Below are 55245 nucleotides of genomic sequence, written 5' to 3' on the forward strand. Positions count from 1 at the left end.
TTGGGACTGTCATAATATACACATTATTAGGAAGCAACGCTGAGCAATTTGGCACGTATATATTTCTGTTTATGTTGACTGCCGAAGGATCGCTACTGTCTAGTTCTAAATATGTTTCGTGATCTTTGAAACAAGCTAATGGTTTTGTCATTGTTGTTCCATTACCACTAAACTTGCTAAAATCTAGGTTAGGTGCTAAGTTAGCTCTTCCAGAATAATCATAATTTCCGAAGTCGATGCTGTTACTGTACATCACTTGTAAGTTACCTAACTTATAAATTTCTTCTTTCAGAGCATCTAACTTGTCTTGTAGCGTTTTAGCTTGACCAGTTAAATCATTAATCTGTTGATTTAAGCTGTCCACTCTACCTTTGATTTCAGCCATAAAAGCATCAAAAGTTTCGTTATACTTTTGAATCAACTCTTCCAATTGCGAAACATATTCATCAGCTTGGCCTTGCGAAATGTCAGACACTCCTAGTGAGAAAAAAATGATATCTTGCGTTGTTAAAATTTGATTGTCTTTTCTATATTCTACATAGCAGTGTTTATAATACCCTGTTTCACTCATAAATGTGCCATCAAGAGAAAATGTGACTTCTTCACTAGTTACACTAGTTGCAACACTATCTACATAACGGTTAGATGGTGTTGTTCCTTTTAAAGTAAATATTCCGCCACTCGTATCCATCTGCAAGCCATTTAAAAATGGTTTAACAGTCACCGTGATCCCTTTATCACCTTGACGAGCCATGATAGCTTTGGTGTAGTTTAATTCTTTGCTGAAATCTAAAGCCAAATTATATAAACTGCTAGCCATTTATATACCTCCTTGCTAAAATTCATTTTGGTCGTATTCGTGCACATTATAATCATGGTCATCAAGTTCTAGACGTTGATGCTCAAAACCTTTTCTGTGTGCTACTAAATTCCAAGAAAATAATACATTAGGTGTATCAGTTTCAATTACAAAATACTCTGGTGTAGTTTCTGTTACCGCGAATTGACATAATTTATTAGGTGTTAAGAATACATGATACAAACAAAGCGTAACTGTTTCTGCATAAATAGGGTCAATTGGCACATTAACAATGCAGTCTTTTCCTACTACAGCTTCCCCATAATCGGCAAAATAATTTTCTGGTGTTTCATAGGCATTTAATAGTCTTTGACCATAATGTTCTGTAGAGACACTGGCATTTTTAGTACCACCAGTAACACTAAAACCAGTAGATCGAACGTTAGCTATCGTTAACTTACCATTATACTTGTGAGATAACTCTACCCCAATACTATGGTAACCATTAACATTTGCCATGTTCGATGGTACACCAGTACCATCATTTCTGCTACCTGCCATCAAATCAAATGATGTAGACGTATTAACACCAAATGTACCATCATTAAAACTAAGTAAATACGCTGGAAATCTTGCATCACCCTTACTAACGGTAAACCCTTGTGCTTTATCTAATAATTGGAATCTGATATTTGACGTTGTTGTACTTCCGCTGGTAAAGTTTTCTGGTTTTTGTTTAAAATATACAACCCCATCACTGTTTCTTTTCCAAGAAATATCCCCATTTTTGATTTCTGTAGTAAAATCTGTACCTTGACTGGTTATTGTACCCCCTGTAATTGTAGAACCTTTAATCGTTACCCCTTCAATATTAATAGCCTTTAATACACCAGACGTAATAAAACTAGCGTTAAACACGCCGTCTAACGTCCATGCTGTTTCATATGTTCCGTTAATACCAGTTTTAGAAAAACCAATACCAGCGTTGTTGATTTGCAAAACATTCCGTGCGGTATTCTTATCTGGCGTGTCCATAATCAAAATACGACTAGGCGCTTCTTTAGGATCTAATAAAACATAACCACCATTTTGACCAGTAATCATATCAGTTTGATGATCTACAATATCATTGATTAAATCGCTGATTTCGCCGCCATTTTTCAATTGATCAATGGCATCATTAATCAAATTACTTATATTATTCTCTGTATTTTCTAAGAAGTTTGTTTTGACGTTTCCTACAACTAATTTATCGTATGAGTTAGTTAAAACATTAAACGTATATTCCACAATTCTTGCTGACATATTCACTTTTAACTGTGGATGATACACATCTACTCCGTCACCCATCGAAACTTTTTCCAGATCAACAAATTTTTCATAACCTCTTTGATGTCTCAATGGTACTAATTCAATCGAACCACTCACTTGTGGTTTTTGTTTATCTATGTTTGTTTTCAACCAGTCTTTAGCAGCTTCCCTTAATGAGGCTACATTAGTCGCTTTGTCTTTAAAATCAACAAAAGAAACATATCCAGCAGGATAATCATCCACGTAATCCGTGAAAATAACTTCTTCTGGTAGAGTGATCTCATCTTCTCCTTCTGACGAACTGCTAATGAATGGATAAACTCCAACTAAAACACTTTGAGCATCTATCTCTAAGTCGAGACCAGTTAAGTTTTTAGTATAAATCGCTTTGATTTTATGATCCGTACCTAGCCTTTTTTCATGACGTAATGTGTTATTATCTTTAAGAAATTCCCCATGAAATCGATCTAGAATAGACCCCTCTTTTCCACCAAAGAATTCTAAAAAATTCGCTTTTTCTATCTTCACATTAGCAAGCGTATCTACTAATGATGTGAAAGAAAACTGCGAAGGAATAACTGGTTTCGCTAAAGCTTTTGCGTTTTGCCATGCCTGAGTAGCAGTGATCTTTTCTGTTCCGCTGTCATATTTATTCAACACCGATTTTCTTATATCATTGAAAATAGGTTCAGCTTTTACTTCTATCGTATTGCCTATTACAGAAGTCTTTGCATAATAAATCCTTAGACGCTGTTTTGCTCGATTTTCATCTACATAGCACTGAATAATACGCCCCTCTATAATCAAGTCTGCATTAGTTCCGCTTATTGGATAAGTACCCTGAAATATCTCGGCTCCGTTTAGTTTATTGCTAACAGTAGCTGTTAACCAGTCTGACAAAGCGCCTAAACCTTGCGTATCATATAAATGTTCAGCTAAATTATTCGCGTCGTTTTTATCGTAAATAGTTATTAAATTATCGATCATCTATTTCACCTACCTTAACCCATTACGATAAATTTGTATTTTGCTCAAACCAGTACAATTAAAATAATTAATATCCACTTGCAACGTCGGATATTGCATGGTCTTCATTTTGTTGGACCGATCTAAAATATCTCCGTCCGATTGCTCTTCGTAGCAAAGCATCAAATCACTATCAATGACTACGTCAGTTCCCACTACTAAGCCTTCAAAATTAAACACATAATCATTTAAGATGAATTGGCATGAAGTAGCTGAAGGAGTGATGATAATCTTTGGAAAACTTTCTTCTAAACTATTATTCAGCAAGTTAAATGACTGTGGTTTATCTACGGTTATTGGTACGTCTTCTTGAACTCTTGCGAATGGTTTCGCAGTGATATTCACATCGAACTCTCCCCATTCAACAATATCGTTTTCTGCATCCCCAATATCGATAGTCTGGATAACGTAATAGACGTTGGGATCATCAGAGAATTCTAATTTCTTTGCATAATTTAACCAATGACGCATGATATAAAACGATTGCTTGAACGCTTGATGGTCTTCCACATCCTCTAAATAGTTATAGTGCAATGTAAACGACATGTCTTCAAACGAGTAATCTTGTACTAAGCCACCTAACCTTCCTAAAACAGAAGTCTCAACTCTCTGCCTTTTTGGAGAAGGTATGGTTGGTCTTTCCGCTAAAGCCAATTTATGCAAATAATCAGGAAATCCATCGATTATAGAATGTATACAATCAGTCATTTTTTCACATCCTTTTTAATACTAAAAAAACAGGAGAAATACTCTCCTGTTTAACGCCATGCCGAAGCATTATCATTTTGAACTTTTGTAATGCTATCAATGATTTGTTGAGTTGTTTGCTTCATAGTAACTTCATCTGCGTTACCATCAATTGTGAAATTGAATTCGTAGTTGTTCACAGGTTGAATCGTTTGTGCCCTAGATGAAACTGATGTGCTACTCAAGATACGATCACCAATTTCTTGCAGCACAGATCTTTTCAAAGGTAAAACTGCTTCAGGTCCTGCTTCACCGACACCGATAATATTCGGAGAATTAAACACACTACCTTTCGCATACCAATCAACACCCAACGTTGGGATTTTTCCCTTCAATGGATTGAATTCCCCACTCAATTTAAAATGTGGTAACGGAATATGTGGTATCGAAATATTCAGATTATCAAAGATGCCACTGATTTTATCTCTAATCCAATCAATCGGAGCGCTAACAGTCTTTTTGATACCTTCCCAAATGTTAGCAATTGTACTTTTAACATTATTGAATATGTCGGAAACAATACCTGTTAGATTGGACCAACCGCTTGAAATTGCATTTTTTCCATCGTTTACTTTGGAGCTAATAGTGCTTGTAATTCCATTCCAAAGATTCAAAGCAGTGTTTTTGATACCGTTCCAAATTCCGCTGATCCACGAAGATATACTATTCCAAACACTTTGAATGGCACTTTTAGCTGCGTTTATAGCATTGCTTATACTACTAGTCACACTATTCCAGATATTTGATGCTGTAGAGCTGATTGAATTCCAAATTCCACCTAACCAACTAGATACAGTTGACCAAATATTTTGAATTACTGTAGCAGCTGCTTGTACCAAGCTAGTGATTGTATTCTTGATACTGTTCCAAATACTAGAAGCTGTTGCACTAATTGAATTCCAAATATTTGAAGCCGTAGTACTAATAGATGTCCATATACCATTCCACCATGCCACTACTGGATCAAATATAGTATGGAATGTAGTTACAATTCCATTCCAAGCGATGCTTATCCATTGTGTCATAGTATCCCAAGTATTTTTAAGGAAATCAGAAATAGGCGTCCAAACAGCTTGCCAAGCTGCGCCTAATAACTGTCCAGCTACATCAAAAATACCCACGATAATATTAATACCAGCTTGGATCAATGACGTTATTAATGTCCATGGTATTTGAACAATTCCTACAATGTCCGCCCAAATAATCGACCATACTTCTTTGACTCCGTTCCAAATATTTGAAACCCAATCAACGAATGCTTGCCAAGTCTCTTGGACTCCTTGCCAGATGTTGGAAGCTCCTTCAACTAATCCGCTCCATAACTCTCCAAACCAATCAGAAACTCCTTGCCAAATTTCTTGAACCCAATCTACAAATCCAGACCAGGTTTCTTTGACTCCATCCCAAACTGATGAGGCACCTTCTTTTATACTTTCCCAAGTACCACCCAACCAATCAGTGAATTTACTCCATATTCCCTTAAACCAGTCAGTAATTGCACCCCAGTTTTTTATAATTGCTATAACTCCAGCAATAGCAGTAATAACTGCTCCTATTATTAATGTAGTAGGACCACCTAGAGCCATGAAGCCAACTATTATTGGCATTAATAAAGTAAATGCAGCAGTCAATCCGCCAATTGCTACGGCATAATCCTGTACTGGTTGTGGAAGATTATTAAACGCATCAGCCATCTTTCCTAGAAAATCAATTACTGGTTCGAGTGCATCTATGATTGTGTTGCCTATAGGAGCTAATGAATCCTTTAATTCAGCTATTTTCCCGTTCAACTCTTGCAACGGAGTAGTAGAATCTTCATTCATTTTTTGTGCAGATCCACTAACATCATCAAATGTATGGTTAACATCAGTTAAAGATTGGACAACTTTCATCGCATTATCTTCGCCAAGCGCAGACCAAATTGTCGAAGCTTTATTTAATTGGTCGTATTGACCATCCATATTGCTAAAATCTTGAATCATGGAATTAATAACGTCTTTTTGTGTTCCTCCGCCATTTTTCCACTCTTCAAAAGCTTTTCTAGTACTTTCACTAAACATATCCATGTTTTGCTCAAATCGACCATCTGTTAACGATATTCCCATTTCCTTAACTAAGTCATTGACTTTATCAAGGTTATAAGCACCCGCATCTAAACCATTTTGAAGCATTCCGAACGTTTCATCAGCTGAATATCCCATTTGACTCCATAATTGGCTATATTCTGCCATATTGTCGCCTAATTCGTGCGTTTTATCTAAACCGTTTTGAGTACCCGAAACCATTAAATCCATTGCATCTTGAGCACTCAAGCCGAAATTGACCATTAAGCCATTTACACCACGTAACGTTTCATCCATATCAGCGCCCATGGTGTTTTCTAGGACCATAGCTTGTTCCGTGATATTTTGTAAATCTTGATTATTTAAATCGCCTAAATTACGCTTTACCAAAATCAATGCATCTGTGGACTGATCTAACGATTCTCCAAAACCTTTATAATAAATGTCTCTGGCTACATTCGTTAATTCTTCAGCCTCTTGTTTAGACAAACCAAAATTAGCTTGTATCTTACTCTGGGAACTACCTACACTGTTAGCAGAGTCCACTGCTTGTTTCCCTAATTCTGTAAGCTTATCGCCAATGTCGCTTAAAACGTCAGAAGCTTCCATTAAATTATTCATATCTATTTTGCTTCCGATATCGTCCAAGTTAGTTGTATCTACGTTTTTAGCAGCTTGTCCTAACTCTTCAAATTCACGTTCAGCATCATTAAGCTTCGCTTCCATCTGCATTGCTTCTGTGGATGTAGCGCCAAATTCAGACTGTGTAGCTTCTAACTGTCGTCTTAGGATATCTATCGTTTTCTCCGCATTTTCAGATTGTTGAGAAACATATTCTTGGGCTTTCGCTAATTTCTCGGCTTCAGAAGCTGATTGACCAGCAGTTGCTTGCCATTTTTTGTATTCGGATTCAATCAGAGAAGCACTAGCTTGAACATTTTTTTGTTCACTATCCAACTGTTGCATTGTAGACTCGTACGTCTGTATTTCGCCTTTTGCTTGAGCTAGTGCATTACTCGTTTTATCAATTTCGTTTGACAAACGTTGTTGCGCTGTTTGTTGATTAATCAGTTCCCTTTCAAGTTTCTGAACTTCGGTGGAATTTTCTCCATAATATTTTTTCGCATTGGCTAAACGTTGGCTAGTTACTTCAACTTTTTGACTTTGTAATTCATACTGCTTCTCTAAAGAAGATAATTTACTTCCTAACTTGTCTGATTCAGAACCAGTCTGTTGTAATTGAGCTTGTTCTAGTTTTAATTCTGCTCTATTTTTAGTTAATTCAGCGCTGATTTCTTTTAACGTAGATTTCAATCCGTCATCGTTAGCTATGAAAGTTACTTCTGCTTCTGTTCTCTTTTTAGCCATTTTTTACCTCCTTTCTTTAATTTTTTTGGGATTGATTTATTGCGTAGTTCTTCCATCCTTCATAAGCGCTCTTGTTGTAAGCCATTTGTAAAATGTCATCTAAACAGATATCGCTTAAAACTAAATCTGAAGGCATAGAAAAAACGTCGGTCAACATCGAATAGACATCGACCCACGTTTCAACTAAGAGCTTTGGCATTTTTACTTTTGAAGCTTTTTTTCCATATTTGCTTTTTCGAATTCTTTTTGATAGGCATCTCGTGCTTGTTTGAACATCATCAATTGATAAATATAGCTGGCAGTAGCCATATCAAAATCCCATTTATCAATAAATTCATCGAATGAAATATAATCAGTCATGTTCGCTTGGCGGTAAGCAATATACACAGCCTTTGCACCTTGAATAACAGAAATATCCATGGATCCTTTTCCCACAGTCATTTTTGCAAACTCGTCTGTGTTAAAATCTCTATTGATCATCAATAATTTCTTGATATTCAGTTTAGGTTCTAAATTCAAAATTGTTCCATCGTTTAGTTCAATTTTTGAGTAATCTTCGTTCATTTTGCTACCTCCGTTTTATGTTTAAGCTTGAGTCGTTGTAGTAGTGGTTGTTGAACTCTTTTTAATCACATCAGCAGATAGATTCGTCATCCATTGATCCGTTAAGTCTTCTTCAAGTTCTGCAACAATTGCTTCATGATAGAATTTACCAAATTCATCTTGCATAACTTTTGTTTCTAGTTCTAACGCAGCTACTTCATCCGCACCATTTTCAATAGAGAATGTTAATCCTGTATTCGAAGTGCATGCTAACATACCAACTAACTTGCTATTTTCTTCGAAGTCATCCACGATCTCTGCAGCAAGTGAGAAATCTTCGCCTACGGAATCAGGACCGTAAGAGTAAATGCCTGGTTTAATACGTTCATCTTGTTTCAATCCATTGAAACGTCGATAAACTTCCATCGGTACATGTGCAGTAATTGTTACCGTCATATTGATTGGTTTAGATTTTGATTTTACTTCTGTCGCTCCACATTTTTTAACCACCGTTTGCATTTCTGTTTCGCCATCTAATTGTCCGTTACAATCTGTTGCGATTGCATTTTCTGCGTTCTTAAAATTAAAAGCAATTCGTTTGATACTCACGTTATCGAACGTTGTTACTACAGTTGTTGTTTTAGCCATTGTTGTTCCCCCTATTTATTTAATTTATCGAATTGACGAATCAGAAGTTCTGTAATTGGATCAAGTGCAAGACCTAATCCTCTTCTCATAAATTCGTCTGGCTGATTTCTTTTAGAAGTACCTATCCCCAAATCAGGATATTTTAAATACTCAAATTTTCTTGTAGGTCTAATGATGAAACCCAAATTAATATATTGAGTCTTAAGTGGACGACTATTTTTTGCGTGTTGGTGTCCTCTTCTTAAATCTGCTTCAGAAACAGGAATTTTTTCCGTAATCCTATCCACTGCAATATCTGAACCTTTTGATTTCAATGCTTCGTTAATCAGTCGTTCGCTCTCGCTTGAATAGCGTTCCATCCGCACAAGAAGTTCATCATGTCCATTTATTTTTAGCTCCCAACTATTTTTAGCCATGACAATCACTCTTCAATAATCGTCTAAACGTAAATACCAATTGATCGATATAGCGATCTTGATTTTCTAGTTTTAAATGGTTGGGATCCATTCTCTGAAAACGAATCGAACGATTTTGAATCAATGAAATAATATCTAGTGAATCTCCTGTTAAATCTTCTCTATTTTCTGAATAGAAAGTTAGATATAGATTTTGACCCACGCTATATTTTGGTTCAGTGATCATTTCTATTTCTCCTGTTTCGAGAATGAAGTAATTAAAATCATCAGGTAGCTCATCCTCGCCAACAGAGTCTTGAAAGAGTTTTAGCTTAAAATGTTCTTCTAAGGAAGTTTTGATAGCAGAAATTTGCTTATTTAAACGTTCTTTTTCTTTAGAATTATCAATCACCATATTCACCCACACTTTCAAGATAAAAATAGATATAAAAATTATCGTAATCGGCATAGATAACGTTGTAACGCATACTATTGATTACGATAAAATATTGATCTTTATTAAATTTCTTGGCGATTGGATGAAATGGTGTCTTTACTTTCTTAGTTAATTTCGATCCCATCGCATCCATAGCTGTTATATCGCTATCTCTCATGGAAAGATTTCTAAATTTTAAAGAAGTGATTTCTGTATCTTCTACACCAATCTTTTTTCCTAATTCATTTCTTTTTGTGGTTTGCGTCAAAATCTTTAACCATCCATCGTTGAACGTTTCTTCGAGTCTACGATTATTCGCCATTCCCATCACCTGCAATATATTCTTGTAGCGCATAATGTTGAATGAAACCTAATAACTCACTAGCGAAATTTTGTTCAAACTCATCTAAAGCACGATTCCAGTCGTATCTACATCTTTCGATTAGCAATCCGTATTCTAAGCTTTCGGGAGAAAAAGAAAGAGTTGTACTCACTTTACTTTGAAGATAAACAGCATTTTTAGCTATCATCTTTTTAATTGACTCATCTTCTTCATTCCAGGTAACGTAAATATTATCCTTCACAGCTGTTAGCAATTCTTCAGTCACTTGTTCAGGCGTCATCTAACCACCGCCTTAATTGCTTTAACATATGCGTAAGAGCATTTTTTCTTGTTTACAAATGATAAATCTTCATCAAAAGGTGTGGAAGTCACGTATCTCCCTTTGAAAAATAAATCTTCATCATTTGTTGTTACTCCAGCATTATGCAAGATTTTTACTTCTTTAACTTTTTCTATTGGGTCAGTAGCAAAACAAAAGTCTAATTCCTCGTGAACTTTAGGACCAATATTGAAATACATCATGTTCCAAAGCTGTGCCCACATCTCGGATGTCCATATTTGTATATTTGTTTTTTGCCCTCTAAGGTAGCGATATAGCCGATTAGAATCTAGATAAACCTTTTTCCAATAATTCGCTTTAGGACGGTTAATAACCCACTGTGCGCCTCCTGAATTAGTGTTTATAGTTTCCAAAGATTCTACTGTAACATTTACAATGTTTGCCATATCTTTTAGAATATTTTCTCCGTTTTCACAGCTTCTAATATAATCAAGACTTAGATAACTACAGCAGTCGCTACAATACCAAACATCATCTTTAGAAGGCAATTTGCGCAAATTAATTCTTTTATTGAAAATGACATCCGAATCGATATAGAAATATCGGTCGTTCTCACGCGAATGATCTTCTTCTAAATATTTCCACCATAAATATGGTTTAATCGAAGGAATATACTCTTTGTCGTCCCGCAGATCATCGTACACATGAACTTCAACGCCATATTCCTTCTCAAAAAAAATAGGAATCTGATCATCGTGTCTGCTGAAAAGCAATACGATATCTTTGATTCCTAGTTTCTTCAGATTAGTTAAACAAACTTCAAGCTCCCATTTAAACCGATTGATTGCCGGCTGACAAAGAATATACTTCATTCTGATCACCTACGCTTGTGTTGTAGTTGTTGTGGTTGTTGGTTTTGTAGTTGTAGTAGTAGTTCCCAAAGCGCTAATATCTAACACAATGAAACTATCGTTACGTTTAGGTTGTCCATTTGCATATTGTTTAGCTAGATAAATGCGTTCGTCTTCAACAAAATGGTATTCATCTGAAGCTTCAATTTTTAGTGTAGATCCTACACCCATAAAGTAATCTGAAGCTACCCCAATAACTGCTTTTCCTTCTGGCACAGCTGTTGACTGCAAGTCTGAAACTGGTACTGGCAATACTTGTACATATTCTCCATTAGCAGTTAGTACAGTCTTAGCTGGGAATACTTTAGACCAGTAATCAGTTGGATTCACAATTAGGACCACATCAGAAGGATTCACATTACGATAAATCGGATCATCTACACCTTCGATATTGAATTTTGATAGTCGTGCCATCAAACCACCCATAGTTGCAGCATCTAAAGCTGTAATAGGTTCTGCTGTTTTTTCAGCATATTCTCCGCTAGTTTGTTTGCTCATGTCACGCATCATTCCAACTGGCATATCTTTACCAGTACCATCAACAATTGCTTGTTCTAATGCAATTCTCAACGATTCAACTAAAACAGTACGAACATAACGATCTAACCATACTGGACCTAAGTCAAGCATTGCCTTACATACAGGGATATAACCTGATAGCTTGAACTGCTTCATGTTAATTACGTCAAAGCCATTATCTAAAACTCTTTTAACAGCTTCGCACAGTTTACCCCACCATGCTGGATTGACTCCACGTGACACAATCCATTCTGTTACACCAGTTGTGTTAACAAAAGTAATTTTTTGCAATAGTGGATGAGATTGTTCTAGATCTTCAAATACGCGTTCAAATACAGTAGCTGGTACTAATTCTTCAACCCCTGCAAAACCTTCGTTATTCACCACTTCGTTATAGAATTTTGTTTCTTGCGTAGTTAACACACGCTGACCACGATTCATTAATACTAATTGATCTTGATTTTTTGCTGTTGCTTCTTCTAAAATTTTATCCTGAATTTCCTTAGATAAGCTTACCATAGCTGCGCTAAAAGATTCTTCGTTACCATCTTTAAAAGCCTTCATCAATTGGTCGCTTGCAGCTGTTACACCTTTTAAATTTTTAACTGTCATTATTTTGCATCTCCTTGTCCAAATGTTTTATTTAATGCTGCTGTAAATGCAGCAATTTTTTCTGCTCTTTTTTCTTCAACTTCATTCAAAATTTCTTCAACGCTTTGTTCTTTTTTAGCTTCAGTACCTGAGCTATTTTCTGCATCGATAATTTCATCGACCAATCCATAACTCAAAGCTGTTTCTGCATCCATAAACGATTCTTTTTCAAGAAGTTCTTGCAATGCTTCATCTGTGCCATTGAATCGTGTTTTATATGAAGCCTTTACCGATTTATCAATTGATTCCAGTTGGTCAGCAATCGTGCGAAAATCATCGACATTTCCTTCTCCATATGTGGAAGCGCGGTGAATCATCAATTGTGCATTGTTGTAGATTTTTATAGTATCGCCAGCCATTGCGATAATTGAAGCAGCACTAGCGGCTAAGCCGTTAATCACAACGTTAACTTTTGCTTTATTTGACTTAAGTAAGTTCCCAATAGCAATCCCTTGAAATACGTCTCCACCGTTTGAATTAATCACTACTTCAATTTCTTCTTGATCACCTAGACTATCCAAAATATTTTTGATTCCCTTGTCAGTATTCCCTTCAAAGAACCAACTAGAACCAATAAATCCCTGAATAAAAATTTGCGGTACTGTGCCTTCATTCTTTACTGCTAGAAATGTTTTCATTGTTGTCATTCGCCTCACCTCCTTTCGATACTTGTTGGTTGTTTTTAGTTATAAATATTTCATCTGCCATCGCCTTATCAGAGCGATCATTTCCAACGCGTTCTCTTCCTTCGTTGATTGTAAATACCCCATTTCTAATGCCTACATCAATAGCGTCAACCAAATCTTTGAAGCTAGTAATCTTGATCATAGTTGTATCCACACGTACAAAATTCCCTGACAAGTATTCTTCTGCTTCATAGAGACTAGCGTTAAACGCATCCTGAATAAGTTCAGCAATCGGTATGATTTCGAACATTAAAAAAGCGTCCACTTGATCCGATAACCCACTCATGTCTCCCTTTAGTAGGTTTTTCGGAACGTGAAACGCTGCTGCTGTCATCTCAAAGATGTCGTCTATTAAGTTTTTTATATCTCTTGAATTGCTTTGGAAGTTTCCGCTGAAATCTTCTAAATTGAATCCTTCTTGTAGTTGGAATACTGCCCCTGCATTGTCCGCTTCCATGAATGGTTTGAACTGCGATGTCATCATTTTATTGATTTGGTCTTGTGTTGTATTGTCTTGTGGTCGAAATAAATTCCCTTTCAATACGTATCTACGAGCGTTAGAACGCTTATAAACATTCATAGCACTAGAAATGAGTTTCCCATACGCTTGATAATACGCATCGACTAGTTGCCTGATTTGTTGATCTGCGTATTTTATATAGATAACATCACTTTCTAGAAATTCTCTATCAAGGACTATGTTGTTAATTTGTACTTGAGAAAACACATCATCTTTTAATGCATACTCTGTGACATCCCAACTATCCGCAATAAATATTTCGCTAGAATTATTAGACGGAGAAACGATCAATACTTCATTGTAGAATATTAATCTCCTGATCAGTTTTTTTCTAAATTCTGTTGCATTATTTTTCTTATTAGGAGCTACATTCAGCCTATAGTAAAGATCATTCTTTTTATTTTTTCCATCTTCATATGACTTGAATTCCGCTTTACTCATCGCATTTGCAATCAAATCAATACAAGTTTCAATCGCAAATTTTCGATACACAAAATCAACTTGCAATTTACAAAAGTATTCTTCTAAAGGAACCGTTGCTTTTTTTGTGAAGTATCCTACCGCCTTTTGAAAAATCCCCACTTTCTCACCTCCTTTCAAGTTAGAATACTAGAGGAGTAAATCCAGTTCCTGTATTTTCTACTGAACTATTTGTGACTGTTACAGGAGCAGAATCATAAATATCATCCAAAAAATTCAAACCATGAAGGAATGAAAAAAAGCCATCCGTTTTTCTAGTTTCAGGTTCTATTTTTTCATAGCGTATATTCCCATTAGAAATATGCTCTTCATATACATTCATGCAATACCAACGCATAATTGCATCATCACCAAAATATAAACGTTGATTAATAAAAAGGTCATCAACCAGATCTTTTAACATACCATGTGTAACAGATCCGCTTCGAACAATTTCTACAGTAAAACCTGCTTCTTCTAAAGCGGGCTTCAATATTTTTGCACGGTACATATCCATAGCGATTTTTTTAATGTAATATTTATTACTCATTTCAAGAAACCAACCTACGATATAATCAGCTTCTATATTTTTCCCATGAACGATCTGTGATTTACCTTGATCTATAGAAATATCTATAATCTCTCGTTTTATGTTCTGTAATCGAAGAGCTGATTCGTGGATAAAAGTATGTTGTGTAAAATACACATCTTTATCATATTTTCCTAGCAACCCAACGCTGGCAAAATCTCGTCTATCAGCAAAATCGACTGTTCCTATCACTTCATCCATTTTTTCAGGAAATTCTTTTTCTTTCGTATGCAGAACATCATCATATGAAGCAACAGCAAAGCGTGTGTCTTCCATTGGTCTGTTCATTCGTTTCGTCATGAACGTAAGTCTTAAACCAGCATTACGTTGCATTTGAGAGTATTCTTGAAACATTTTCCGTTTTAGATCTGCATTGTAATTAATAGTTGGACAAGCTTTTTCCCACATGTCGGGATCATCAACTTCATTATCGTTATCCAAGCGACAAATAAATGGAAACAAACTAGAAAATTCTGCTCCATCCTTGTCAATTCCAAGTTCTCCAGAAAGAATCATTTTTGATTCTTCTATAATGTCATCAAGCGGACCACCACGAACATGACCATTAGTTGTATCATAAAATTCTCTATAATCTCGAATTTTACCACCACCAGAAGTAGCCACATTTATCATTGAATAATCTTCATTTTCGTGAATTTCATCAAAGCGGTTTGCACCTGGTCGCTTCCCGTCTTTTGTTCTAGCGTTTGCCGTGTTATAACGAAGTTTGCTATTTGTAGCAATATTTTGAATAACTTCCTTCGTAGCTTTAAATACTTTTTTATCTAAATCTGGATGATCTTTAATTACTTTAAATACATCATCAAAACTAGTCTTTGCTTGGCTTTCGTTATTGGCATAAATATCAATATCATAATTTTTAACACCGTGTTTTGCAGTCAGCAAGAAAAAATTGTTCCAAGAAGCAAAACCAGTTTTACCATTACCACGTCCCATTAATGAAAGATATCTATTGAACACTAGCGTTTTATCTTTTTTCCATCGGACTCCATAAATAAAACATTGTAGAAATTTTTCCCACGGAATTAATTCAAATGGAAAGTATTGTGCTGGTATATTGATTGAATCCTCTACCATTTGCTTATCGAAGTAAATATCTTCTCTAGTAAAGACTCTTTCTTCTAGATACTTTTTTAGCAATAATTGCTCTTTGCATACCTTGATAGTGCCTTCTTCTATAGCTTTGAACCAATTTTCAATATGCTTATAACTCAGGAATTGATTCATTTGCTTCACCTACCAATTCAGGAGTAATGGCAAGTTTATCCAACATCAATCCCATTTGTTTATTGACAGAAACAAGCAACGCTACTGATTCATTCTTTTTACCATTCTCCAATCTAATGCCGTTCTCGGATATATCTTCCTCCAGTGATATCGCCGTTTCCCATAAACTGATATAACGATCAACATTATCTAAGAATGGCTCAATATTTGTTTTCTGACTTTCCAATTGGCTTATTAAAGAGCGGCGTAATTTTTCTCTGTAGCGATTTTGAGACAATTCGTTTTTAAACATTCTAGCCCTCCTTTCATGATAAAGTTCGAAAAAATATTTTTTCCTGACAGCCCCCTCCGTTTCATCACCCCCAAAAAAATTGCGATTTATTTTAAGGGGGGGGTTATCTCACCATCGGAATGAAAGCTTCAGCGAAGTCAATGTAATAATTAATCTCTTCAATGCCATATCCAAAAACATTTTTTATTCTTTCAACGTTATTATCTTTATTCAACGCTTCTCTTACTTGATTCACTTTGTATTTGCTACAACAGTTATCTGATAACAGATCCCTAATACCTACATAGCGAACGTATATCAAACGTTTAATTAATCCTTGTGTATAAGATGAATACTCTTCAATCTTTTCTGTATCATACTCTCTGCCATTGTCATTGATGATCATGCACTTACCACCTTTCACTTGCGTCGAAGTTAGCAAAGCTTTCTATCTTCTTCTCTTGTTTATCTAATGCTGTAAGATATCTGCCATGAACTTCATTATGATGTTCAACACATAAACAAATAAGATTATCTAAATCTAAAGCTAAGTCAGGTCTATCCTTGACTTCCTTTATATGATGAACGTTCTCTACTCTATGATACTTACCTAGTCTTCTACACTCTTGGCATTCATAGTGATCTCGTTTCATCGCTTTCTCTCTAAGCCTGCGCCATTTAGGAGACTGATAGAACTTAACTAAACGATCTTCTCTTATCAACTGTAATAGCCATCTATAGAATTCCTCGGTCATGTTCCGTCTCCTTTCGCAATCTTATTTAATGCTTAGCTATTCTTTTGCCATACAATGGAATAACTTCGTTGTTTTCCTTTCGTTTATATGTATCGCTCTTTATTGGTCTTCTATACTTTCGTACTATCTCACCGTTACCATTTTGCACAGTGATTACTTCATACTTCTGTTCTAAGTATTGTGGTCTATACATTGTTGTTACCTCCTTTATGTAAAATAAAAAGACCACTCAATGAGTGATTCTCTATGTAAAAACTACACCTCAGCAATGAGATGCAGTTATACCTCTGTACGGTTTTACTGACAGGCAGTTATGGATCACCGTAAACCAAAGCCACTGGCAATGAATCGAACATTGCATGGTTGCCGAAGCATTGACCTAGCACGCATGCTTAGCGTCTACCCTTTCCGCTACAGTGACACTATAAAATTATTCTTGGCTGCTACTATTTTTTATTTTGTCCATTTTTAAATCCAATCATATAGACATTAAGACAGAGCGCAAAAATTGAAATTATTAACGCCGTCATTTCTCTTTACCCACCTTTTTTAATTATTTAGTTAAGTTATATTTTTCTGATACTTGGTATGATTTCATGAGTGCAGCTGCTAAAAAATATACTGCTAAGAAACTTGGATTGTGAAATTAGCAATTTCATCTAAAGTTTCTTGTAACTGTTCGACTTGGTCACTAGCCTTGTTGAGCAGTTCTTTTAGTTCAGTCAAATCTAATTTGAAAGTTGCTTTGATTTCTTTATCCATTCGTTTTCCCTCCAACACATAAATTAATAGACAGCAACAAAATAACATTGCTTTGATAATTTGGTATCGACCACTATAAATTTCTTTTCTTGCAATTATTTTTAATATATGCTAGATTATCAACCGATATAGTCACTGCCTGTACTAGCGGAAACTAGTGCAGGTTTTTTGTTCTATTTACTCAAAAGTTATTACGATAAATTCATATTGTGAAAATAAATACTAAGTGTATAATTTTATTTATCAGCGAGTGGTCCGCTGAAATATAAAATAAAAGGAGTGCATTATGCGATTAAGAGAAGTGCAAAAAATCATTAATGAAAATACAATTGACTTAGCCAACTTAAAAGTAGAATCATCCACTTCGGGAAATTCTCAAATAAAAAAAATTTTGGGTTATAATACTTTCAGAAAGAGTATAATAAATCTATTGGAAACAAATCTTTTCCCTCAGGAAAAAGAAATAATTGACAAAGAACAGTGGCTACCATCTTCCGCTTCAGATAGCATGAGTTATGGGGTTAATAGCTACAATAATTTTATGAAAATAGTACAACAAGTAAAGTATAAATCGGAAGGAATTACAACAATAATTTCTCAAAATCTCCATAGCGAAAGCGAAGATAGCAATTCATTAATAATAAGTTTACCTGATAGAGAGTTATCATTTGATGAATTTTCTGAAACTATATTAATTCTGAAAGACACATTTAAATTGTTAAGAGGATTAAAAGAGTTTCAAACAGACGTTGTTGTTGAAAACTTCGATGTGGGAACCAATTGGTTAGTAGTTTCTCTATTATCCTCTACTGCTGTAACATTATTTGGCAAGCTTGTATCTTTAGTTCAGAGAAGCCAAGTAGGTACTAGGCAAATAAAAGCTTTAGATAAGCAACTGGAGTCTTTAGATTTAGACGAGCAAGTAAGAGCAACTGTTCGCGAATCCCAAATAAAAGCCAATCAAGCAATATATACAAAATTAACTGAACAATTTTTAACATCAAATAATCTATCAGAACAAGCAGAAATAATTACTCAAATGACAAAAGTTACAGAAAATATTGATAAAATACTATCCATGGGAGTCGGATTTGAAGCTTCTGTCTCAGCTTCGATAGAAGTATCAAAGTCTTTTCCTGATTTAAAAGAACAAAAATTATTGGATAGTACAAAAATAATTGACTCATTAAAAAAAATAGATCATAGTACAGAAAACGAAGAAGATTGAAATTGCAAAACAGTCTCTAAATCTAATATTTCCATTTTTAATGTTTCAATAATCCCAATTAATAGAAGTTTATTTTCGTAGTTTGCATATTGACATGCATTTTCTAATAGTAAAACATCTTTTTTTCTTTTGTTTAAAATATCTACCAATTCATTTTTCATAATGAGCCTCCTTGAAAATAATACAGTTTAATAGAGAGCAGCAGATGAAAGACGACAAAAACATGTTTATTTTTTTGAGTGCTACTGTCCCAATCAAAGCAATGCAAAAGAGCCACAGATACCAATTAATAAAACGGTTGAGATGTCTTGGCTCTTTTATAGTTTTACCATTAATAGAATAGACAGCAACGGATGATAGATAATAAGAACAGTTAGAAGAAGTTGAAATTCACATCCTTATTCTTAGTATTTCCGTTGCTGTCTATCGAAGCTTAATTGTGAAACAATAATAAAACGATGTTCCTTTTATTATTATTTTGTCTCAGACCTATCACTAATCTTTCGACACTACCATAATATCACTGGTAAATAGCTAAAAACCGCCATCATTCCGCCAAAAAACCGCCATTTTTTATGCATCAGTCACTACACAAAGTTTGTCTTTGACTTTTAAAGCACAAACACTATAATAGTAGCCGCCATTTCCATCATTCGCTGTACATTTCGCTTTGGCGATTTCATTCCGATTATGATACACAACGACTTCAGCATAAGAAGTATGTCCGTCACCATTATATCCACGCTTACCTTTATCAAAAATTTTTATATCCGTAATAACCGCATCAAGTTTTACATTTTTGAATTCACCTCCAGCGTATGCGCAGCAATCATACTCGCTACATACAACTTCTAATTTTGTTCCATCTTCTAAAATTAATTCACTCTCTGACCATTCTACGATTTTTTTGAAAATAAGATCTTTTTTCAACTCTTTCAATGATACATAATCTTTCCACATTATATGGTCCTCCTATTTATAAGCAATTATTTCCCCATGTTTATACGCTTCTGCAAACTCTATTAGAGCTTCCGACTTCATCCGTTGTATACTTCTTTCTGAATAACCCACTTCACGGCTAATTCTGTAGTTTGAGAAGCTATCTGGCACACAAAAGCTGTAGTAGAGTATCTGACGACTAATCAGACTAAGTGCCATCAAAGCCGCTAGAATCGCATCTCTCTCTGCTTCTATATCCATCATCTGAATGATCGCGTCCTCTGCCTTATTGCCGTGCTTCGGTGCCTTCGGCATATCGGTTATGATAGGAGACTTAATATCTATCAAAGAGCGACCTGCCATCCGCTCCAAACGCCGAAAGTTCTTCAGCACATCTCTCGCATTACATCTTGTCTGTTTGAAATCTACCTCTCGTAACAATTGCATCAAGTCAAACCGCTCCTTTATGTGATATAATAAATGTGTTGGATTTATTGAATCAGCCGGAGCGATCCGGCTTTTTTATTTGTCATTGATTAGTTCCATATCCACCAATCTCGCTACAGCTAAATTCTCTTTACTTTTCGCTAACCACTTGTCGCATTCCATCGTGTTTTCAATACGAATGATCGCTGAGTGATTATAGAGATGCTCTACATATCCACGAAACGGATAGATGAACTCCTCTGCTTCGCAGCGAACCATGTCACCGACTTTGAATTTTGGTTTCTTACGTGTTTTAGGGTTCTTTGTCGGCATATCTAGCATTAAACCGCCGATACCATGACTACTAGCGTAAAATCCGTCTTTTAGTTTCATCTCATTTCCTCCCATTTACGATCATCATTTAATATCGAAATCCCAAACTTACGAATAGCATTACTCGCATCAGCAACACACTGACTTGCCACTTTATATGCTTCTTCTGCAGAAACTCCGTATTCTTTTTCGAACTTTGCCTTTAGTACATTCAGTTCCTGTTTTCTTAGTTTTGTTACTCTGCGGTGTCTGTTGTTCATTCCGCTTCCTCCAATTTTATAGATAATGTTTTCGCAGATGGTGATTCTGCTTTTTTTAACTGCACTATATCTTTATTTGCTGATCTTTCATCAAAATACTCCTGAGCTCTCCTCTTGTTTTTTGTAAAAACTGGCTTGCTATCATTCCAGTGATGGAAATAAACTTTCTTAAACGAATCATCTGTGTAATCGAACAGATAAAATGCTATTTTGAACATTCATTCCGCTTTCTCCGCATCCATCGCAATGATGATTTCACTTTCAATCCCTACTCCATCTCCATCAGGGTTCAATTTAAATTCCTTCGGAGTCATTAAACACTTTTTACCATTTGAAATTACCCAGAAATACAACATAGCTTCTGCCGGCATACTTCCTAATATTTCCAATGCTTTGTTTACTTTCATTCCGCTTCCTCCTGTTCTTTATTACTTAAAAAACGAATAATGATAGTCTAGACAATAAGCTTGAGAGGTTTCAGCAATTATCTTTGTATAAGCTCTCTCCCTGCATTCTGGGCATAAATCTAAATCTTTAACTAACAATGTTTGCTTATCTTCTTCATGAAAATTTCCATACTCGTCTCTATGCCCTATTTCTCTAACAGCACAACTAACAGTTAAGAAGTTTTTTGACTCACCTTCATGGATAATTTTTTTCTTTTTACAAACATCACATGTAATTTCAGCTGTATATGTTTTTTTAGTTACCATCACGCTTCCTCCTGTTCTAATCCCCACTGTGCAAATGCTGCTAGGACTTCGAATTCTTCTTTCATAGTAAAATCATCATAAAAACCAAAAATATTCGCTGGCATATCGTTTGCTGTCCTCCTTGTATTCCTCTAGTATCTCTCTATACTTTTCTACAAATTTGAAACGATCTTGATGAAGTTTCTTGCTCCAATTTGTTTGCCGATCCAGCTCACGCATCTGATCGAACCCTTTTTGAATTTCGTTGTAATAAAATTCAATATTAGCCGCTGCTTTCCAATGCCTGCTACTTCGCACTCCTGCTCCTGTTTCAGCCATTTCCAACTTAACTAATTCCGCTCGTTCTTTTGATTTTTTGTCTTTCTGAATCTTCATCATGATTTTCTTGAGGATGATATCACTGTATTGTGTAATGACTCACATGCCTGTTCAAACTGTCTAGTGATGTTTTCTAACGCTTTTTTGTACTCGATAATACTTTTTTTATCGTTCTTTCTTCACTTAACACGTAATCGCGTTGTATCGCCTTTAAACACGATGAGACCGTTTGAAAGTATCCGATATCTGCTCGTGATTCTTCTTTTGTTTCTGTGTAGCGGATGTTTCCTTCTTCGTCTCGTCTTACCTTCGATAAGACAATGTTTCTAGAATCACTGGTAATTCGATAATCTTCGATTCTCATGTCTAGCATATTTTCTCCTCCACATACCTAAATTGTCGTCCTTTTGAATCAATCCATAAACTCCTAGCTCTATCCCAAATAATGTTTTTGCTCAGACCAGTAATTTCAGATAACTGTTCAGCGGTACCTGTCACTAGAATTCGATCACCATGCCAGATTGCGATTTTTCTCGGCGTTCTCCGTTTGGTTTTTTCAGTCCACATTGATTTACCGAGCTTTTGGACTTCTGCAACTATTTCTTTGTCTTCTTGCCAAGATTCTGACTTGGTTAATTCAGCAATTCGTTTCATTGCTGCTTTCTTATCCACGCTCATTCCTCCAATCTACGAATTTCCCTTCTTAAATTCTCTATGTGCAAATCGATTGCCTTTCTCGCCGTTTCATTGACCATCACTGCCTTTGTCCGTTCCAGATCGTCAATTTCACGTTGAATGCTTCGAATTCGCATTTGAATTACTTCTTCTGTTGTCATGATGATTCCTCCACGTACCTAAACGTTCTCTTCTTAACGTCTGTGTATCCACACCTAGCTCTCTTTCTCACGATTTTCTCGTGCAATCCTGTGAGAGTTGCTAACTGCTGGGCAGTTCCTGTGACTAGAATTTTGTCGCCATGCCAGATTGCGATTTTTCTCGGTCTTGGCTTGTTGCTCTTGTCTGCCCACATCTCTCTTCCAAGTCTCATCACTTCCGAAGCAGTTTCTTTGTCATTTTGCCAATCTTCTGAATAAGTCAATTCGATAATTCGCTGCATTGCCGCTTTCTTATCCATCCCGACGTTCCCCTTTCAATAATTTGAGTACTTGATCAAGTGCGCTCTCACGTCCACCATGGAACGTGTTGAGCCACTTGTCTTCGTACGAGGCGCTTTGTCTTAAAGCTTCTTGATGCATTAGTTCGATCTGTGCTGTAAATGTTTTTAGATCCATCTGATTACACCTGCTCAAGTTCACTAAGATGTTTTTGCAATCCTTTAACGCAATCAACAAATAGTAATTTTGTATAAGCTAAATTTCTTAATTGTGTTGCATCGATATAAAGTGCGAAATAGTATCTGAGTTTACTCCAACTTGAACGATCATTCTTAATTCGTTCGATTCCAGCTTCATCAAGTTGTTCATAAACGTCTCTCAGAATCTCTATTTCCTCACCAGTTTTGTAACTTGCTATTTCATTGATCAGTTCTAGATAATCGATTTTCAATTTTCCACCTCTTAGAATGGTGCTTTTGATTGTCTATTAGCTCGTTCTAGCGCTTTTTTCTTTTGATAGGCTTCTTGGTCGATTGCCCATTCTGGAAGCTTCTCTCGTCGTCCTGTGCGCTTGTATGCACCACTTGCATTCTTAGGCTCACTTTTTTCTTTCCTTGCCCAACTTCGAATAGTTGCCAAATAGTTTTTATAAGTCTTACCAGATGATTCACAATACTCAGATAGCCGTTCTATTCGTTCTTGATAGTCATTAGGGAATTCTATTTTGAGTTTCTCCATCTGCTCATCTGACAAAAGAACATTTTTATACTCTCCGTATTTATGACGGATGGGCTTAGCCTTCGATTTTTTCGAAGGCGGTAAGTCTCTTATATATTCTTTTGTATTATTAAATGTATTATTAATAGATGTATTATTATCTTGATAGATTTCTTGGTGACCCCCCACCAAATTTTCTTGGTGACCCCCACCAAGAATTCTTATATACCTAGCCTCGATTTCTTTACTACCCACTTTGTACTTAACTTCTCTATAGATATAGCCCTTTTCTTCAAGTGACTTTAGCCAATTCTGAATGGTTGGTTTGCTTACTTTATATTGATTGGCAAAGTACTCATTGCTAGCCCAGCAATAACCTTTCTCATTACATAGAGCTGTGATTTCTCCATAAAGAAGTTTTGCACTAGGTATCAAAGAATCGTCATATCTAACATTTGCAGGTATGATGGCGTAATAACTTCTGTGATCCACTTTTTATCCTCCGATTCTTAATTTCTTGATTGTCTCCTGATTTAACTTGATCCCTTTGATTTGATACTTATTTTTGAAATTGATCACACCTATCTTGTGCTTCTCTGTGTGATGGATTCTGCAGAGTGCTGCAAATGTGTACTCTGAATGATCAACTTCTTTGCGCTTTCGTCTTCCTAGCGCTTTGTCAAAGTGATCGATATCAGCTCCTGTTTTGCCACAGATGCAGCAGACTCTTTTTGTGATGCATTTGTAGAAGTAATATTCTTGATTCGCTGGTAAAATCTCATAACCTTCTTTGAAAGGAATATGATGTTCAAAGATGAAATCTAAGATGATATTTGCTAAGACATTGGCATCACTCACGGTTGTGCTCGATTCGTCTTTGAGGCTTATTTCGCGCCCTGTGACACCTTCGAAACGGAAGTAGAAGAATTCCTTCCAGAAGTCCGGTGGCATGCCTGTATCGATGAAAATATCGCCTATCAGCGCATAGATGAAGTTTCGTTGCTGTACAGTGAACCGACGTGGATCAATAAAACGAATTTCAATAACTCGATCGCCATCGTAGCCGTCATACATCGTCTTTAGTCGATCAATGTTCACTTCCTCATTGATGGTTGCGCCTATGTCTTTCCCTTTGAACTTTTTCAGAACCGCTGAATATGAATCGATTAATGGTTTAAACACTCATATCACTTCTCTTTTGTTTCTTCTCTGTACTGATCTTCAAGCCAGTTAACGCCTCGTTTTAGAATGCCCAAGTCTCTCTTGGTCCATTTACTGTCATCAGCGGTTATGGAAGCTGCATCAGTCAATGCAACAATTGCTTCATCAATTGATTTTTCGTACTTGTTAGCAACCAGTTGTAAAGCATCCAAGAATAGCTTTTTGCTTCTTTGAGTAGCTGGTTCAAGCATCGAGACGTCTTCTGGCATATCTTCACCAGCAAATATATATAGCCCTAGCCCAAACATTGCTAGATTTTTTACAAGACAGCGCATGATTGTTTTGTTGATATCAAACATAGTTGCTGCTTCAACTCGCTTTTCGATTTTTCCAACAACCTCTTTTTTCTTCGTTTCGTTATTCCACTGATAATCATTGACTTCGTAGGTATATGGCTCATCTTTCATTGCCTTGTTTGCACCATCCATGACTGGTAACCACATGTCACGCTTTACTCCGTTGACTGTGATACTGGTAAAAACCATATAGCCTGTTTTTTCATCAAAGAGGTATGGACGATGCGTTTCTGGATCACGATAGATTTCGTAGTCTACTTCTTCGCAGATTTTGCTGACTTCTGCCCACGCCCATGCCCAGGACAGATAAGTTAGTTTGTTTCTTTTTTCGACAACATCATTGACGGTTATCTTGTAAAGACTATTGAATAATTTGTTATCGTTGCGTTTCGTTCCTTCACTCATCAAATTCTGCCTCCATTTCAGCAATGTATTTCTTACCTGGTCCGTAATAAGAGATATCAATCAAGTTATCTCTGTCATACTCTTCTAGCGCATCAATCAAACCATCTTCGATGACATAGATATATTCAGGTTTTTTGGACTTCCTCGATAAATGGATAAGATAGACATGATCCCAAATACTCACAAAATTTCCCAAATCGTCTTGATCACATGCTAGTTTTTCATCCGTCAAAAGATTACGTCTGATTTTTCGATTATTTGTTTCCTTGATATTCGACTTGCCCCATTCAGAATCAGTCAAATATTGATCTAAAGTGGAAAGTTCTTTATTCATATGCTAAAATTCTCCTTAGATATGTTTTGTTTTGTGACTCTATGCTTGCCGGCTGAGTCACTTTTTTATTTGTTGCCAAGCTTTTTGCTTATCAATATGTTGTTGGCTTAGGATGCTTGGTTTATTGTGTCTCCACCAGCGATTAGCAATTACCGTCCCTATTCTTAGCGCTTCAGCTCTATTCATTTTCATCACCGAAAAGTCTTTGTTGTCTGTTCAGTTGATCGATTTCCATGCGGATCGCAGTTTCTGGTAACCACATTTCAATAAATGAAACAGCATCATCGAATCTCTTACGAGGTAACTCGCCATATCTTGGGATTGAAAAGGTACGTTTAAATTCAGACCAAAATTTTGAGAATACTTTTTTGCTGATTTCTTCATAAGCTCGGCTTTCTTTTCCCCCTAGAACTTCCATAACTTTCATATTTCCTTTTTGCTTAATTTCAAACTCTTGTTGTCCGCTAATTCGCATAGTATCTTTAAGCATGGAAACATCTTTTTTAACATCTTTCATTTCTTCTAATTGATAGATCATCATGTCTTCAATTGTTTGAGGAACAGTATTCTTCCGAATAACATCTTCCATTTCGTTGAAAGCTTCAATAAATTTTAGTTTGAAATTTATTGCTTTACTTCCAGTGAATCCCATAGCTAGCAAGGAAAATCCGTCTCTATTCATGAAATAAACTCTCCGACTTCTTCCGTATGAGTCTGGCTCGTTCCCTTCCACAAACATCTGTCCAAAATTGGACCCATCTTCAACATTGGCCGAATTTTCGACCGATCTTTTTATTGATTCGATTGCTTCTAGCACATGCTTGTGTTTCTTTTCAAAACTGTCTGCGACTTGTAAGCTCGTAGTCACAGCTTCTTTATTTTTCAAAATTACTAATTCTTGCATTATTTCTTCTCTCCTTTTTGATATAATGGTTTAAAAACTGGATGGTGAAAAAATGAGTTTCGATAACACGATCACAATTTCGATTATCCTAGCTTTAGTAGCTCTTATATCCCCTTGGATTACAGCGGTTATAAATAATAAGCATGCTGAATCGATGAAGGATAAAGAAATTGAATTACAAAAACACGATTCAAAAACCCAAACAATACAAACAACTTTCTCAACATTTCTCAACAATGTGGGTATTTGTATTGGTAGTAACACTGATAAAAATATATCTGCTGTAAAAGCATCAGGTTATGCAGTCCTGCCATATATTCAAAATGAAGATATAGAGGTTATGAAAATTTTCTTAAGCCGTTTTGGTTACGGCAACACTAATGCAGAACAAAAATCTCTTGAAACTTATTTGATTGACAAAGTATTACCTATTTTGAATAAATCATTAGAAAAATTGTAAGCATTAGACATACTAGAACCGCATAGGATGTATACCAGTATTCGCCGCGTTTTCTCATGTAGTTATTTACTAAAACGGCCATGAGATAAACACCTAATAAACAGAACCACACTTTAGTCAGCCCCCTCGGTTGGCTTTTTCGCTCTGTACTCAGCTTCATCAAGCCCCATAAAAATCCAGACCATATATACGATTGTGCCGATTAATGCTTGTCTGCTTCCCCAAAGACCTAAAGCATAGACGATTAGGGGTGCGCTAAATACTAATGCTCTGTTGAATTTACCCATCCGCTCACCTCCTTAAGATTTCCGAAAAATTTGTTTCTAAAAATTCAAGTGTTTTACTTCTTAAAAATAGATATGTGTCTCTTCCTTCAACTGGATAATAGACAAATCCATTTTTGTTTTTTTCGATATCGATAATATTTCTATATCTTGGGTTCTTTAAAACTCTAGAAGTAAACCAATCATATTTTCTGTTAATCCGTTCTAGCACTTCTGGCAACGTCATCCATCTACCAGTATCATCAGCTTTTTTTAACTCCTCGTAATCCACTTGAGAGATAATTACATAGCCTTCTGGAACTGGGATTTTCGCTTCTAGATATTGCATTAGCTGTTCCTCCTATTGAATACCTAATATTTTTTTTACAGTTTCTATGTGTTCTTGAGCTTTTTTACCATCACGATTGCCGTTTAGGATATCTGATAAATAAGCTCCTGAAATACCAACAAGCGCAGCTAGTTCTTTGAAAGTCATTCTTCTTTTTCTCATCTCCGCTCGAATTTTTAAGTCTAAATTCTCAGACATAAAAATAGCTCCTTTCTAAAAAAATAATCCGTAAGCTAAAAAATTAGCTAATATTCATTGACAATAACTAATATTTTTATTAGTATATAGACATAGCTAAATAAGACACAGAAATGCCTAGTAATTTACATTTCAGAGTTTGCCGACCGTGAAGTGTTTATTAGTTATCAAGTCTTTTTAGCTAATATTTTAGCTTACGAAAACAGTATACTAACAATTTTATTAGTTGTCAACACCTTTAACTAATTTTTTTATTAGTGTTTTCGTAGCTTGTGAGGTGCGAAAATGAATTTACTAGATAGAATAAAGGAATTAGCTCATAAAAGAGGCATAAGTATAACTCAACTGGAAGAAGAATTAAATATACCTAAAAACACAATTTATCAATGGAAAAATAGAACTCCTAGTACTAAAAGACTACAACTTGTAGCAGATTATTTTAATGTAACTACTGATTATTTACTCGGTAGAAACCAAGTTCCTGACTGGGCAACAAAAGAGGAAGTGGTTGAACTTGATAAACTACTAGACTCAAATGTTAATATGTCTTATGGTGGGGAAACATTGACACCCGAACAAATACAGCGCGTAAAAGATATCCTGATAGCGACTTTCTGGGATATTGTGAAAGAAGACAAAGAAAAAGGCAAAAAGATGTGAGCTTATGGAGATGGATACGATTAATTTAGTCGAGGAGTTGAAGCGGAAATACCAGTCCGCTAATCCTTTTTATATTTGTGGAAAGATGGGCATTAAAATTCAATACGTTCCTTTTATCGAAAATCCCAAAGGACAGTTTCAAGAAATTAGAGGTCGTGCAATAATCTTCTTAAATGATGAACTGCGAGACTCTGAGGAAAGATTCTACATTTGCGCTCACGAATTAGGTCACGCTATTTTTCATCGTGGCTTATCCAGTTACTATGTATCAACAAGAACATCTAGAAGCAAATCTGAAAGCGAAGCTAATTGCTTTGCTGCTAATCTCATTGTTTCTCTATACAAAGAAGACAATGATCAATATCCTAAACGAATTGATGAATTAAAGAATCTTTACGGACTTCCAGAAAGCGCTTATCGCTTTCTTATATAATGTAAAAAAAGCCCGTGCTGCAACACGGACTCATACCTCAATTACGAGAATACGTTTATATTATAACAAGAAATGAGGAGTGAGTAAAAATGAAAAAGAAATTTATCCCTTTAGTTATTCTTGCTGCTTTGTCATTAGCCGCGTGTGGTAGCTCGGATAATTCTTCAAGTGCAAATAGTAGTACAAAAACTTCAGAGTCTACTACTGTTAGTTCTGCAGAATCAAAAAAAGATTTACCTTCAGAAGATCAAGGAACTGGAATAATGTACTTATCTGGTCCTGGAGGAACAACAGAAAACGGAGAAACTCTTACTATTTTTGATGATGGAGATACACAAGTAATGCAGATTGGTATGGATGTTAGTGAGTTAGATGGAAATAAATTATCCTATATTTATATTGATGGATCACTTTCTTCTAAAGAACAGGTGTCAACTGGACAATCTACTTTAGGTCTAACAAAAGAAAATTTGACTCCAGGAAGACATACTGTAAATCTTGTTCAATACGATAATAATAGTGAAGATGGATCTATTGTTATAAATAAAGTAGCTAACTATGAAGTTACTAAAAAATAAATATTAAATATTGGAGAATTATTATGGCAAAAGCATCTAAAACTCAACAAGCATTAATAGAAAATGTTCTAGACTATGCTTCAAGTTTCAAAAGAGGTAACGTACAATCTGTATCATTCAATATCCAAAGAAAAATTAGCAGCAGTGCAGTTTCTTCTATGGACGATAAACTAAATGATACTTTAAATACTATTTTACATGGATTACAACAAATGGATTATGAAATCATAGATATAGCAGTCAATTCGATGCAAGTTAAAAATCCATTGAGTGGCATGTCCTTAAACTTTAATTACACTATTTTGATCAAATAATAAAACACGCCCCACCGACCAAAGCGAGCGTGTTTAACAAAAACACTAAAGGATTTTAATATTTTTTTGCAATTCAGTTGATTTATTAAATAAAACCCTATAGAATGAAATTAAGAGATAAGTGTTGGAATCTCTACGGGGACCAACGCGAAAACCTTCATTCTATATGGATGGAGGTTTTTTTGTTGAAAAATTTCGAAAATTTGCATAAGCAATTAACAATACTGAACAACCGTGGAGTTATTATTCCAAATTACCAAAGAGCTAAACAATATCTACTTACAAACAATTATTACAACATAATTAATGGATATAGTAAATATTTTATGAGCAATCAAAATAATTATTTGCCAGGTACTACTTTTGACGAAATAACTCATTTATATTATTTTGACAAAGAGATTAAGCATGCTCTTTTCCGCGCAATTACTGAGGCAGAAAACCATATCAAAAGCATTTTGTCATATCGTTTTGCAGAGGTTTATAATAATAAGCCATATGCATACCTTGATATTAATTGTTATGATAATTCAAAAACTTTAGAGTTAGGATGGTTAATTTCAAGGTTAACGAAAATCATTAATTCCAATAAGAAGAGTAAAGAAAATAATTCTATAAAGCATTATGTAAAAAAATATAATGACGTACCTATATGGGTTCTTATAGATTACCTTGATTTTGGAGAAATGAATACCTTAATTAAAAATTTACCAGTTTTTTTACAAAACAACATAGCAAAAAATATCTGCAGTTTCGTATCAGAAAATATTCATATGACAACCCCTTTTACGCCGGAAATAATGATATCTTTTACAGAAAATACCAGACAAATACGTAATATTTGTGCCCATAATAACAGATTATTAGATTCTAAATGTAAATCCGATATTAAATATTATCGAGATTTACATTCTATATATGGAATTTCCAAAAATTCCCAAAGAAACAATACTTACAACGTCTTTCTTTGTCTGCAGTGCTTTCTCAGTAAAATTCAATACGCTCAATTGCACAATACTATCAGAAAAAGAATTTCGACTTTGGATAACAGGCTAAATACTATCGATATTAATACTATTTTAAAAAGTTTAGGTTTCCCAAACGATTGGCATATAAATACACCAACTCTAAAACAAAACTAATAAAACACGCCCCACCGACCAAAGCGAGCGTGTTCTAAGAAAAAACAAACCTACATAATAGGCTTCTTTACGTTGTCTATTGTATCAAAGAAAGTGAGCCGATTCAATCATGGCAAGATTTGTGAAACGTGGAAATAGCTGGCAATATGAAATTTCATACAAAAAAGATGACGGAAAATACACGAAGATAAGAAAATCAGGATTTAAGACAAAAGGCGAAGCAAAAGATGCCGCCAACGAATTAGAATATAACTTGAACAAAGGCCTTAAAGGGGATCGTAAAAATCTATTATTATCAGATTACTTCGAAGATTGGATGCAACTTTATAAAGAAGGAACAGTATCTCCTATCACTTATAGAAAATACGAAGATACGTTAATGAACATAAAGAAATATATGCCAGCGGTATTGATTTCTGATTTAGATAGAGTTGGATATCAACGCTTTTTAAATAAGTATGCGAAAGACCATGTAAAATCCACCGTTATTAAGTTTAATAACCATATTAGAGCATCGTTGAAAGATGCCGTAGAAGAAGGATTAATTCCGTTTGATCCAACTAGAAAAGCAGTAATCAAAGGAAAAGATTCATTGAAGCCAAAAGAAGATAAATATTTAGATTATGATCAATTTAAATCTTTAATGAAACTCGTAGAAGAAAACCTTTCTGCACAGTACTCTTCTCCTATGCTCGTGTTAGTTGCTGGTGCTACTGGAATGCGATTTGCTGAACTTCTAGGATTAACATGGGAAGATATCGATTTCGAAGATCAAATCATCACTATTAATAAAACATGGAATTATAAATTAAATGAATGGGGAAAAACAAAAAACGAAACTTCAAATCGGAAAATTTCAATTGATAAACATACGATTAATCTCTTAAAGAAGTTTAAAATCAATCAAAAAGAATTGTTCGAGAATTTTGAAGTTAAAAACCCTCATAATTTTGTTTTTTTCAACTTAAAAAATGGATTAGTTTCATCAAACGCCGTCAGCAAATATTTGCGCAAAAAATTAAAAGAATTAGGGATTGAAAAGCAATTTACTTTGCATGGACTAAGACATACACATGCATCTATTTTACTTTATCAAGGAGTAAATATACTTAGCGTATCGAAACGTTTAGGACATAGCAGTTTAGAAACTACAATGTCTACTTATCTTCATATTGTTCGAGAGCTTGAAGATCAGGATAAAGAAAAAATCAATACTGTGTTCGATAGTTTATATAAAAATGATAACTAGTTTGGCACATTTTTGGCACAAATACAAAACAAACCCCTTTATCACAAAGGATACAGGGGTTATTTGTACGTTCCTGACTGGAATTGAACCAGCGACCTATCGCTTAGGAGGCGATTGCTCTATCCTACTGAGCTACAGGAACAATTTCAATAAATCAATTGTAGCTTGTTTGTTTTTTACTTGCAAGCTTATCTGCTAAAAAAATCAGCTTGTAAGTTAGGCAAATCGTTTCCACTAGCTCTTAACAGATGATAAACTAGGAGTAGAATGAAATAATACAGGGAGGTTCTTTCCAATGAATGATAAGCCAAAAGAAAAAGTATATGCCGAACGCTTAGATTCATCTAAAAAAAATCGGGAAAAGATTACGAAAGAAGCAATCCAAGACCACAAAAAAGAAAACCCTAAAACAAAAGAAAACAAAAAATTCAAATTTACGAAAAAAGAGGATTTACTTTAACATTTTCCTTCAAATGCCAAACGAAAAAACAAAAGGGTGGTGACAAAAATATTGTCATCACCCTTTTTTTATCAAAAATAGTCATTAAGGATTGGCTGTTGCTGTGGCAAGATCGAGCTTAACGTTTCTTCATATTCTTTTGCCACCTGTATCCTCTCTTGGAATACCAGCTCTTCAACTTTACGATATCCTAATAATAGCTGTGTGATATGTTGGATACTTCCGCGAACGATCGGTAATGCTGTTTGTTCTACTTTTGAGAGATGGTTTTTTCCATTTTTGATCGTTACTTCCACGATTCCTTCATTCCATTTTGCATACTGATCTTCTTCTATCTGAAGGGCAAAGGCAGCTTGTTTCTTTCTAAATGGATATTTTTCCAAAAACAAAGAAATATCTACGATCCTCGCCATCATATAAGGTGTGATCGTTACAGAAGCAAATGGATTTGCTAATAGATAATTTTGATCATTGCCACCGTAGCCACATGAATATTCAAATGTTTCAAAAGCACCGTTATGGGAACTTACAAAGCGGACAAGACTGCAAAAGGTATCATGATTCAAAAATCCCCATTCCACAATAATAAAGGAAGACGCTGCAAGCTGGTAAACGACATAGCCCGTTGCTTCCCCAGTCTCATCAAAATACAAAGCAAACTGGTAATTACCTTTTTGCTTGAATTTATACGTATACCACCAGTCTTCGCGCTTCAGACCAGCTCGTTGGTTTTCAGGCATCTGTTCATAAATTCGTTTGATTGCAGCTTTTGCATCTTCGAAATTCATACGCTTCATCTTGCCAGATTTTTTTTTGGTAAACGGCACGTCACGACTGTTTAGTTGATACCTGATTTTATCAAACGATTGTTCATAGCCATAGCGCCGATAGAAGGGATAGGAGAATGGCGCCAGATAAGATAAGCTTACTTTACGATCACGGCAATCTTCAAGGATCTTTTCCATGATCTGATTGATTCCGCCTTGTCCCCTTGCTTCAGGATAAGAAGCAACATAGCCAATACCGGCCATTAAATACTCTTGTCCGTAAAAATTCACTGGAAAAGGAGTCGCCATGACTTGACTTGTTAGCCGATCCTCCTCATCAAAAAAACCGTAATTCCAGGAATTCTCCGCAAGTGTACGAAAACGTTCTCTCCTTTCAGGTGTATCTGCCCCATTAAATGCATATGTGGCTAAAGCAAACATTTCCTCAATCGAAGATCCCCCTAGCTCTCTTACTTGTTTTGTCATTTTGCTGCCCCTTCCTACAAAAAAACTAGTGAGGAATCTCAGGAAAGACCTCGCTCCCTCTGAAAAATCTCTTCTAGCTTACTTCATTTTTCAATAACTAAATAGTACCATTTTTTCACTGGTTTAATACGTTGCTTCGATCATCTCTAGCATTTTTTTGAAACGTCTCCGCTTAAAGTACATCAAGATTGTTCCTAAAAGCATATCATTCAACTTTTGAAGCATGCCATAAGACTCCATTTTTTCTGTGTAATGAACCTCACAGGTCGAATCGTCTACTGGTTTGATTTGATAATGAACAACGAATTCATTCTTCGTTGTCGATGTACGAAACTTATAAGACTGGTTTTCAATGACTTCTTCGATTTTTATACGAGCCCGGTTATTTTGCGAGAATTGTTTGACGTACTCCAAATTTTTCAGCTGTTTTCTGGTCACTGATTTGCCGGTCGCTTTACGTACATCGAAAAGAACAGAATCCATAACTTTATCGTAAAAAAACGACGCTGGAATATTTAATTTTTTTGTGATTTCCATTAGTTATTTTTCTCCTTTGCTTCTTCTCTTTTTTTCCCCTTCATGAAGAAGTAGATTCCTAATCCTGTTAGGAAAAGACCCGTGACCATACTATACAAATCATACCTTTGCGAATGTGGATTCAAACTATACAATACGATCAAAGAACCAATACTACATAAAAATAAACCGTTTTTTATCATATCAACCATCCTATCTTTTTGAACCATTTTCTTAAACAGCTGTTGACTGAAAATAAAGGACTGTTCCCCAAGGCTGTGCTTTGATTAGTTCCTTTGCTTTTTTAGCCGCAGCTTCCGGATCTTCTGCACTTGTTTCAAAGAACATTTTGATTCCTTGTTTTTCTTTAAACGTAAATGTCATTCCTTCTTCATTGTATCCTTCTAACAATTCTTTGATTGCATCTTGTTGCATTGCACTGGCAATTGAAATCATTTCAGTTCCTCCTCGAAAATTCATTATGAGGAACGAAACTTAAAGCGTCCCGCTCCTCAGATTCATCTTATTGTTGTTCGCCTGCGGCAGGGTCCATTTTGTTTGCAGAAATGACAAACGGTGCCCAAATCAAGAAAGTCACGACCATACATACCAACGTTACGATTGGTGCTCGCCAATCCGCTCCTGTTGCTAAGAATGACAATAAGAACGGCGGTACTACCCATGTAACTTGTTGCGAAACTGGTGCTACAAGTCCAAAGTAAGTTGCTAACCAACCGATAGCTGTCGCAACTACTGGAGCAATCAAGAATGGGATGAACATGATGGCATTCAATACGATCGGCAGACCAAACATCACTGGCTCGTTGATATTGAAAATACCAGGTCCAATGGATAATTTAGCTACTGTTAAATAATCCGCTCGTTTAGAGAAAATCAAGATAGCTATCAGTAAGACGATCGTTCCACCTGATCCGCCAAACCATGCAAAAGCATCGAACGATCCACGGACCCACATATAAGCTTTTCCATCTTCGATTGCGTCTAACACGGCTGGTGTACCAGTTTTTCCGTTATAACCTTTTTGGAAAATATCAATATTGATTAGTTGTGCTTGTCCCCAGATTCCCTCTAGCACTGGTGCCAATACATTTGGTCCATGAATACCAAAGAACCAGAATACTTGAACAAACACTGTGACGATCAATACTGCTCCCAACCCTTGGGATAATCCTAGGAATGGTTCTGCAATATATTTTTGCACCAAATCGATGATTAGTTGCCCATCAGCTACACGACCTACGATATAATTGATAATAGCAATGACGTATAAAGCGATCGTCGCTGGTAAAATGGCTGCAAATGCTTTAGATACTGCTGGTGGTACTGAATCAGGCATTTTGATCGTAATGTTAGCAAGCATCAATTTACAAAAAATAATGACTGAAATTGCCCCCATGATCATAACTGTAAAATAAGCGTTTCCATTCAAATGATCTAGTTTCAGCCAACCCCACAATCCAACTGACAGTGTGCCATCTGCAATCGTTGCACCAATCTCAGAACTATTGATTGCACCTGCGACATTTGAAGGGACATTCACATCTAATGCTGCTGATAATGCTGGACCAAAGGAAATACCTTGAATCAAGGTAGCTAGACCAACGATCCCCCCAGCTAGATCATTTACTCCATAAGCTCGGGCAAGATTATACCCCCAAGAAAAGGCAAAAATCAATCCGGCGATTGCTAGTGTACCGTTCCAGACAAAACCATTGATTCCGATGATGACATTCAATACGGCAAAGATTCCTTTGTCTGCTGCTAAACTGTCAGCGTAGGTACTGTTAAACTGTTGCGGTAAATCTCGAATAATTGCATTGATCATTACAGCGACTGATCCCGCCATTGTTGCGGGCAGTGTGCCGATAAAAGCATCACGCAAAGCAACTAAATGTTTTTGCGCTCCGATTTTTGCGGCAACCGGCAGGATGTATTTCTCCATCCAACTTGTTAGTCCGTTCATTTTTTACTTCCTCCTATAAGTTTTTTATATAAAGAGAGTTCTTTTTATAACAAAATAAAAAATCCGTTCAAAAATTTTTCTTCTTCCGTTCAAAAAAGAAGTTGTATTTATTCGCTGTATACGCGACGATAAAGTTCGATGATTTCTTTTGCTAAATCAGTAAACGCAATAGACGTCATTAAATGATCTTGACTATGAACAGTCAATAACGTCACTTGCATATGATTTCCTTGTGCTTCTTGTGTCAACATGTCTGTTTGTGCATGATGTGCTTGTATAAGTGATTCTTCTGCATCAGCGATTTTTCTATCCGCTAACTCGAAATCACCGATTTTAGCAGCCGCAATCGCTTCCATTGCGTCGCTCTTTGCATTACCGCCAAACATGATGAGTCCCATGATGGCTTCTAGATTTTGTTGATCTTCCACGTTGTTATCCCCCAACTGCATACTTGATTTATTTCATTAGATTTTCTGCTTGTGCAAGTACTTTTTCTCCATTCATCATGCCATAGTCCTGCATATTGATGACATCTAACGGAATACCTTTAGGCGCAAGTTTTTGTTCGAATTGAGCTTTCATGAAACGTACTTGAGGACCTAATAATAAAACATCGACATTCTTAGATTCTAAATTATTATCTGCATCTGAGGCAGAAACAGCAAAAATATCAGCTTCCATTCCTTTTTCTTCCGCTGCTTTTTGCATTTTTGTGACCAATAAACTCGTACTCATCCCTGCTGAACAAACTAACATAATTGTTTTTTTTGCCATTTTTAACACTCCTTTTATTGTTTTTACACTTTTATATAATGCAAGAAGCATGCCAAGAAAAAAAGAGCTAAAATAGCGTTTTCATGCTTTTTAGCTCTTTTATATAGTGCGCACACTGATATCCAGTGTGTAAACAGTATGATTAGTGTGTTTATTTTTTTATTTTGTTTTCAAGAAACATTTGTGTAAGAAACGCGATATCATCTTCTGAAATTTTTACCTGATATTTCCGTTCCAGTGCCATCAAGTTTGCTCGAATGATATCCATTTCCAAACGGTAAATTTTTGAGAAAATAGATAGTTTCTCAAATTGCCGATGCGTTTCTTTTTTGATCAATCCGTCTAGCATGAAGGCTAAATGGATGACAATTCCAGTATCTACTCCTGGTTCTACGATAATCGACAAATCTGTCTGGATCTGCTGAACTGTTTTTTGCAATGAGCGGATCAATTCATCAATAGAAAAGACATCACTTAATGATCCTGAAAGCGAATCAACAATTTTAGCTGTTGGAATCTCATCATCAGCTATACGCTTTAAAACATTCAATTTTTCATCATCAAAAACGTCATAGGCGGAAAAAAATGGGATATTTTGATAATCAACGTCAACCGTTCCTGCAATTGCTTTGATCTCGTATTCTTCCAATAAGGCATCAATGTGTTTTTTGAATGATTCGCGTTCTAAAAACTGCATCTGGATCAGTTCTACTTTGTCTTGATTAATCACCGGCATAATCCGTTGATACAATTTGGCAGCTACTCCCTCACCAGTAAAACATGTCACGATGACGGCTTTTTTACGCTGTAAAGTTTCAGATTTTTCCGCTTTGAACTGATCACGTACGATTGATTCAAAGGAGAGCTGAATATTTTGATAGATTTCTTCTAAGCTTCTTCCAACACTTGCCATCCGTATCGCTTCTATCACAATCATCGTACTTGTCATTGTGATAGCTTTCGTCCGAATGCCAGTCTCTTCATAAATCAAATCACTGAAGGTGTTTAATGATCCCATATCTGTTAACAAAAGCAAGCCATTCGTCAAATGCCCCTGATAATTTTTGACATATTGTAGGACCTCTTCATACATTGTTTGAACTTCCATAACCAGTGGCATATTAAAAGCTTTCCCTACTTTTGTTCCTAATAGTTCTTGCGCCATCTCCAACATACTTGAAGCGGTCTGTCTGCCGTGCATCAGTACAAGAACATCTACTTTGTTTTCTTTAACGGGCTCACTTTCTCCTAAATTGATAGAAAGAAACATACTGATAAAGCCAATTTCATCAAAAGGAATCTCGACTTGTTCTTCTTCTTCAATGATTGTCGAAAGATCGATTGCTACCTGGAATTCCCTCTTAAAATTTTTTCGTACGTTATTCAAATCTGGATGGACAATCATATGTCCTTCTCTCACACGATCCAATGTACTTTGCAAATGCAAAGCAAAAGCAAAACGAGCTTTTTCATTATAAATACGGTCTAACCGTTTTTCAGCCACATCATACAATTGATTGGTTAACCGCCAGATTTCATCTGGCAAAAGATCTTTCGGGATTGAACTTTTAGTCAATTCTTTGACATATGTCTGAAAATAAGCATCTACATCTTTTGAAATGAGCGTCTCCAAATCGATGTTCTCCACACCGGTTTCAGAAAGAGAAGTAACTTTTTCCTCAATATCGTTGTAGACTTGCATGTTTCTTTCTGGATCTTGTGACCAGACGACATCAGCAAACCCTGGTTCAAATGTCAAATACTGGCTCTTACTGTCCATGAATCGGTCGAGGCGTTCTGGTATTTCCTTGATTTTCAGTAGTCCTTTTTGTACTTGAAGGGAAAGTTCTTCTTTTCGAATGATCAGCTTTTTCTCATGATGCGTTCGGTAATGTAAAAAAGATTTTGCACAGACTAATTTCAGGTCTCGTTTCACTTGACCGATATTCCCTTCCGCATCATAAAGCATGAAGGCAAGAATCGCTTCTTTTTCGATATCGATACGTTGATTCAAACGGTTCGCTTCTTGTTTGATAAAAAGAGAGATGATCTCATAACGCTCATCCAATGAACGCGAAGCAAGGTTTGGCAAGGTGATAGCCATAGGGATCCGTCGGTTGAAGGTAGTCAAGAAGCTTTCTGAAGATTCAGTCGTTGCCCCAATGATCTGAACTGATGCTTCATGTACTTGTGCACTTTCTCCAAGTGGACGATAGATACCTTTATCGATGAAAGTAAACAGCATTTCCTGCCCTTCCGGTGGTAAACGGTGGATCTCATCTAAAAACAATATACCGCCGTCTGCTTTGGCGATTAGACCAGGACTGTCTTGCGCTGCTCCTGTGTAAGCCCCTTTTTTGATCCCAAAGATGTGTCCAAAGAGCAGTTGGGGATTTTGAGCATAATCCGCACAATTGAAAGAAACAAATGGCGCATCGGCTGAAAGCATTTCAGATTCGATTGCAAAATGATACATACATTCCGCAAACATCGACTTCCCTGTACCAGTTTCTCCAAAAATAATGGTATGCAGCCCCCGCGGCGGATAAAGAATCGCTGCTTTTGCCTGCTGTATGCTGACTTTTAAAGAATCATTTTCTCCAACGAGCGTTTCAAAAGTCACTTGCGTAGAAGAGTCGACATGTACTTCATCAGATTTTGATTTTTCCGTTGGCAAGGAGTAAACGACTGGTCGGCCAGCGGTTTTTACAATATGATGAGCCTTATACAGTTCGCTTAAATATCGGCTTGCATTGCTTCGATCAATATTCAAGCGCTCAGCTACATCACTTGCTGTCAATCCTTGTTGGTTTTCTGTCAATAGATGCAAGATCTCTTCTTGACGTTCTTTCACATAATCCCTCCTCTGGCAACCAATTTTGTTCCCGTTTTCATAATCATAGCATAAAAAGGCGCTTATTTGCGCCTTGCTCCTTTATTTCTCTCTTTTTTTGATTTATTTTTAACTTTTTTTCTTGATTTGTTTTTGTTATGCTCTGGATTTTGTTCTTTCCCAGGAAAAGATTTCTTATACTTGTTATTCGCTGCGGTAGCTACATCTTCTTTGATTGGTTGATCCGTTTGTAACTTTCCTCCGTGCAGAAAAATCTCTTCAAGTGTTATGTTTGTCGGACGTAAAAGTCGTTTCAAATCTCTTAAATTGTTATCTTGTACGAGTGTGATCACTGTTCCTTCATTGCCCATTCGACCAGTTCTTCCAGAACGATGCAAGTAAGCTTCTTCACTTAACGGCACTTCTGCATTCACGACATAAGGAAGTCCTGTAATATCTAAACCTCTAGCCGCCACATCTGTGGTCAAAAGTGCGCTGATCTTTTTCTTTTTGAATTGTTCCAACGCCGCTTTTCGGAGCAGCTTGTTTTGATCAGAGGCCAGGCTTCCTACAGGTACCCCTCTATACAGCAATTTTTCTTCCATCACACCTAATTCAGTCAGTTGATTAAAGAAAATCAGACCTTGAAAATCTTCTATGTGAGTGAGACGTCTTAGATATTCATCTTTCTTTCGTATTGGCACTCGTAAAAAGTAATGTCTCAAGCCTTTTTGAGAATCATCTTCTGCTGTCACGTCGATCGTCTCAAACGTTTTCCCAGTGATTTTTTCAATGCTTTCAAGGGAACGATCTGCTGTTGCTGAAAAAAAGGCTAGCTGATATTCTGTCGGAGCTTGATGAAGAATCTGATCAATGATTTGGCTGTTCCCCGCATCAAATAGCTGGTCTGCTTCATCAAATACCATTGTTTTCACTTGATGTGCTTTTATTTTTTTAGCTTTCATCAATTCCAATATTCTTCCTGGTGTACCAATCAAGATTTCTGGTTTTTTCTTCAAACCTTCAATTTGTCGTTTAACGTTTGCTCCGCCCACCAAAGATTGGACTTTCAATTCTTTGTCTTTTCCCCATTCACGTGCAACATCTGCTACTTGAATAGCTAGTTCTTGAGAAGATGCAAAGATAACCAACGCACTTGCTTCACCTGGCTCTACGTTTAGTAGTAACGGCCAAAGATAAGCCAGTGTTTTACCTGAACCTGTTGGAGAGATGGCTACTATGCTTTGTTTATTGCTTAATGGCTGAAAAACTGCCTGTTGAATAAGAGAAGGTGTAATAAATCCTTTATTCTCATAATTTTTCTGCCAATTTTCGGGAAATACTTGTACAAATTCGTTCATTAAAAATCTTCCTCATTATCTGCATCGAATTTGATGCCACCATTTTTTCTTAAATCATAAATCACTTGGTTCACATTTCTAGCTAGCTCGATCCACTCTTCATACAATAATCCCCAAGCTGGATCTTTCGGATGAGTCATGACATTGGCAAAATCCTCTGCTTCATCTGCCATTGGATTTTCTGCAGCTGTTACTGCTAAGTCAATGATTTCTTCGTGTACCCGATCATGAAACTCTGCTTGTTCGATTGCATTGACGCCATTCATCACTAGCGTTCCTGAGTCAAAATAGATCTCTGATGGCAGATAAGAATCACCGATTTTACCTGGTTGGATCGATACATCGAAAGTATCATAACGCAAGATTCCCCATCCAAGACCATCCACACCAGTAGAAATCTTTCTTGGGAAATAATGGACTTCTTTTGGCATTCCAAACCAAGCGACAGTTGCATACACAAGGTAAACACCTAAATCCATCAATGCACCACCTGAGAAATGAGTCGAGAAGATATTTGGTTCTTCTCCATCTAATACTTGGTCATAACGCGAAGAATATTTCATATAGCTGAAATTTGCACCGATTATCTCGTCTTTTAATGGTAAGTAATCGGCAATCTTTTTAAAACCTGATTCATGGATATTTCTTGCTGCTTCAAAAAAATACACATTGTGTTCATTTGCCAAATGGATGATTTCATCCATTTCTTTTGGCGTCGAAAAAGCTGGCTTTTCCACTATTACATTTTTACCTGCCAAAATTGCTTGCTTAGTCTGACTAAAATGAAGACTATTTGGAGAAGCTATATAAACAGTGTCCATATGAGCAATATTGAAAAAAGTCTTCAAATCTGTTGCAAATTCGATATCCCCTTCATAATGAGAACCAAATTCCTGTGCTTTTTCCAAATGTCTAGAATATACCGCTGTCAATTCATATTTTTTTGTGCTCAAAGCTGCTTGGACAAATTGATGAGTGATCCAATTTGTTCCAATAATACCTAAGTTGATCATTTTTTTACCTTCTTTCTATTGTATAGGATCTTCAAACGGGATAGCTACATCAAATGGGATAGCCTGCTTGACAGTTACCTCATCTGCCGTTACTTGACAATTATAGGCGAGGATTTGCACTCCACTTTGCTGCGCATGTCGAACCATATCAGCTAGTGCTGGTTGCATTTCTTCATGGATCGTTGCGAAATGAAGATGTTCGAATTGAGCAATAAACAAGACATAAGCGGCATAACCATCTTGTGCGGCATACGCTAATTCTCCAACATGTTTCAATCCTCTGAGTGTAGGCGCATCAGGAAAAGCACCAATTGCTTTATTTTCAAGCGTCATACCTTTGACTTCAACAAATGCTTTTTGTCCGGCCGCCGTCTCCAAATAAATATCAAATTTGGAGTGAAGATAAGTTACTTCCCGCTTGCATGCTGTAAATGGACCAGTTAATCCTGGTAAAAGGATCGTGCCGTCTAAAATACCGTCAGTTGCCAACTGATTAGGCAATTGACTATCGATATTGAACCAATCACCCTTCTTTTTTACAGCAATCAAATCATAGTCGGTTTTCCTTTTAGGTCCAGGAGCAAATACAATAGCCACTTCAGCGCCCGTTATCAGGACCTCTTTTCCTCTGCCTGTATTTTTGACATGCGCGATAATCATTTCTCCGTCTTTTTTCATGCAATGTGCAATAAACCGATTCGGGCGGTCAATAAAAAAAGCTGTTTCAACTTGCTGATACTTCAAATTATGTCACCTGTCTTCCTACTATGTATCCTATCATAATTTGTGGAAAAACAGTAAAAAAACCAGTCGAAAGTCTTAGAGAAATTTTAGTTTTTATTCGGTACAATGAAATAAAGAAGGAAGAATGTTTCTATACGATGATTTTCTCATAAAGGAGTGATTTGGTGATAAAAAAAATGATCTATTTTCTTGGTTCACTCGTTGCCGTTCTCTCAAGTTGGATTTACTTGAAAAAGAAAAAACAAGCAGAAAAATCTGAAAGACTCTCGAGGTATCAAGGTACATGGTTCTTCAGTGATAGCCAGCAAAAACAACAATTACAGATTACATCTGATTACACGTTTTTGATCAACGGTCAGTCACTTGGCACATCTGTGGTAGAAATAGATGAACAGCGTTTAGTCGTACGTGATCAATACGGTTTTTATCTTGTCTTTTCTTATCCCGAACAAACTCTTTATGATGAATCTGCAGATATCTCGTATAAGTTGACATCTGAAAAATAGACACCTCCCAATATATATCTATAAACGAAAGTATGAGTCTTCTTTCTCGTCTTTCGTTTTTTGTTGTAAAAACGTCCAAAAATCCTTTGTTTTTTATTTAGAAAAATAGTCAATTAACGTTTTTTTTGTTACACTTACTAATGATGGTTTTTACCATGAAAGGATGATCGAATATGACACCAAATCGAGAAGATTATTTGAAAATCATTTTAGAACTAGGCGGAGATACAACGAAAGTCAACAATAAACAAATCGTATCTAGCCTGGATGTCTCGGCTGCATCTGTCAGTGAAATGATTTCTAAACTTGTGAAAGAAGAGCTTGTAGAACATTCCCCTTATCAAGGTGTACAATTGACTGCAAGCGGACTGCAAAAAGCTAGCAGTTTGATTCGCAAACATCGTTTATGGGAAGTTTTTTTAGTTGAACATTTAGACTATAGCTGGAATGAAGTCCACGATGATGCTGAAGTATTGGAACATGTGACTTCGGAACATCTTGCAGATCATTTAGAAAACTATTTGAATCATCCTGAACATTGTCCTCATGGAGGATCGATTCCTAAAAAAGAGGAAGTCGTCCATGAAGAACGCCGACAAACACTAGAATCCTATCCTGTCGGTACAAAAGTGCGTATCGCACGAGTGCTTGATGAAAAAGAATTGTTGGATTACTTAGTCACAATTGACCTGAATATCAACGAAGAGTATGAGATCGTTGATATCGCAGCTTATGAAGGACCAATCACTATCCAAAATGATAGAAAGAAAATACCCGTCAGCTTCAAGGCGGCCAGCACGATTTTTGTCGATAAAATATAAAGGAGTGTATCTACATGTCTAATGAAAAAAATGTATTGTTTACGATATTCGGCGGCACAGGTGACCTAGCCCAACGTAAATTGTACCCGTCTTTGTTCCGCCTTTACAGAAAAGGAAATTTAGGCGAGCATTTTGCCGTGATTGGAACCGCTCGCCGTCCTTGGAGCGATGAACACTACCGTGAAGTTGTCAAAGAAACGATCCGTGCATTGAATCCTTCTGATGAAGAAGCAACTACTTTTGCTAGTCATTTTTACTACCAATCCCATGATGTAAATGATTCAACACATTATCAAACATTAAAAGAATTGTCTGACCGATTAGATGGACACTATCAGTTAAACGGCAATCGCGTCTATTATTTGGCCATGGCACCTCAATTTTTCGGAACGATCGTTTCTCATTTAAAATCACAAAACATTATGACAAAAAATGGCTTCAATCGTTTGATTATAGAAAAACCGTTTGGATCGGATTACCAATCTGCTTTCGAATTGAATCAGCAAATCAGAGAAGTATTCCCTGAACAAGATATTTTCAGGATCGATCATTATTTAGGGAAAGAAATGATCCAAAACATCTCAGCTATCCGTTTTGCCAATAATATTTTTGAGGCTCAATGGAATAATCGTTACATCGATAATATCCAAATCACTTTTGGTGAAAACCTTGGTGTAGAAGATCGCGGGGGCTACTACGATCATAGTGGCGCACTGAAAGACATGGTGCAAAATCATATTTTGCAAGTTGTAGCATTACTTGCAATGGAACCACCAGTAGCATTTTCCGAAAAAGAAATCCGTACAGAAAAGATCAAAGCATTGAAAGCAATCCGCATCTACAACGAAGAAGAAGTGTTAGAAAACTTCGTTCGTGGACAATATGCTCAAGGTGAATTAGATGGCGTACAATTCAAAGGTTATCGAGAAGAAGACAAAGTGGATGCTCAATCAGAGACCGAAACCTTCGTCGCAGGAAAATTCACTATCGACAACTTCCGTTGGTCTGGTGTTCCCTTCTATGTGCGTACAGGCAAACGTTTGACTGAAAAAGGTACTCGGATCAATATCGTGTTCAAACAGGTTCCTGTTAATGTATTCAAAACATCTGTCGATGAACCATGTGACGATACGACACTCCCACCGAATGTTCTAACGATCTATATCCAGCCAACTGAAGGATTTTCTTTATCCCTGAATGGAAAAGAAGTAGGTCAAGGGTTTGAAACGGAACCAATCAAATTAGAATTTCGAAATAGTGCAGAAATGGTTGAAAATAGCCCAGAAGCTTACGAAAAATTACTGCTAGATGCGTTGAATGGTGATGGAACGAATTTCTCTCATTGGGAAGAAGTCGCTCAATCTTGGCATATCGTGGATGTCATTCGCAAAGCTTGGGACCAAACACAACCGGACTTTCCAAACTACAAAGCCGGATCAATGGGGCCTAAAGCAGCTTTCGAACTACTCGAAAAAGACGGATTCGAATGGATCTGGCAACCAGATAACTGGTATCGCGAACGTGGAAAATTAATCGATTGATAACAAAAGGGGTTGTGACAAAAAACATGTCACAACCCCTTTTCCATTTTACTTTTCTTCGAATCCTTCAGATACAGCTTCAGGATAGAATTCTTCAACGATTTTTGCACAACGACCGCATAGATGAGGAAGTTTTTCATCTACTCCTACATCTTTACGAACTTGGCGACAGCGATCGCACGTTTCTCCGTCTGCTTTTTCCACTGTAATAGCAACATCATCAAATACCACAGCATTATCTGGCACTTGTACATCTGCTTCCATTACTTCAAAGTAGTCTGGGGAAACGATCAGCAATTGTGCAATATCTGCATCCAAAGCTTTTAACATTTCACGAACTTGTTGTTTTGGATAAACAGTTAGTTTTGCTTCCAATGATTTACCAATCAATTTGCTATTTCTTGCTTCTTCCAATGCTTTTAAGACCTTGTCACGGAAATCCATGAAAGCAGCCCAAGTGTCCATCAATTCCTCTTGGTTCGCAAACTCTTCATAGCCAGGAAATTCGCTTAACTGAACGTATGCTTCTTCTTCTTTCAGGAATGACCAGATTTCTTCCGCCGTATGTGGAATGATAGGCGTCAATAGTTTCGTCAAAGCTACAGCTGTTTGATAGAAAACAGTTTGCATGCAACGACGTTGATAATCATCTTCTGCTTCGATATAAACCACATCTTTAGCAAAATCCAGGTAGAAGGACGATAGATCAACAGTCAAGAAGTTCATAACTGTACGGTAAATATGCATGAAATTATATTTGTCATATCCTTCTTCTCTGATTTCTTTGATTACTTGGTTCAATCGTACGGTCATGTATTTGTCTACAGAGCGTAAATCATTGTACGAAACAGTATCTTTTTTAGGATCGAAATCTTCTGTATTCGCTAATAAGAAACGCATCGTATTTCTGATCTTACGATATACCTCTGCCACTTGACTTAAGATATCCATCGATACACGGACATCTGCTTCATAATCGACACTAGATACCCACAAGCGAAGGATATCTGCACCAAATTGTTTGATCACTTTTTCTGGTGCAATGATATTTCCTAAAGATTTACTCATCTTACGGCCTTCGCCATCTAAAGCAAATCCTTGAGAAATAACTGATTTATATGGTGCTACGCCATTGATAGCCACACTTGTCGTGATACTTGAGTTGAACCAGCCACGATATTGGTCTGATCCTTCTAAGTACATATCTGCTGGGAATGATAATTCTGGTCGTTGACGTAAAACAGCTTCATGAGAAGAACCAGAATCAAACCAGACATCCATGATATCTTTTTCTTTTGTAAATTCGCCATTAGGAGAACCTGGGTGAGTAAATCCTTCAGGAAGAAGTTCTTTTGCTTCTTTTTCAAACCAGATGATTGATCCATGTTCAGCGAATAATTTTGCTACATGTTCGATTGTTTCTGGCGTGATGATTGCTTCACCATTTTCAGCATAGAAAATCGGAAGCGGCACTCCCCATGCACGTTGACGAGAAATGACCCAGTCGCCGCGATCACGGATCATATTATATAAACGTGTTTTTCCCCATGGAATAACCCAATCTACTTTTTCTACTTCATCCAAAATATTCTGACGGAATTTATCGATAGATGCAAACCATTGTGGAGTTGCACGATAAATCACAGGTTTTTTCGTCCGCCAATCGTGAGGATAACTATGGGTAAAGAAATCTAGTTTCAGCAAAGCTCCTTTTTCCTTTAATAAATCAGTAATCATAGGATTTGCTTTATCATAAAAGATTCCTTCAAATCCAGGAGCTTCTTCTGTAAACAACCCTTTTGAGTCTACAGGTGACACTACAGATAGTTTATATTTGCTACCGGCGATATAGTCATCTTCCCCGTGTCCTGGAGCAGTATGGACTAATCCAGTACCAGCGTCTAAAGTAACATGGTCACCTAAAATTACGAGCGATTCACGGTCATAGAATGGATGACTTGCAGTCATATATTCCATTTCTTGGCCAGCAAATTCTTTTAGAACCGTTACATTTTCCCAACCGATTTCTGTTTGAACTGTTTCTAGCAAATCTTTTGCTACAACAAACTTACGGCCATCAGCTTCGACCAGTACATACGTAAATTTGGGATTTACAGCAATACCTTGGTTTGCTGGCAATGTCCATGGTGTTGTCGTCCAAATGACGAAAGCTGTATCTTCATCAAGGATGCCTTTGCCGTCTTTGACATTGAAAGCTACAAAAATAGATGGAGATTTTACATCTTTATATTCAATTTCAGCTTCCGCTAAAGAAGACTCACTTGACGGAGACCAGTAAATGGGTTTCAATCCTTTGTAAATATAGCCTTTTTCAGCCATTTTACCAAATACGCGTACTTGTGCAGCTTCATACGAAGGGTCTAATGTAACATAGGGATGTTCCCAATCTCCTGCAACTCCTAGGCGTTTGAAATCTTCTCGTTGTTTATCTACTTGGGAAAGTGCATATTCACGACATTTTTCCAAATATTCTGCCATGGACATTTCTTTACGTTTCACGCCTTTATTAGCCAACACTTGTTCGATTGGCAATCCATGTGTATCCCATCCTGGAACATATGGTGCGCGGTAGCCAGACATTGATTTTGAACGAATGATAATGTCTTTACTGATTTTATTCAATGAGTGCCCTAAATGGATATTTCCATTGGCATAAGGAGGTCCATCATGAAGAACAAAGCTAGGTTTTCCTTCGTTCAATTCTTGTCTTTTTTGGTAGATTTGATTTTCTTCCCATTCTTTTTGCCATTCGCCTTCTCGGTTTGGCAAATTACCACGCATAGGGAATTTTGTTTTTCCTAATTGCAAGGTTTCTTTCATTTTCATTCAACCATTCACTCCTTCGTTTATTTTCCGGACACAAAAAGGCATGTTCAGCCGCAAGGGACGAACATGCCGTGGTACCACCCAAATTTAGTTGCATCTATCTAATGCAAACTCTCTGTGACCAATAACGAGGTCAGCCGCTGCTTCTTACTCTAGTTTCAGAAAAGCAGTCTCAAGTAGAGGATCTTTCACGATGCAGTGTCTTACCGATCTTCCACTCTCATCGGCTCGCTTTAAGAATAACAAAGTGCTTTTCTGTTCTACTCGTTTTCATGTTCACCAGGTACGATTGAGATATCGATAGCCTGTGTATCAAATGCCGTCATAGGTGCTTCTATGACTCCTGTGTCTGAGTTTACATCAGTATCATTTTCGTTGTCAAGCTGTTTTGCTAAAACTTCTTTGATCACTTCATGGCTGTCAGTCACATAGCTAGAGAATGGTTGTAAAATTTCGTCCCATTCTGGACTTTTCACTTGTTCCAATTGAGATTCAAGCATCAAGCTGATACGTTGATGGAATACTCGTGTCTTTTTCTTAAGATCTTCTGTTTCTGTCGCAAGCTGTCTTGCTTTTTCTGTTGCATCTGTCAAGATTTTTCTTGCTTTTTCTTCTGCATCAGTTGTTAATTGGTGTGCACGTTTTTCAGCATTCGCAACTAACTCATCTGCTTTGTTTTGTGCAGAAGTAACGATCACTTCAGATTCTTTACTTGCACTTGTTTTTACTTTATCCGCTGTGTCTTGAGCTACGATGATCGATTGGTTCAATGCATCTTTCAATTCATTGAAATACTCAAGTTTTTCTTCTGAATGTTTGACTGCTTTTTCTAATTCACGATTTCTTTGAGTCAATTCTTCGTAGTCACGAACAACTAAATCTAAGAAATCATCTACTTCGTCTTGATTATATCCCCGCATTTTTGTTGGGAATGTCTTATTTTGGATATCTAATGGAGTTAAAGCCATGAGTAAACCACCTTTTTATTTTATTTACGTAATACACCGAACAACACCCTGTACTTTTCTTTTTTCGTCTTCCCCTCAAGTTCTTGGATCTGGACTCTGCCGTAACCCCTGACTGAAATAATATCTAATAGTTCAAGTACAAAATCAGGTCTTGTATTTTCTGTCCAATTCACTTTTACTTTACCAGCTTCGATCAGCTGCTTGGACCGCTGTCTGGAAATATTATAAATCTCAGAGATCACACTGTCCAGTCGCATAGAACTAACAGTCCCTCTTTCTTGTGTCCAGCTGTCTTTCGGCAAAATCATTTCTGTGTATTTGATTGGTTCCAAGCGTACAGCAACTTTTCCAATCTTTGTTACTTGTGCAGCAACAAAATGATCCACCTCATTTGCAATAAATACTTGCCAGCGATCGCCATCTGAGATGATATCGCCAAAGTAAGAGCGTTTGATACCTGTTCCCACTAAAGTCCCAAGGATTTTCCCATGACTTAGACTGGCAAATTTGCTAGGATAATGGATTTCATACAATGCTGTTTCAAAATCTTCCTCTACAGGTTCGTAATAATCGGGGAAAATCAAACATCTTTTTCTTTCTGCCTGTTCATATCCACCATAAAACATGAAACGCAAATCACTGCTTTGACGAATCAGTGTTTCTAAAATATAGGATTGTCTGGGGTCAAGAAATTCAGTCAGATATGGCGCATATTGTCCTTGAACTTGTTCAATCCAATCACCTACTGAGTCGATAAATGCCCGTTCATCTGCCCGAAAGTGCTGGTATACATTTGCATCCAAAATTTTCCCCTCCTATCTATTCTGAGAATAAAGATTTTGTTGCTTGAATCAATAAACTATATGGATAGTTATCCATATAACGATCTGTGCTAATCCTTGTACGGCTAAGTTCAAGATTAGAATGGCCCCTAAAATCGTGAAATCCAAAGGACCGATCCTTAAAGGCAGACGATCGAATAAACTGATATACGGTTCACAGATCTTAGCTAAAAATCGTCCTAATCCTGATTGATAACCGCCTGGAAACCAAGAGAGCAAAGCATATACCATCAAGATAATGCTATAGAAATAGGCTGCCCGTTCAATTAAATGAAGTAATAGCGCAATAATATAAATCGTAGTTCCTCCTCTTACAGATCAAACAAATTCGCATCTGCAAAAGATTGAGCGGTTGAACTGTCAATCTCCATCCCTGTCGGTGTACAAAGAAAAATTTCATCTCCAACGCGTTTGATATCTCCATCTAATGCATAAACTGTCCCTGTTAGAAAATCAACGATTCTTCTCGCTTGCTTTTCTTCCACTAAATGAAAATTCACTAAGGTTGCTTCTCCAGCGATGATTCGTTTAGCAATCGCCATCGCTTCAGAATAAGCTCTTGGTTCCATCACAGTGATTTTTCCCGCAAGATTTGCTTTAGGTTGTGTAGACGTTCTTGAAGCTGTTCTTTCTTTCGCTACAGTTTTTGTAGGTGATTGATGTAGTTCAATTACTTTTTTCTTTTCAGCCGGCTGAATACTTTCATGCGTTACAGGACGTGAAGTCGCCGTTTTTTGTTTCTCATGAGTATTCGCAGCAGATACAGAATGAGTTGGTTGATTCTGTTTTGTATTTTTTTTAGTTGGCTGTACAGCCTTTTTTGTTGTTTCAGGATAATCTTGGTATTCGTACTCTTCCTCATCAGCTAATCCGAAAAAATTAGCAATTGCTCCTCTGTTTAAAAGCGGCATTTTTGTTCCTCCTTTATTCGTCTTTGAATAGCGCTGTTCCTACACGGATAAATGTTGCACCTTCTTCAATCGCAATTTGAAAATCCTGACTCATCCCCATGCTTAATTCATTACATGGTGCATGGGCATAACCTTTTGCTTGAACAAGATCACGCAATTCTTTCAGCGTACCAAACACTTTATGGATTTGCTCATCAGAAGCTTCTTTAGGCGCCATAGTCATTAACCCAACAACCTTGATTTTTGTGCAGGCAGCTAAAGATTCCACAAACGGTAAAAGCTCATCTGGTGAAATTCCATGTTTTGATTCCTCACCAGAAACATTTACTTCAATAAAACAGGATAATTCTTTCTCTAACCGCTTCTGGATTTCTTCTGCTAATCTTAAACTGTCCAACGCATGAAAGTAATCAATTTCATTTACAATCAATTTTACCTTTCTGCGCTGTAAATTACCAATTAAATGCCACTTTATTTCGGGAAAATCAAATAAATCTTGTTTCTTTTGTAATAGTTTATCTACTCGGTTTTCTGCACAATTCATAACGCCAGCTCTGACCAATTCTTCAGCTTGAGCTGATTCAACAGATTTTGTTACAGCTACTAATGTAACTTCTTTCGGATCACGATGAACAAGAGCACACGAATCCTGAATTTCTTGCTTGATTTTCTGCAAGTTGTCAGCAATCATGTGCTCTTCCTCTCCTTTATTTTTTACGACGGAAAAACGGTGGCGTATTTAATTCATCATCGCCATGAGATTTTGTTTCTTCGCGGTTGAATGTATCAAATTCTTTTTTTTCGATATTGTCAAAATTGGAATCATCAACTCTAGGACGAACATTTTGTTCACGTCTGATATCCCAATCGCCAAAACTGTTTTCTTCTTCTGCAGAAGTTGGTTTAGCTTGATCCATATCTAATACAGTCTTTTGAGCAGGTGATTGCATTTGTGCTTGTCTAGCTGGACGGCTAGACTTGCGCTCCTTTTTTGATTCATCGATACCTGTTGCGATGACCGTCACGCGGATTTCATCGCCCATTTCTTCATTGATAGATGTACCTAGAATAATATTTACATCGCCAGTTGCTGCATTTGCTACGATATCTGAAGCATCTTGTGCTTCAAACAATGTCATATCCAAACCGCCTGTGATGTTAAGAAGTACTTGTTCCGCTCCATCAATAGATGTTTCAAGCAATGGAGAGGAGATTGCTTTTTTCGTTGCTTCTACTACGCGATCTTCTCCACTAGCTACACCGATTCCCATCAATGCTGTACCTTGGTTTTCCATCACTGTTTTCACGTCAGCAAAGTCGAGGTTAACGTAACCTGGTGCCGTAATCAAGTCAGAGATACCTTGTACACCTTGACGTAAAACGTTATCTGCTTCACGGAAAGCTTCAAGCATTGGTGTCTTTTTATCTACAACTTCTAGTAAACGGTTATTTGAGATAATCAATAATGTATCGACATTTTCTTTCAAACGAGCGATACCTTCTGCAGCAAAACGGCCACGTTTAGGTCCTTCAAAAGTGAACGGACGTGTAACGACACCAACGGTCAATGCGCCCAGTTCTCTAGCGATCCCTGCAACGATTGGCGCAGCACCTGTACCAGTTCCTCCACCCATTCCTGCAGTGATGAAAATCATATCTGCACCGTCTAAAGCTTCTCGTAAGGATTGTTCACTTTCTTCTGCCGCTTTTTGTCCAACTTCTGGTTGAGAACCAGCCCCTAAACCACGAGTATATTTTGGTCCTAATTGGATAACTGTTTCAGCTTTTGAATTTTTTAATGCTTGCACGTCTGTGTTGGCCGTAATGAATTCAACACCTTTGACGTTTTCTTCAATCATTCGGTTCACAGCATTTCCACCGCCACCGCCGACTCCGATGACTTTGATTACTGCGCCGTCATTGATATTATTATCAATTGAGAATTCCATATCTTATTCCTCCCAGGATGAATTAATCAAAAATATTTGTAAAGAAACCCTTGATTTTATTTTTTACATTTTCTCCGGATTCTTTTGGTTCCGGCTCATCGTAGACTGTTTCTTCAGGTGCTTCATAGCTTTCATATGTGTTTGTTGTTTCTTGTTCAACTACCATTTGACGAGCTGCTGAGGTCTCACCTGTAACAGCAATTTTTGCCAATTGATACACTTCGCTCAAGTTTGCTGAATAATCAACGATACTTATTACATTTGTAAATACCGGGTTTCTCAGTCCCATGTGATTTGGAACATACAGTTTCACATTTACGCCGAAGATTTCTTGCGCCAAGTCCACAACACCTGGAAGACTAGCAGCTCCGCCTGTCAATACGACGCCACCTGGCAACTCTAATGCTTCGATTTGGTCCAATGCATCTTTTGCTTTGTTGAAAATCTGTTCCATACGAGCTGAAATAATTTCTGACAAATAGCGTTCATCGACTTTCACTGGTTCTGACTGGCCAATTACATCTACTGGAAACTCTTCATCTGGTGATGTCCGTTCTGGATATGCATCCCCGTAATTTATTTTCAACGCTTCTGCATTGTTAAAAGACGTATTTAATACAATAGAGATATCTTTAGTGACAAATTCGCCACCTTCTTGGTCGAGACTGGTAAACTTCAATTGCTTATCATGCATAACAGCTGTTGTCGTTTGGCCACCACCCATATCAATAACGATCGTACCAAAATCTTTTTCTCCGTCAGAAAGAATTGATTCTGTCAGCGCTAAAGGAGTAATAACCATTTCATTGACGATTAATCCGGCGTTTTCCACGCATTTACGTATGTTATGGATGATCGTTTTTGGTCCGGTAAACAACAGACCGTACATTTCTAATCTTACGCCGATCATTCCACGAGGGTCTTTGATTCCCTCGAATCCATCGACAGTAAAATCTTGTGGCAAAATTGACACGATTTGACGTTCAGGAGGTATTGAACGAACAAGGGCAGCAGAAGCCACATTTCTGACATCTTCATCGGTGATTTCCTTTGAATCTCCGTTAACTGCAATCATTCCCTGGCAATTTTCTACTTCAAGCATGTTTGCTGGCAAACCGACACTTACGCCTTTGATCTGGATACCTGCTTTTTCTTCTGCTTGTCGTACTGCTCGTTGTATCGCTTGGACCGTTTTATCGATATCAACGATAATGCCTCGGTTAATCCCTTCTGATTTTGCGTTTCCTACTCCAATAATATTCATTTGGCTGTCGATATATTCAGCCACGACAACTTTAACAGATGTCGTTCCAATATCAAGGCCTACATACATTCCTGTTTTTGCCATGAATGGGATTCCCTCCTACTTACTATTCCATATACAAGCGAACAACTAGCGTCCGTTTTAAAATATACTTATTAATAGATATATTCACTGCTTTCAATTCTACCATAAATTACTGGTTTTTAGAAAGTACATTCTTACTTTTTAAAGTTGTTTTATCAATTTTCATTTAAACTTGACGGAGTTGTACTTGGATTGTCTTCTATTTGACTTGTTTCACTTGAATTATTTGAATCAGATGAGCCGTTTGTATCAGACGATTCAGGTGTATCTGCTGCTTGCGTTTCTGCCTCTTCACTTGACCCATTTGTTTGATCCGCGTTTTCTTCACTTCCAGTTGTTTCTTCCGTTTGGTCCGATTCTGCCGTTTCTTGAGTACTGCTGTAAGGATA

Annotated in this window: 75 protein-coding genes, 1 tRNA gene and 1 pseudogene (1 of these 77 only partly in view); 12 read left to right on the plus strand and 65 right to left on the minus strand. The window is 36.7% G+C overall.

Going from position 1 to position 55245, the window contains the following annotated elements; all coding sequences use genetic code 11:
* From KFO35_RS07140 to KFO35_RS07240, 21 genes are all read right to left on the minus strand, one after another.
* The coding region (locus KFO35_RS07140) for a BppU family phage baseplate upper protein (protein WP_244653256.1) at positions 1-820 on the minus strand (820 nt) is incomplete at its 3' end.
* A 15-nt stretch (positions 821-835) separates the two neighbouring features.
* Complete coding sequence (locus tag KFO35_RS07145) at positions 836-3097, minus strand: phage tail spike protein (protein WP_156272123.1); 2262 nt, start codon at positions 3095-3097, stop codon at positions 836-838.
* 9 nt (positions 3098-3106) lie between these two features.
* Positions 3107-3844: a phage tail protein gene (locus KFO35_RS07150; protein WP_156272121.1), complete on the minus strand. Its 738-nt coding sequence runs from the start codon at positions 3842-3844 to the stop codon at positions 3107-3109.
* 50 nt (positions 3845-3894) lie between these two features.
* On the minus strand, positions 3895-7314 hold the full coding sequence (locus tag KFO35_RS07155; RefSeq protein ID WP_156272119.1) for a phage tail tape measure protein: 3420 nt from the start codon (positions 7312-7314) through the stop codon (positions 3895-3897).
* Positions 7315-7330: 16 nt separating this feature from the next.
* Positions 7331-7513, minus strand: coding sequence for a hypothetical protein (locus KFO35_RS14400; protein WP_002305377.1), 183 nt, complete (start codon positions 7511-7513; stop codon positions 7331-7333).
* Positions 7514-7515: 2 nt separating this feature from the next.
* Positions 7516-7878, minus strand: coding sequence for a hypothetical protein (locus tag KFO35_RS07165; RefSeq protein ID WP_064375999.1), 363 nt, complete (start codon positions 7876-7878; stop codon positions 7516-7518).
* A gap of 21 nt (positions 7879-7899) precedes the next feature.
* A complete protein-coding gene (locus KFO35_RS07170; RefSeq protein WP_002318244.1) occupies positions 7900-8505 on the minus strand; it encodes a hypothetical protein in 606 nt (201 codons plus the stop codon).
* An 11-nt stretch (positions 8506-8516) separates the two neighbouring features.
* A complete protein-coding gene (locus KFO35_RS07175) occupies positions 8517-8921 on the minus strand; it encodes a hypothetical protein (protein ID WP_002319774.1) in 405 nt (134 codons plus the stop codon).
* A complete protein-coding gene (locus KFO35_RS07180; protein ID WP_002318246.1) occupies positions 8914-9315 on the minus strand; it encodes a hypothetical protein in 402 nt (133 codons plus the stop codon). Before KFO35_RS07180 ends, KFO35_RS07175 begins: the two co-directional genes overlap by 8 nt.
* On the minus strand, positions 9305-9658 hold the full coding sequence (locus KFO35_RS07185; protein ID WP_002336345.1) for a phage head-tail adaptor: 354 nt from the start codon (positions 9656-9658) through the stop codon (positions 9305-9307). Before KFO35_RS07185 ends, KFO35_RS07180 begins: the two co-directional genes overlap by 11 nt.
* Positions 9648-9959 carry a hypothetical protein gene (locus tag KFO35_RS07190; protein ID WP_002318248.1) on the minus strand — a complete coding sequence of 104 codons (312 nt, stop codon included), beginning with the start codon at positions 9957-9959 and terminating at the stop codon, positions 9648-9650. The genes KFO35_RS07185 and KFO35_RS07190 overlap by 11 nt, the downstream gene beginning before the upstream one ends.
* A complete protein-coding gene (locus KFO35_RS07195) occupies positions 9956-10831 on the minus strand; it encodes a phage protein (protein WP_047936918.1) in 876 nt (291 codons plus the stop codon). Before KFO35_RS07195 ends, KFO35_RS07190 begins: the two co-directional genes overlap by 4 nt.
* 9 nt (positions 10832-10840) lie before the next feature.
* Complete coding sequence (locus KFO35_RS07200; protein ID WP_113787860.1) at positions 10841-12001, minus strand: phage major capsid protein; 1161 nt, start codon at positions 11999-12001, stop codon at positions 10841-10843.
* Positions 12001-12687, minus strand: coding sequence for a head maturation protease, ClpP-related (locus KFO35_RS07205; RefSeq protein WP_137203085.1), 687 nt, complete (start codon positions 12685-12687; stop codon positions 12001-12003). The genes KFO35_RS07200 and KFO35_RS07205 overlap by 1 nt, the downstream gene beginning before the upstream one ends.
* Positions 12650-13828 carry a phage portal protein gene (locus KFO35_RS07210; protein ID WP_064376002.1) on the minus strand — a complete coding sequence of 393 codons (1179 nt, stop codon included), beginning with the start codon at positions 13826-13828 and terminating at the stop codon, positions 12650-12652. The genes KFO35_RS07205 and KFO35_RS07210 overlap by 38 nt, the downstream gene beginning before the upstream one ends.
* Positions 13829-13847: 19 nt before the next feature.
* On the minus strand, positions 13848-15542 hold the full coding sequence (locus tag KFO35_RS07215) for a terminase TerL endonuclease subunit (RefSeq protein WP_064376003.1): 1695 nt from the start codon (positions 15540-15542) through the stop codon (positions 13848-13850).
* Positions 15520-15834, minus strand: a complete 315-nt coding sequence (locus KFO35_RS07220; protein ID WP_002286538.1) for a P27 family phage terminase small subunit — start codon at positions 15832-15834, stop codon at positions 15520-15522. Before KFO35_RS07220 ends, KFO35_RS07215 begins: the two co-directional genes overlap by 23 nt.
* Positions 15835-15937: 103 nt before the next feature.
* Positions 15938-16219 (minus strand): hypothetical protein, encoded by a 282-nt coding sequence (locus KFO35_RS07225; protein ID WP_002340808.1) that lies wholly within the window; start codon positions 16217-16219, stop codon positions 15938-15940.
* 4 nt (positions 16220-16223) lie between these two features.
* Positions 16224-16568: an HNH endonuclease gene (locus KFO35_RS07230; protein ID WP_002305386.1), complete on the minus strand. Its 345-nt coding sequence runs from the start codon at positions 16566-16568 to the stop codon at positions 16224-16226.
* A 25-nt stretch (positions 16569-16593) separates the two neighbouring features.
* On the minus strand, positions 16594-16761 hold the full coding sequence (locus KFO35_RS07235; RefSeq protein WP_005876810.1) for a hypothetical protein: 168 nt from the start codon (positions 16759-16761) through the stop codon (positions 16594-16596).
* A 431-nt stretch (positions 16762-17192) separates the two neighbouring features.
* On the minus strand, positions 17193-17330 hold the full coding sequence (locus KFO35_RS07240; RefSeq protein ID WP_162836702.1) for a hypothetical protein: 138 nt from the start codon (positions 17328-17330) through the stop codon (positions 17193-17195).
* A gap of 286 nt (positions 17331-17616) precedes the next feature.
* On the opposite strand from KFO35_RS07240, the gene KFO35_RS07245 reads away from it, so the two are divergent.
* Positions 17617-18558 carry a hypothetical protein gene (locus KFO35_RS07245; protein WP_125028443.1) on the plus strand — a complete coding sequence of 314 codons (942 nt, stop codon included), beginning with the start codon at positions 17617-17619 and terminating at the stop codon, positions 18556-18558.
* Here KFO35_RS07245 and KFO35_RS07250 read toward each other — a convergent pair.
* From KFO35_RS07250 to KFO35_RS07345, 20 genes and pseudogenes are all read right to left on the minus strand, one after another.
* Complete coding sequence (locus KFO35_RS07250) at positions 18531-18719, minus strand: hypothetical protein (RefSeq protein ID WP_125028444.1); 189 nt, start codon at positions 18717-18719, stop codon at positions 18531-18533. The two genes, KFO35_RS07245 and KFO35_RS07250, sit on opposite strands and share 28 nt — an antisense overlap.
* Before the next feature lie 412 nt (positions 18720-19131).
* Positions 19132-19518 (minus strand): DUF7448 domain-containing protein, encoded by a 387-nt coding sequence (locus tag KFO35_RS07255; RefSeq protein WP_024635617.1) that lies wholly within the window; start codon positions 19516-19518, stop codon positions 19132-19134.
* A 12-nt stretch (positions 19519-19530) separates the two neighbouring features.
* Positions 19531-19944 carry an ArpU family phage packaging/lysis transcriptional regulator gene (locus KFO35_RS07260; RefSeq protein WP_104884883.1) on the minus strand — a complete coding sequence of 138 codons (414 nt, stop codon included), beginning with the start codon at positions 19942-19944 and terminating at the stop codon, positions 19531-19533.
* A gap of 75 nt (positions 19945-20019) precedes the next feature.
* Complete coding sequence (locus KFO35_RS07265) at positions 20020-20316, minus strand: hypothetical protein (protein ID WP_114634668.1); 297 nt, start codon at positions 20314-20316, stop codon at positions 20020-20022.
* The gene (locus KFO35_RS07270; protein WP_156272115.1) at positions 20313-20516 is read right to left on the minus strand and encodes a toxin PIN; all 204 of its coding nucleotides are present in this window, start codon (positions 20514-20516) and stop codon (positions 20313-20315) included. The genes KFO35_RS07265 and KFO35_RS07270 overlap by 4 nt, the downstream gene beginning before the upstream one ends.
* On the minus strand, positions 20513-20734 hold the full coding sequence (locus KFO35_RS07275) for a hypothetical protein (protein ID WP_156272113.1): 222 nt from the start codon (positions 20732-20734) through the stop codon (positions 20513-20515). The genes KFO35_RS07270 and KFO35_RS07275 overlap by 4 nt, the downstream gene beginning before the upstream one ends.
* Positions 20735-20923, minus strand: a complete 189-nt coding sequence (locus KFO35_RS07280; RefSeq protein ID WP_156272111.1) for a hypothetical protein — start codon at positions 20921-20923, stop codon at positions 20735-20737.
* Positions 20924-20944: 21 nt separating this feature from the next.
* Positions 20945-21229, minus strand: coding sequence for a hypothetical protein (locus KFO35_RS07285; RefSeq protein ID WP_010726599.1), 285 nt, complete (start codon positions 21227-21229; stop codon positions 20945-20947).
* Positions 21230-21304: 75 nt separating this feature from the next.
* Positions 21305-21607 carry a DUF1140 family protein gene (locus KFO35_RS07290; RefSeq protein ID WP_244653257.1) on the minus strand — a complete coding sequence of 101 codons (303 nt, stop codon included), beginning with the start codon at positions 21605-21607 and terminating at the stop codon, positions 21305-21307.
* Positions 21604-21920, minus strand: a pseudogene (locus KFO35_RS07295) (hypothetical protein). Before KFO35_RS07295 ends, KFO35_RS07290 begins: the two are co-directional and overlap by 4 nt.
* Positions 21914-22225: a hypothetical protein gene (locus tag KFO35_RS07300; protein ID WP_156272107.1), complete on the minus strand. Its 312-nt coding sequence runs from the start codon at positions 22223-22225 to the stop codon at positions 21914-21916. Before KFO35_RS07300 ends, KFO35_RS07295 begins: the two are co-directional and overlap by 7 nt.
* A complete protein-coding gene (locus KFO35_RS07305; RefSeq protein ID WP_002301517.1) occupies positions 22222-22383 on the minus strand; it encodes a hypothetical protein in 162 nt (53 codons plus the stop codon). Before KFO35_RS07305 ends, KFO35_RS07300 begins: the two co-directional genes overlap by 4 nt.
* Positions 22380-22682, minus strand: coding sequence for a hypothetical protein (locus KFO35_RS07310; protein WP_156272105.1), 303 nt, complete (start codon positions 22680-22682; stop codon positions 22380-22382). The genes KFO35_RS07305 and KFO35_RS07310 overlap by 4 nt, the downstream gene beginning before the upstream one ends.
* Complete coding sequence (locus tag KFO35_RS07315; protein ID WP_002301521.1) at positions 22675-22839, minus strand: hypothetical protein; 165 nt, start codon at positions 22837-22839, stop codon at positions 22675-22677. The genes KFO35_RS07310 and KFO35_RS07315 overlap by 8 nt, the downstream gene beginning before the upstream one ends.
* A gap of 4 nt (positions 22840-22843) precedes the next feature.
* Positions 22844-23113 (minus strand): hypothetical protein, encoded by a 270-nt coding sequence (locus tag KFO35_RS07320; protein WP_002293146.1) that lies wholly within the window; start codon positions 23111-23113, stop codon positions 22844-22846.
* Positions 23114-23124: 11 nt separating this feature from the next.
* Positions 23125-23871: a helix-turn-helix domain-containing protein gene (locus KFO35_RS07325; RefSeq protein ID WP_002340818.1), complete on the minus strand. Its 747-nt coding sequence runs from the start codon at positions 23869-23871 to the stop codon at positions 23125-23127.
* A 3-nt stretch (positions 23872-23874) separates the two neighbouring features.
* Positions 23875-24561, minus strand: coding sequence for a putative HNHc nuclease (locus tag KFO35_RS07330; protein ID WP_002321417.1), 687 nt, complete (start codon positions 24559-24561; stop codon positions 23875-23877).
* A 5-nt stretch (positions 24562-24566) separates the two neighbouring features.
* Positions 24567-25301: a Sak single strand annealing protein gene (locus KFO35_RS07335; RefSeq protein WP_048340703.1), complete on the minus strand. Its 735-nt coding sequence runs from the start codon at positions 25299-25301 to the stop codon at positions 24567-24569.
* Positions 25294-25635 carry a hypothetical protein gene (locus tag KFO35_RS07340; protein WP_147586914.1) on the minus strand — a complete coding sequence of 114 codons (342 nt, stop codon included), beginning with the start codon at positions 25633-25635 and terminating at the stop codon, positions 25294-25296. The genes KFO35_RS07335 and KFO35_RS07340 overlap by 8 nt, the downstream gene beginning before the upstream one ends.
* A 178-nt stretch (positions 25636-25813) precedes the next feature.
* Positions 25814-26539 (minus strand): Rha family transcriptional regulator, encoded by a 726-nt coding sequence (locus KFO35_RS07345; protein ID WP_002323905.1) that lies wholly within the window; start codon positions 26537-26539, stop codon positions 25814-25816.
* A 52-nt stretch (positions 26540-26591) separates the two neighbouring features.
* Here KFO35_RS07345 and KFO35_RS07350 point away from each other — a divergent pair, with 52 nt between their 5' ends.
* The gene (locus tag KFO35_RS07350; protein ID WP_002323904.1) at positions 26592-26999 is read left to right on the plus strand and encodes a hypothetical protein; all 408 of its coding nucleotides are present in this window, start codon (positions 26592-26594) and stop codon (positions 26997-26999) included.
* 113 nt (positions 27000-27112) lie between these two features.
* Here KFO35_RS07350 and KFO35_RS07355 read toward each other — a convergent pair whose 3' ends face one another.
* The 3 genes from KFO35_RS07355 to KFO35_RS07365 are packed head-to-tail and all read right to left on the minus strand — an operon-like array spanning position 27113 to position 27809.
* Complete coding sequence (locus KFO35_RS07355; protein ID WP_002290313.1) at positions 27113-27286, minus strand: hypothetical protein; 174 nt, start codon at positions 27284-27286, stop codon at positions 27113-27115.
* A 4-nt stretch (positions 27287-27290) separates the two neighbouring features.
* Complete coding sequence (locus KFO35_RS07360) at positions 27291-27611, minus strand: DUF771 domain-containing protein (protein ID WP_047927434.1); 321 nt, start codon at positions 27609-27611, stop codon at positions 27291-27293.
* Between the two features lie 12 nt (positions 27612-27623).
* Positions 27624-27809 (minus strand): helix-turn-helix domain-containing protein, encoded by a 186-nt coding sequence (locus KFO35_RS07365; protein WP_002317758.1) that lies wholly within the window; start codon positions 27807-27809, stop codon positions 27624-27626.
* 285 nt (positions 27810-28094) lie between these two features.
* On the opposite strand from KFO35_RS07365, the gene KFO35_RS07370 reads away from it, so the two are divergent.
* The 6 genes from KFO35_RS07370 (at position 28095) to KFO35_RS07395 (ending at position 32185) form a co-directional block, all read left to right on the plus strand.
* A complete protein-coding gene (locus KFO35_RS07370) occupies positions 28095-28469 on the plus strand; it encodes a helix-turn-helix domain-containing protein (RefSeq protein WP_010728487.1) in 375 nt (124 codons plus the stop codon).
* A gap of 4 nt (positions 28470-28473) precedes the next feature.
* The gene (locus KFO35_RS07375) at positions 28474-28902 is read left to right on the plus strand and encodes an ImmA/IrrE family metallo-endopeptidase (RefSeq protein WP_123830734.1); all 429 of its coding nucleotides are present in this window, start codon (positions 28474-28476) and stop codon (positions 28900-28902) included.
* 89 nt (positions 28903-28991) lie between these two features.
* Complete coding sequence (locus KFO35_RS07380) at positions 28992-29480, plus strand: hypothetical protein (RefSeq protein WP_024635608.1); 489 nt, start codon at positions 28992-28994, stop codon at positions 29478-29480.
* Between the two features lie 23 nt (positions 29481-29503).
* Positions 29504-29794 (plus strand): hypothetical protein, encoded by a 291-nt coding sequence (locus KFO35_RS07385; RefSeq protein ID WP_010729099.1) that lies wholly within the window; start codon positions 29504-29506, stop codon positions 29792-29794.
* Between the two features lie 185 nt (positions 29795-29979).
* Positions 29980-30936: an Abi family protein gene (locus KFO35_RS07390; RefSeq protein WP_156272102.1), complete on the plus strand. Its 957-nt coding sequence runs from the start codon at positions 29980-29982 to the stop codon at positions 30934-30936.
* A gap of 109 nt (positions 30937-31045) precedes the next feature.
* The gene (locus KFO35_RS07395) at positions 31046-32185 is read left to right on the plus strand and encodes a site-specific integrase (protein WP_156272100.1); all 1140 of its coding nucleotides are present in this window, start codon (positions 31046-31048) and stop codon (positions 32183-32185) included.
* A 68-nt stretch (positions 32186-32253) separates the two neighbouring features.
* Here the strand turns inward: KFO35_RS07395 and KFO35_RS07400 are convergent.
* Positions 32254-32327 (minus strand) — tRNA-Arg (locus tag KFO35_RS07400).
* Between the two features lie 153 nt (positions 32328-32480).
* Here KFO35_RS07400 and KFO35_RS07405 point away from each other — a divergent pair.
* Positions 32481-32645, plus strand: coding sequence for a hypothetical protein (locus KFO35_RS07405; protein ID WP_002286676.1), 165 nt, complete (start codon positions 32481-32483; stop codon positions 32643-32645).
* Between the two features lie 71 nt (positions 32646-32716).
* On the opposite strand, the gene KFO35_RS07410 is transcribed toward KFO35_RS07405, so the two are convergent.
* From KFO35_RS07410 to sfsA, 11 genes are all read right to left on the minus strand, one after another.
* Positions 32717-33898 carry a GNAT family N-acetyltransferase gene (locus KFO35_RS07410; RefSeq protein WP_002315397.1) on the minus strand — a complete coding sequence of 394 codons (1182 nt, stop codon included), beginning with the start codon at positions 33896-33898 and terminating at the stop codon, positions 32717-32719.
* A gap of 123 nt (positions 33899-34021) precedes the next feature.
* Positions 34022-34435 carry a DUF3284 domain-containing protein gene (locus KFO35_RS07415; protein ID WP_002315398.1) on the minus strand — a complete coding sequence of 138 codons (414 nt, stop codon included), beginning with the start codon at positions 34433-34435 and terminating at the stop codon, positions 34022-34024.
* Entirely contained in the window at positions 34435-34617 is a 183-nt protein-coding gene (locus tag KFO35_RS07420) for a DUF3188 domain-containing protein (protein WP_002286596.1), read from the minus strand. Before KFO35_RS07420 ends, KFO35_RS07415 begins: the two co-directional genes overlap by 1 nt.
* A gap of 31 nt (positions 34618-34648) precedes the next feature.
* On the minus strand, positions 34649-34870 hold the full coding sequence (locus tag KFO35_RS07425; protein ID WP_002292901.1) for a hypothetical protein: 222 nt from the start codon (positions 34868-34870) through the stop codon (positions 34649-34651).
* Between the two features lie 67 nt (positions 34871-34937).
* On the minus strand, positions 34938-36398 hold the full coding sequence (locus KFO35_RS07430; protein WP_156272098.1) for a PTS sugar transporter subunit IIC: 1461 nt from the start codon (positions 36396-36398) through the stop codon (positions 34938-34940).
* A gap of 107 nt (positions 36399-36505) precedes the next feature.
* Positions 36506-36826, minus strand: coding sequence for a PTS lactose/cellobiose transporter subunit IIA (locus tag KFO35_RS07435; protein WP_002286604.1), 321 nt, complete (start codon positions 36824-36826; stop codon positions 36506-36508).
* A gap of 28 nt (positions 36827-36854) precedes the next feature.
* The gene (locus KFO35_RS07440; RefSeq protein ID WP_002286606.1) at positions 36855-37172 is read right to left on the minus strand and encodes a PTS sugar transporter subunit IIB; all 318 of its coding nucleotides are present in this window, start codon (positions 37170-37172) and stop codon (positions 36855-36857) included.
* 151 nt (positions 37173-37323) lie between these two features.
* The gene (locus tag KFO35_RS07445) at positions 37324-40026 is read right to left on the minus strand and encodes a sigma-54-dependent transcriptional regulator (RefSeq protein WP_002315399.1); all 2703 of its coding nucleotides are present in this window, start codon (positions 40024-40026) and stop codon (positions 37324-37326) included.
* Positions 40027-40088: 62 nt separating this feature from the next.
* On the minus strand, positions 40089-41366 hold the full coding sequence (locus tag KFO35_RS07450) for a DEAD/DEAH box helicase (protein WP_002315400.1): 1278 nt from the start codon (positions 41364-41366) through the stop codon (positions 40089-40091).
* Positions 41366-42379, minus strand: a complete 1014-nt coding sequence (locus tag KFO35_RS07455) for a Gfo/Idh/MocA family protein (RefSeq protein ID WP_002315401.1) — start codon at positions 42377-42379, stop codon at positions 41366-41368. The genes KFO35_RS07450 and KFO35_RS07455 overlap by 1 nt, the downstream gene beginning before the upstream one ends.
* A gap of 15 nt (positions 42380-42394) precedes the next feature.
* Positions 42395-43123, minus strand: coding sequence for a DNA/RNA nuclease SfsA (gene sfsA, locus KFO35_RS07460; protein WP_002315402.1), 729 nt, complete (start codon positions 43121-43123; stop codon positions 42395-42397).
* A gap of 164 nt (positions 43124-43287) precedes the next feature.
* Here sfsA and KFO35_RS07465 point away from each other — a divergent pair, with 164 nt between their 5' ends.
* The 3 genes from KFO35_RS07465 to zwf all read left to right on the plus strand — a co-directional run bounded on the left by KFO35_RS07465 (position 43288) and on the right by zwf (position 45991).
* Entirely contained in the window at positions 43288-43629 is a 342-nt protein-coding gene (locus KFO35_RS07465) for a DUF4828 domain-containing protein (protein ID WP_024636545.1), read from the plus strand.
* A 173-nt stretch (positions 43630-43802) separates the two neighbouring features.
* The gene (gene efaR / locus KFO35_RS07470) at positions 43803-44450 is read left to right on the plus strand and encodes a transcriptional regulator EfaR (protein WP_002286616.1); all 648 of its coding nucleotides are present in this window, start codon (positions 43803-43805) and stop codon (positions 44448-44450) included.
* A 14-nt stretch (positions 44451-44464) separates the two neighbouring features.
* On the plus strand, positions 44465-45991 hold the full coding sequence (gene zwf, locus KFO35_RS07475; protein ID WP_002291842.1) for a glucose-6-phosphate dehydrogenase: 1527 nt from the start codon (positions 44465-44467) through the stop codon (positions 45989-45991).
* A gap of 48 nt (positions 45992-46039) precedes the next feature.
* Here the strand turns inward: zwf and ileS are convergent, their stop codons facing one another.
* From ileS to KFO35_RS07520, 9 genes are all read right to left on the minus strand, one after another.
* Positions 46040-48838: an isoleucine--tRNA ligase gene (gene ileS, locus KFO35_RS07480; RefSeq protein WP_025477276.1), complete on the minus strand. Its 2799-nt coding sequence runs from the start codon at positions 48836-48838 to the stop codon at positions 46040-46042.
* Between the two features lie 260 nt (positions 48839-49098).
* Positions 49099-49806, minus strand: coding sequence for a DivIVA domain-containing protein (locus tag KFO35_RS07485; RefSeq protein WP_002291846.1), 708 nt, complete (start codon positions 49804-49806; stop codon positions 49099-49101).
* 20 nt (positions 49807-49826) lie between these two features.
* Entirely contained in the window at positions 49827-50609 is a 783-nt protein-coding gene (locus KFO35_RS07490; RefSeq protein ID WP_002291847.1) for a YlmH family RNA-binding protein, read from the minus strand.
* A gap of 48 nt (positions 50610-50657) precedes the next feature.
* Positions 50658-50939 (minus strand): YggT family protein, encoded by a 282-nt coding sequence (locus KFO35_RS07495; protein WP_503128578.1) that lies wholly within the window; start codon positions 50937-50939, stop codon positions 50658-50660.
* 20 nt (positions 50940-50959) lie between these two features.
* Positions 50960-51559: a cell division protein SepF gene (locus tag KFO35_RS07500; protein ID WP_002315407.1), complete on the minus strand. Its 600-nt coding sequence runs from the start codon at positions 51557-51559 to the stop codon at positions 50960-50962.
* A gap of 13 nt (positions 51560-51572) precedes the next feature.
* Positions 51573-52250 carry a YggS family pyridoxal phosphate-dependent enzyme gene (locus tag KFO35_RS07505; protein WP_002310280.1) on the minus strand — a complete coding sequence of 226 codons (678 nt, stop codon included), beginning with the start codon at positions 52248-52250 and terminating at the stop codon, positions 51573-51575.
* A gap of 16 nt (positions 52251-52266) precedes the next feature.
* Complete coding sequence (gene ftsZ / locus KFO35_RS07510; RefSeq protein ID WP_002291854.1) at positions 52267-53508, minus strand: cell division protein FtsZ; 1242 nt, start codon at positions 53506-53508, stop codon at positions 52267-52269.
* A gap of 22 nt (positions 53509-53530) precedes the next feature.
* The gene (gene ftsA / locus KFO35_RS07515) at positions 53531-54856 is read right to left on the minus strand and encodes a cell division protein FtsA (protein ID WP_002291855.1); all 1326 of its coding nucleotides are present in this window, start codon (positions 54854-54856) and stop codon (positions 53531-53533) included.
* A gap of 155 nt (positions 54857-55011) precedes the next feature.
* Positions 55012-55245, minus strand: partial view of a cell division protein FtsQ/DivIB gene (locus tag KFO35_RS07520; protein WP_167513738.1) — the final stretch only. 999 nt of this gene lie beyond the right edge of the window; only the last 234 of its 1233 coding nucleotides appear in the window; its start codon lies beyond the right edge, outside the window — the gene reads right to left on this strand; it ends in the stop codon at positions 55012-55014.

The sequence above is a fragment of the Enterococcus lactis genome (genome assembly GCF_015751045.1).
Taxonomy (GTDB): Bacteria; Bacillota; Bacilli; order Lactobacillales; family Enterococcaceae; genus Enterococcus_B; species Enterococcus_B lactis.

Bases quoted from the DNA above. Each gene is read 5' to 3' on its own strand.
- KFO35_RS07245 (WP_125028443.1), top strand. From the start codon at position 17,617: ATGCGATTAAGAGAAGTGCAAAAAATCATTAATGAAAATACAATTGAC.
- KFO35_RS07360 (WP_047927434.1), bottom strand. From the start codon at position 27,611: ATGCAATATCTAGAAGCGAAAATCCCAGTTCCAGAAGGCTATGTAATT.
- KFO35_RS07415 (WP_002315398.1), bottom strand. From the start codon at position 34,435: ATGGAAATCACAAAAAAATTAAATATTCCAGCGTCGTTTTTTTACGAT.
- KFO35_RS07305 (WP_002301517.1), bottom strand. From the start codon at position 22,383: ATGACAACAGAAGAAGTAATTCAAATGCGAATTCGAAGCATTCAACGT.
- KFO35_RS07440 (WP_002286606.1), bottom strand. From the start codon at position 37,172: ATGGCAAAAAAAACAATTATGTTAGTTTGTTCAGCAGGGATGAGTACG.
- KFO35_RS07280 (WP_156272111.1), bottom strand. From the start codon at position 20,923: ATGAAAGTAAACAAAGCATTGGAAATATTAGGAAGTATGCCGGCAGAA.
- KFO35_RS07165 (WP_064375999.1), bottom strand. From the start codon at position 7,878: ATGAACGAAGATTACTCAAAAATTGAACTAAACGATGGAACAATTTTG.
- KFO35_RS07395 (WP_156272100.1), top strand. From the start codon at position 31,046: ATGGCAAGATTTGTGAAACGTGGAAATAGCTGGCAATATGAAATTTCA.
- KFO35_RS07145 (WP_156272123.1), bottom strand. From the start codon at position 3,097: ATGATCGATAATTTAATAACTATTTACGATAAAAACGACGCGAATAAT.
- KFO35_RS07270 (WP_156272115.1), bottom strand. From the start codon at position 20,516: ATGAACAACAGACACCGCAGAGTAACAAAACTAAGAAAACAGGAACTG.
- KFO35_RS07235 (WP_005876810.1), bottom strand. From the start codon at position 16,761: ATGTATAGACCACAATACTTAGAACAGAAGTATGAAGTAATCACTGTG.
- KFO35_RS07150 (WP_156272121.1), bottom strand. From the start codon at position 3,844: ATGACTGATTGTATACATTCTATAATCGATGGATTTCCTGATTATTTG.
- KFO35_RS07505 (WP_002310280.1), bottom strand. From the start codon at position 52,250: ATGATTGCTGACAACTTGCAGAAAATCAAGCAAGAAATTCAGGATTCG.
- KFO35_RS07335 (WP_048340703.1), bottom strand. From the start codon at position 25,301: ATGAGTGAAGGAACGAAACGCAACGATAACAAATTATTCAATAGTCTT.
- zwf (WP_002291842.1), top strand. From the start codon at position 44,465: ATGTCTAATGAAAAAAATGTATTGTTTACGATATTCGGCGGCACAGGT.
- KFO35_RS07215 (WP_064376003.1), bottom strand. From the start codon at position 15,542: ATGAATCAATTCCTGAGTTATAAGCATATTGAAAATTGGTTCAAAGCT.
- KFO35_RS07195 (WP_047936918.1), bottom strand. From the start codon at position 10,831: ATGAAGTATATTCTTTGTCAGCCGGCAATCAATCGGTTTAAATGGGAG.
- KFO35_RS07485 (WP_002291846.1), bottom strand. From the start codon at position 49,806: ATGGCTTTAACTCCATTAGATATCCAAAATAAGACATTCCCAACAAAA.
- KFO35_RS07175 (WP_002319774.1), bottom strand. From the start codon at position 8,921: ATGGCTAAAAATAGTTGGGAGCTAAAAATAAATGGACATGATGAACTT.
- KFO35_RS07205 (WP_137203085.1), bottom strand. From the start codon at position 12,687: ATGACAACAATGAAAACATTTCTAGCAGTAAAGAATGAAGGCACAGTA.
- KFO35_RS07455 (WP_002315401.1), bottom strand. From the start codon at position 42,379: ATGATCAACTTAGGTATTATTGGAACAAATTGGATCACTCATCAATTT.
- KFO35_RS07500 (WP_002315407.1), bottom strand. From the start codon at position 51,559: ATGCCGCTTTTAAACAGAGGAGCAATTGCTAATTTTTTCGGATTAGCT.
- KFO35_RS07170 (WP_002318244.1), bottom strand. From the start codon at position 8,505: ATGGCTAAAACAACAACTGTAGTAACAACGTTCGATAACGTGAGTATC.
- KFO35_RS07315 (WP_002301521.1), bottom strand. From the start codon at position 22,839: ATGGATCTAAAAACATTTACAGCACAGATCGAACTAATGCATCAAGAA.
- KFO35_RS07180 (WP_002318246.1), bottom strand. From the start codon at position 9,315: ATGGTGATTGATAATTCTAAAGAAAAAGAACGTTTAAATAAGCAAATT.
- KFO35_RS07310 (WP_156272105.1), bottom strand. From the start codon at position 22,682: ATGGATAAGAAAGCGGCAATGCAGCGAATTATCGAATTGACTTATTCA.
- ftsA (WP_002291855.1), bottom strand. From the start codon at position 54,856: ATGGCAAAAACAGGAATGTATGTAGGCCTTGATATTGGAACGACATCT.
- ileS (WP_025477276.1), bottom strand. From the start codon at position 48,838: ATGAAAATGAAAGAAACCTTGCAATTAGGAAAAACAAAATTCCCTATG.
- ftsZ (WP_002291854.1), bottom strand. From the start codon at position 53,508: ATGGAATTCTCAATTGATAATAATATCAATGACGGCGCAGTAATCAAA.
- KFO35_RS14400 (WP_002305377.1), bottom strand. From the start codon at position 7,513: ATGCCAAAGCTCTTAGTTGAAACGTGGGTCGATGTCTATTCGATGTTG.
- KFO35_RS07425 (WP_002292901.1), bottom strand. From the start codon at position 34,870: ATGATTTCAATTGCCAGTGCAATGCAACAAGATGCAATCAAAGAATTG.
- KFO35_RS07300 (WP_156272107.1), bottom strand. From the start codon at position 22,225: ATGAGCGTGGATAAGAAAGCAGCAATGAAACGAATTGCTGAATTAACC.
- KFO35_RS07355 (WP_002290313.1), bottom strand. From the start codon at position 27,286: ATGGGTAAATTCAACAGAGCATTAGTATTTAGCGCACCCCTAATCGTC.
- KFO35_RS07240 (WP_162836702.1), bottom strand. From the start codon at position 17,330: ATGGATAAAGAAATCAAAGCAACTTTCAAATTAGATTTGACTGAACTA.
- KFO35_RS07155 (WP_156272119.1), bottom strand. From the start codon at position 7,314: ATGGCTAAAAAGAGAACAGAAGCAGAAGTAACTTTCATAGCTAACGAT.
- KFO35_RS07385 (WP_010729099.1), top strand. From the start codon at position 29,504: ATGGCAAAAGCATCTAAAACTCAACAAGCATTAATAGAAAATGTTCTA.
- KFO35_RS07370 (WP_010728487.1), top strand. From the start codon at position 28,095: ATGAATTTACTAGATAGAATAAAGGAATTAGCTCATAAAAGAGGCATA.
- KFO35_RS07285 (WP_010726599.1), bottom strand. From the start codon at position 21,229: ATGGTAACTAAAAAAACATATACAGCTGAAATTACATGTGATGTTTGT.
- KFO35_RS07225 (WP_002340808.1), bottom strand. From the start codon at position 16,219: ATGATCATCAATGACAATGGCAGAGAGTATGATACAGAAAAGATTGAA.
- KFO35_RS07220 (WP_002286538.1), bottom strand. From the start codon at position 15,834: ATGTTTAAAAACGAATTGTCTCAAAATCGCTACAGAGAAAAATTACGC.
- KFO35_RS07345 (WP_002323905.1), bottom strand. From the start codon at position 26,539: ATGCAAGAATTAGTAATTTTGAAAAATAAAGAAGCTGTGACTACGAGC.
- KFO35_RS07410 (WP_002315397.1), bottom strand. From the start codon at position 33,898: ATGACAAAACAAGTAAGAGAGCTAGGGGGATCTTCGATTGAGGAAATG.
- KFO35_RS07275 (WP_156272113.1), bottom strand. From the start codon at position 20,734: ATGTTCAAAATAGCATTTTATCTGTTCGATTACACAGATGATTCGTTT.
- KFO35_RS07365 (WP_002317758.1), bottom strand. From the start codon at position 27,809: ATGTCTGAGAATTTAGACTTAAAAATTCGAGCGGAGATGAGAAAAAGA.
- KFO35_RS07185 (WP_002336345.1), bottom strand. From the start codon at position 9,658: ATGGCGAATAATCGTAGACTCGAAGAAACGTTCAACGATGGATGGTTA.
- KFO35_RS07230 (WP_002305386.1), bottom strand. From the start codon at position 16,568: ATGACCGAGGAATTCTATAGATGGCTATTACAGTTGATAAGAGAAGAT.
- KFO35_RS07200 (WP_113787860.1), bottom strand. From the start codon at position 12,001: ATGACAGTTAAAAATTTAAAAGGTGTAACAGCTGCAAGCGACCAATTG.
- KFO35_RS07450 (WP_002315400.1), bottom strand. From the start codon at position 41,366: ATGAACGAATTTGTACAAGTATTTCCCGAAAATTGGCAGAAAAATTAT.
- KFO35_RS07380 (WP_024635608.1), top strand. From the start codon at position 28,992: ATGAAAAAGAAATTTATCCCTTTAGTTATTCTTGCTGCTTTGTCATTA.
- KFO35_RS07265 (WP_114634668.1), bottom strand. From the start codon at position 20,316: ATGAAACTAAAAGACGGATTTTACGCTAGTAGTCATGGTATCGGCGGT.
- KFO35_RS07260 (WP_104884883.1), bottom strand. From the start codon at position 19,944: ATGCAATTGTTACGAGAGGTAGATTTCAAACAGACAAGATGTAATGCG.
- KFO35_RS07420 (WP_002286596.1), bottom strand. From the start codon at position 34,617: ATGATAAAAAACGGTTTATTTTTATGTAGTATTGGTTCTTTGATCGTA.
- KFO35_RS07405 (WP_002286676.1), top strand. From the start codon at position 32,481: ATGAATGATAAGCCAAAAGAAAAAGTATATGCCGAACGCTTAGATTCA.
- KFO35_RS07190 (WP_002318248.1), bottom strand. From the start codon at position 9,959: ATGACGCCTGAACAAGTGACTGAAGAATTGCTAACAGCTGTGAAGGAT.
- KFO35_RS07290 (WP_244653257.1), bottom strand. From the start codon at position 21,607: ATGATGAAGATTCAGAAAGACAAAAAATCAAAAGAACGAGCGGAATTA.
- efaR (WP_002286616.1), top strand. From the start codon at position 43,803: ATGACACCAAATCGAGAAGATTATTTGAAAATCATTTTAGAACTAGGC.
- KFO35_RS07255 (WP_024635617.1), bottom strand. From the start codon at position 19,518: ATGTGGAAAGATTATGTATCATTGAAAGAGTTGAAAAAAGATCTTATT.
- KFO35_RS07430 (WP_156272098.1), bottom strand. From the start codon at position 36,398: ATGAACGGACTAACAAGTTGGATGGAGAAATACATCCTGCCGGTTGCC.
- KFO35_RS07375 (WP_123830734.1), top strand. From the start codon at position 28,474: ATGGAGATGGATACGATTAATTTAGTCGAGGAGTTGAAGCGGAAATAC.
- KFO35_RS07250 (WP_125028444.1), bottom strand. From the start codon at position 18,719: ATGAAAAATGAATTGGTAGATATTTTAAACAAAAGAAAAAAAGATGTT.
- KFO35_RS07350 (WP_002323904.1), top strand. From the start codon at position 26,592: ATGAGTTTCGATAACACGATCACAATTTCGATTATCCTAGCTTTAGTA.
- KFO35_RS07340 (WP_147586914.1), bottom strand. From the start codon at position 25,635: ATGAATAAAGAACTTTCCACTTTAGATCAATATTTGACTGATTCTGAA.